Origin of the sequence: Vibrio sp. 10N.222.49.A3 (assembly GCF_041475145.1) — a bacterium.
GTDB lineage: Bacteria > Pseudomonadota > Gammaproteobacteria > Enterobacterales > Vibrionaceae > Vibrio > Vibrio tasmaniensis_A.
Genome location: NZ_JBFRVM010000027.1, coordinates 1 through 57,671 on the forward strand (window position 1 = coordinate 1; position 57,671 = coordinate 57,671).

At 43.9% G+C, this 57,671-nt stretch carries 35 protein-coding genes and 1 pseudogene; 18 read left to right on the forward strand and 18 right to left on the reverse strand.

The window, feature by feature from the left end:
* Positions 1-149 precede the first annotated feature (149 nt).
* A complete protein-coding gene (locus AB4589_RS04765; RefSeq protein WP_372099576.1) occupies positions 150-1,850 on the reverse strand; it encodes a GTPase family protein in 1,701 nt (566 codons plus the stop codon).
* On the reverse strand, positions 1,837-2,949 hold the full coding sequence (locus AB4589_RS04770) for a YcjF family protein (RefSeq protein WP_372099578.1): 1,113 nt from the start codon (positions 2,947-2,949) through the stop codon (positions 1,837-1,839). Before AB4589_RS04770 ends, AB4589_RS04765 begins: the two co-directional genes overlap by 14 nt.
* Before the next feature lie 239 nt (positions 2,950-3,188).
* Here AB4589_RS04770 and AB4589_RS04775 point away from each other — a divergent pair, with 239 nt between their 5' ends.
* A complete protein-coding gene (locus AB4589_RS04775) occupies positions 3,189-3,713 on the forward strand; it encodes a peptide-methionine (S)-S-oxide reductase (protein WP_372099580.1) in 525 nt (174 codons plus the stop codon).
* A 228-nt stretch (positions 3,714-3,941) separates the two neighbouring features.
* Here AB4589_RS04775 and AB4589_RS04780 read toward each other — a convergent pair whose 3' ends face one another.
* Positions 3,942-5,714, reverse strand: a complete 1,773-nt coding sequence (locus AB4589_RS04780; protein WP_372099582.1) for a sodium:solute symporter family transporter — start codon at positions 5,712-5,714, stop codon at positions 3,942-3,944.
* A 508-nt stretch (positions 5,715-6,222) separates the two neighbouring features.
* On the opposite strand from AB4589_RS04780, the gene AB4589_RS04785 reads away from it, so the two are divergent.
* The 3 genes from AB4589_RS04785 (at position 6,223) to AB4589_RS04795 (ending at position 8,610) form a co-directional block, all read left to right on the forward strand.
* A complete protein-coding gene (locus tag AB4589_RS04785; protein WP_017103043.1) occupies positions 6,223-6,837 on the forward strand; it encodes a toxin-antitoxin system YwqK family antitoxin in 615 nt (204 codons plus the stop codon).
* 144 nt (positions 6,838-6,981) lie between these two features.
* Positions 6,982-7,104: a hypothetical protein gene (locus tag AB4589_RS04790; protein ID WP_372099584.1), complete on the forward strand. Its 123-nt coding sequence runs from the start codon at positions 6,982-6,984 to the stop codon at positions 7,102-7,104.
* Between the two features lie 771 nt (positions 7,105-7,875).
* The gene (locus AB4589_RS04795; RefSeq protein WP_009846528.1) at positions 7,876-8,610 is read left to right on the forward strand and encodes an oligogalacturonate-specific porin KdgM family protein; all 735 of its coding nucleotides are present in this window, start codon (positions 7,876-7,878) and stop codon (positions 8,608-8,610) included.
* 137 nt (positions 8,611-8,747) lie between these two features.
* On the opposite strand, the gene AB4589_RS04800 is transcribed toward AB4589_RS04795, so the two are convergent.
* The 3 genes from AB4589_RS04800 to AB4589_RS04810 form a co-directional block, all read right to left on the reverse strand.
* Positions 8,748-9,464 carry a 3'-5' exonuclease gene (locus AB4589_RS04800; protein WP_009846527.1) on the reverse strand — a complete coding sequence of 239 codons (717 nt, stop codon included), beginning with the start codon at positions 9,462-9,464 and terminating at the stop codon, positions 8,748-8,750.
* Entirely contained in the window at positions 9,464-11,326 is a 1,863-nt protein-coding gene (locus AB4589_RS04805) for a DUF294 nucleotidyltransferase-like domain-containing protein (protein WP_017103045.1), read from the reverse strand. Before AB4589_RS04805 ends, AB4589_RS04800 begins: the two co-directional genes overlap by 1 nt.
* 204 nt (positions 11,327-11,530) lie before the next feature.
* Complete coding sequence (locus AB4589_RS04810; protein ID WP_009846525.1) at positions 11,531-12,250, reverse strand: FadR/GntR family transcriptional regulator; 720 nt, start codon at positions 12,248-12,250, stop codon at positions 11,531-11,533.
* A 439-nt stretch (positions 12,251-12,689) separates the two neighbouring features.
* Here AB4589_RS04810 and AB4589_RS04815 point away from each other — a divergent pair, with 439 nt between their 5' ends.
* On the forward strand, positions 12,690-13,412 hold the full coding sequence (locus tag AB4589_RS04815) for a FadR/GntR family transcriptional regulator (protein WP_372099587.1): 723 nt from the start codon (positions 12,690-12,692) through the stop codon (positions 13,410-13,412).
* Positions 13,413-13,559: 147 nt separating this feature from the next.
* On the forward strand, positions 13,560-14,927 hold the full coding sequence (locus tag AB4589_RS04820) for an MATE family efflux transporter (RefSeq protein WP_372099589.1): 1,368 nt from the start codon (positions 13,560-13,562) through the stop codon (positions 14,925-14,927).
* Between the two features lie 540 nt (positions 14,928-15,467).
* On the opposite strand, the gene AB4589_RS04825 is transcribed toward AB4589_RS04820, so the two are convergent.
* The 3 genes from AB4589_RS04825 to AB4589_RS04835 form a co-directional block, all read right to left on the reverse strand.
* On the reverse strand, positions 15,468-16,349 hold the full coding sequence (locus AB4589_RS04825) for an NAD(P)-dependent oxidoreductase (RefSeq protein WP_372099591.1): 882 nt from the start codon (positions 16,347-16,349) through the stop codon (positions 15,468-15,470).
* Between the two features lie 1,165 nt (positions 16,350-17,514).
* Entirely contained in the window at positions 17,515-19,668 is a 2,154-nt protein-coding gene (locus AB4589_RS04830) for a heparinase II/III family protein (RefSeq protein ID WP_372099593.1), read from the reverse strand.
* Between the two features lie 2 nt (positions 19,669-19,670).
* Complete coding sequence (locus AB4589_RS04835) at positions 19,671-21,869, reverse strand: heparinase II/III family protein (RefSeq protein WP_372099595.1); 2,199 nt, start codon at positions 21,867-21,869, stop codon at positions 19,671-19,673.
* A 332-nt stretch (positions 21,870-22,201) separates the two neighbouring features.
* On the opposite strand from AB4589_RS04835, the gene AB4589_RS04840 reads away from it, so the two are divergent.
* From AB4589_RS04840 to AB4589_RS04855, 4 genes are all read left to right on the forward strand, one after another.
* Positions 22,202-22,537: a cupin domain-containing protein gene (locus AB4589_RS04840; protein ID WP_009846518.1), complete on the forward strand. Its 336-nt coding sequence runs from the start codon at positions 22,202-22,204 to the stop codon at positions 22,535-22,537.
* Positions 22,538-22,571: 34 nt separating this feature from the next.
* Positions 22,572-23,504 carry a sugar kinase gene (locus AB4589_RS04845; protein ID WP_009846517.1) on the forward strand — a complete coding sequence of 311 codons (933 nt, stop codon included), beginning with the start codon at positions 22,572-22,574 and terminating at the stop codon, positions 23,502-23,504.
* A 73-nt stretch (positions 23,505-23,577) separates the two neighbouring features.
* Positions 23,578-24,204: a bifunctional 4-hydroxy-2-oxoglutarate aldolase/2-dehydro-3-deoxy-phosphogluconate aldolase gene (locus AB4589_RS04850; protein ID WP_009846516.1), complete on the forward strand. Its 627-nt coding sequence runs from the start codon at positions 23,578-23,580 to the stop codon at positions 24,202-24,204.
* 396 nt (positions 24,205-24,600) lie between these two features.
* Positions 24,601-26,370 carry a sodium:solute symporter family protein gene (locus tag AB4589_RS04855; RefSeq protein WP_009846515.1) on the forward strand — a complete coding sequence of 590 codons (1,770 nt, stop codon included), beginning with the start codon at positions 24,601-24,603 and terminating at the stop codon, positions 26,368-26,370.
* Positions 26,371-26,585: 215 nt separating this feature from the next.
* On the opposite strand, the gene AB4589_RS04860 is transcribed toward AB4589_RS04855, so the two are convergent.
* From AB4589_RS04860 to speA, 3 genes are all read right to left on the reverse strand, one after another.
* Positions 26,586-40,076 carry a retention module-containing protein gene (locus tag AB4589_RS04860; protein WP_372099597.1) on the reverse strand — a complete coding sequence of 4,497 codons (13,491 nt, stop codon included), beginning with the start codon at positions 40,074-40,076 and terminating at the stop codon, positions 26,586-26,588.
* Positions 40,077-40,801: 725 nt separating this feature from the next.
* Positions 40,802-41,728, reverse strand: coding sequence for an agmatinase (speB, locus tag AB4589_RS04865; protein WP_012603735.1), 927 nt, complete (start codon positions 41,726-41,728; stop codon positions 40,802-40,804).
* Positions 41,728-43,635: an arginine decarboxylase gene (gene speA / locus AB4589_RS04870; RefSeq protein WP_102257374.1), complete on the reverse strand. Its 1,908-nt coding sequence runs from the start codon at positions 43,633-43,635 to the stop codon at positions 41,728-41,730. Before speA ends, speB begins: the two co-directional genes overlap by 1 nt.
* Before the next feature lie 561 nt (positions 43,636-44,196).
* Between speA and AB4589_RS04875 the strand changes: the two genes are divergently transcribed.
* The 4 genes from AB4589_RS04875 (at position 44,197) to AB4589_RS04890 (ending at position 49,631) form a co-directional block, all read left to right on the forward strand.
* Entirely contained in the window at positions 44,197-45,633 is a 1,437-nt protein-coding gene (locus AB4589_RS04875) for a coniferyl aldehyde dehydrogenase (protein ID WP_372099599.1), read from the forward strand.
* Positions 45,630-46,208 (forward strand): TetR/AcrR family transcriptional regulator, encoded by a 579-nt coding sequence (locus AB4589_RS04880; protein WP_371710716.1) that lies wholly within the window; start codon positions 45,630-45,632, stop codon positions 46,206-46,208. Before AB4589_RS04875 ends, AB4589_RS04880 begins: the two co-directional genes overlap by 4 nt.
* A 495-nt stretch (positions 46,209-46,703) precedes the next feature.
* Complete coding sequence (locus AB4589_RS04885; protein ID WP_371710715.1) at positions 46,704-48,278, forward strand: ABC-F family ATP-binding cassette domain-containing protein; 1,575 nt, start codon at positions 46,704-46,706, stop codon at positions 48,276-48,278.
* Between the two features lie 114 nt (positions 48,279-48,392).
* Positions 48,393-49,631: a leucine-rich repeat-containing protein kinase family protein gene (locus AB4589_RS04890; RefSeq protein WP_372099602.1), complete on the forward strand. Its 1,239-nt coding sequence runs from the start codon at positions 48,393-48,395 to the stop codon at positions 49,629-49,631.
* 92 nt (positions 49,632-49,723) lie between these two features.
* Here the strand turns inward: AB4589_RS04890 and AB4589_RS04895 are convergent, their stop codons facing one another.
* The 6 genes from AB4589_RS04895 to thrS all read right to left on the reverse strand — a co-directional run bounded on the left by AB4589_RS04895 (position 49,724) and on the right by thrS (position 53,862).
* Positions 49,724-50,158, reverse strand: a complete 435-nt coding sequence (locus AB4589_RS04895; RefSeq protein WP_371710714.1) for a hypothetical protein — start codon at positions 50,156-50,158, stop codon at positions 49,724-49,726.
* A 40-nt stretch (positions 50,159-50,198) separates the two neighbouring features.
* Complete coding sequence (gene yqfB / locus AB4589_RS04900; RefSeq protein ID WP_372099604.1) at positions 50,199-50,516, reverse strand: N(4)-acetylcytidine aminohydrolase; 318 nt, start codon at positions 50,514-50,516, stop codon at positions 50,199-50,201.
* Between the two features lie 168 nt (positions 50,517-50,684).
* Positions 50,685-51,038, reverse strand: a complete 354-nt coding sequence (rplT, locus tag AB4589_RS04905) for a 50S ribosomal protein L20 (RefSeq protein ID WP_004733517.1) — start codon at positions 51,036-51,038, stop codon at positions 50,685-50,687.
* A 42-nt stretch (positions 51,039-51,080) separates the two neighbouring features.
* Complete coding sequence (gene rpmI, locus AB4589_RS04910) at positions 51,081-51,275, reverse strand: 50S ribosomal protein L35 (RefSeq protein WP_004738430.1); 195 nt, start codon at positions 51,273-51,275, stop codon at positions 51,081-51,083.
* Positions 51,276-51,379: 104 nt separating this feature from the next.
* Positions 51,380-51,931 (reverse strand): translation initiation factor IF-3, encoded by a 552-nt coding sequence (gene infC, locus AB4589_RS04915; protein WP_077680304.1) that lies wholly within the window; start codon positions 51,929-51,931, stop codon positions 51,380-51,382.
* Between the two features lie 2 nt (positions 51,932-51,933).
* Positions 51,934-53,862, reverse strand: a complete 1,929-nt coding sequence (gene thrS / locus AB4589_RS04920; RefSeq protein ID WP_029223062.1) for a threonine--tRNA ligase — start codon at positions 53,860-53,862, stop codon at positions 51,934-51,936.
* Between the two features lie 272 nt (positions 53,863-54,134).
* Between thrS and AB4589_RS04925 the strand changes: the two are divergent.
* The 4 genes and pseudogenes from AB4589_RS04925 to AB4589_RS04940 form a co-directional block, all read left to right on the forward strand.
* Positions 54,135-54,350 (forward strand): annotated as a pseudogene (locus tag AB4589_RS04925) (phage antirepressor N-terminal domain-containing protein); the annotation flags it as partial.
* Positions 54,351-54,413: 63 nt separating this feature from the next.
* Positions 54,414-54,605, forward strand: a complete 192-nt coding sequence (locus tag AB4589_RS04930; RefSeq protein WP_371728411.1) for a hypothetical protein — start codon at positions 54,414-54,416, stop codon at positions 54,603-54,605.
* 124 nt (positions 54,606-54,729) lie between these two features.
* Positions 54,730-55,956 (forward strand): hypothetical protein, encoded by a 1,227-nt coding sequence (locus tag AB4589_RS04935; RefSeq protein ID WP_210441693.1) that lies wholly within the window; start codon positions 54,730-54,732, stop codon positions 55,954-55,956.
* A gap of 1,101 nt (positions 55,957-57,057) precedes the next feature.
* A complete protein-coding gene (locus AB4589_RS04940; protein ID WP_371728410.1) occupies positions 57,058-57,645 on the forward strand; it encodes a phage antirepressor N-terminal domain-containing protein in 588 nt (195 codons plus the stop codon).
* Positions 57,646-57,671 lie beyond the last annotated feature (26 nt).

Genomic DNA, 57,671 nt, shown 5'->3' on the forward strand with positions numbered 1-57,671 from the left:
AATTACGCAACAAAGCCCTCAATATCTCTCTAATAAGAGGCGAAGATGGCTGTTTTCTAAAAAGCTATCTTCTAGAAATCTACTAAGCTAAAAACGCCAAGCTCTGATGAGGCTCAAACCTCACCAGAACCGTATTCGCAGTGAATGACTTACTTCTTCTTAACCACTTGTTTAATCGCCATTTCAGCTAACTTCGGAGTCGCGGCTTTCAACGCACTTGGTGCCACCTTCTTACCCGCCTTGACCGCTTTATTCAGTTGGCCTTTAACCGACGTGCCTCTTTTCATGGCTTCTAAACGTTGGCGGTTTCTCTGCACGTTATTTGCGTCAGCGATACGCTCGATCAACGTCTGCCTTAAAGTATCTAAACCAAACTGTACCTTTTCTGGCGCAATCGCCAGCGGTAACACGATATCGGTTTGCAGCAATATATGATTGTATTCGAGCGCTTGAGCAATGATCTTTGCTTTGGTCGATATTGGATTCTCTAAGTCATACGGTGGTTGCCAATCGTCTACAGGCTTTAATCGGTCTACCTGATTCACAACTGACACCACAATCGGCTTCTTGCGTGAGATGTTCTTAGGATCATCATAGAAAGCATCAAATCTATCTTTCAACTGCTTATCCAAATCACGTGCAGACTGATTGGCTTTAAGTACCCACAGCACCACATCGGCTTGGGTCATCTCTTTAAGCATCTGCGCTTCGGTTTTAGGATTGCCATCAAGCCCTTGAAGATCAACCACGCGAACATCATTATCGTCGACAAACGCGTTGTAGACGGTTGATGTATCGGTTGATGGTAGAACATCGACCTCGGCAACCAGCTCTTGCTTAAGAGCGTTGATAAGTGAAGATTTACCCGAACTTGTTTGCCCAACCAGCACGATTCGCACAGGCTCTAACTCAGGAGCAAAGCGTTGTTCGTCGAGTTCAGAAACATCGGACGCTTTAAGTGCTTCATCTTCAATGCTGAAACGTCCGCTATAGAGATCAATCGCCACCGTCGCCACTTCATCTAATAAGGCTTGTTTAGCGGCGTATTGCATGTCATCAACCACACCTCTTGTCATTGAAGATGTCGCTTGCTCTCTCCCTATATCAGAAACAACTTTTAGCGGGTTCAAATAGAGGTTTTTGAGGTGATTCCCCCAAATAGCGGCCTTAACGATCTTCTGCCCTAGTTCGCCATATTTGTCATAGGCTTCGTAGCCCGCCTTAATGTAAGAAACCTTGAGATACTCAATGCCCGGTATATGCTCTCGCACTACCAGTTTGTAGCGTCGGCTGACCTCTTCGAAGAGTTTTAGCCCTTCAGGAATCGAGAAATCGAGCGATTTCTTATCAAACTTTTTCGCCACAAACTCAAGTACTTCTAAACCGGTTTGGTCTAGGTTGCCCCACTCTATGTCGACCATTAATTGTTGGCGTACATGGTGTTTTGAATCATTCCAGATCGACAGTTCTTTTTGAGACCAATCAGTCGAAGCCTTAACCAATGCATCGTTGATATCAGCTTTGTTATGTTGTGATTCAGCTTCAGAACTTCCCTCGCCAAGGCCGTCGCTCTCTTTATTTGAGAAGGGCTCCGTACTTGAAGATCGGCGTGAAGAGTGGCTTGAAGAATCGCGTGAAGAACGACTAGAAATGAACAAGGGAATGGTGAATACCAAGGCACTCACGGCAATGGCAATCGACATTTCGAGTAGGTAACCGTATTTGATCGCCAAGAAGACACCAAAACCCATCATGATAATGCTTGGGAAGATGGCAGAAATCAGAGCAATACCCCAACGACCGCTCGATAGCACCGCCAGTAATCGAAATAGGTTTCTAATTTTCTTCATAGCCCGACGCCGCCTTTCCTTTTTTCAGGGATTCTTTGTAGATCTTCTGCATATCTTCTTCAGACACTTCTTCGCCTTTGTTCTTATGATAGAAGTAAAAACAAGCCGCGCGACCTAAACCATAAGAGGTGCCGAAACTCATTGCCGCTGCAGCCACCGCCCCTACCGTTTGACCATAAACTGGAATCAGCTTTATCAACTGTCGAGTGCCCAGCTTCATTCCGTATTGCAACGCAAAGCTGCTTCCCAGAGTGCCTATCAACTCACTGAAGACTCTCTTGTTCCACTCAACCCCATATTGATTCGCCAAGCTATGAAGCATTTTCGCTTGAATCGCAGGTACCGACACCAACCCAACACCCGGAATCAGGTCGCTCGCTGCCGCACTTCCCGCATACCAAAGCACTTCGTTTTCTACTTGATCAAAGTTGGCTTCTTCTTGCGTGGAATGCTCTTTGTCTTGCACCATCATTCCGATCACCGGAAGAATACTGGTCAGCTTTTCTAACAAGATGTCATAGTTGTAAATTGAACCACTGTTATTGCTCGACTCATCCGTTTCGAAATCGACCGCTACCGATTCAAACTCTTTACCCCAAGCCTTCTCTACTTGGTTGGTGTTGAACTGAACCTGCCTTGCTCGATCTGGTTCACCGGAAGACAACACTGCAGTATGAACAAGCAGCAAGTGTTTAATTTTCTTCTGTTTCTTAATCTGCTTTAGAGCCGCAAGCACTGAGGATTGTTCAGGTTCGTCGGCTTTCATTACAACGACTAACGCATTACCTGCCTGACCAATCTCTTCCAGATCCTCTTTCGCATCATAATTCGCTTCGCTTAGTCCTCTGGTATCGAGAAAGCGCATCACCGGTTTGTCTTGTGGGAATTCGTAAGACATCGCCGTCATGGTACAAGGCGCAAAACCATTGCCGACTTCAACAGAGGAGTCCCCCGTGACCGCTTGAATAAACGATGACTTGCCCGCCCCCGTTTTTCCCAATAGCCACAATGTCGCCAGATGCTGACGCTGGTATTCATGGGCCTGAGTAAGATCTGGGTTCTTGCTCGGATTAATGAAGTCTTTTATTTGGTCAAACATGTTTAGAGTTACGCTCACTTGATGTTGAGATTCGAGTTGATGACAAAGCAATACTGACTTATATAATCACAAATCATATTAAACTTATGTTTGTTCAGTCGCACAGGTTTACAATGCCTAAACGCTTGTTTTTATTTGCGCGCTCATTTTTATAGACGCTTTTTTATACGTGCGGGTATCATCGTATTGATTCACGCATCGAACAAACATCAACAAACACAGAGAAGTAAAAGGTAAGTATGGAACAAATTTATTTAGCTGGCGGTTGCTTATGGGGCGTACAGGAATTTATTAAGTACGTTCCTGGTGTTATCTGCACAGAAGCAGGCCGTGCCAATGGAAGCGCCCAGCTAACAGAAAACGGGACGACACAATGCGATAGCACGCAATGCAATGGCACACAAAGCGATTACGATGGCTACGCGGAGTGTGTCCAGATTGAGTTTGATCCGAGCACCACGTCAGTCACGGTTTTGATGGAGCATCTGTTTGAGATCATCGACCCATACAGCGTAAACAAACAAGGGGTTGATGTAGGCGAGAAATATCGCACGGGTGTATACAGCACTAGCGCCTTGCACTTATCAGAAGCTGCGAGCTACATTGCATCTCGTGATGACGCAGACCGTATCGCACTCGAGATATTGCCGTTAACTCACTATGTTGCCAGTGATGATATCCACCAACATCACCTAAGCCAGTTCCCTGAAGATCACCACTTGTGCAATATCCCTTGGGAACTGCTGCATAAGTATAAATCCTAGGCTTAAACGTTACGCCTTGAGCCTAGAAACAGAACACTAAAAAGCCCCAATAAGCATTTACCTATTGGGGCTTTTTAAATTATTTCAGTATGAGCTAAAGCCAGAAAGCTTATTGAGTGATTTTCAAAAGCTCTCCGTACATATCACATTAAACTTTGGCAGTTCAAACGAACGGCTACCGCAATCGGTAGCCGCTGTAAAAAGTTATAGTTTTTGATTTAAAAGGAATTAGCCTTCGGCTGGCGTCACTTCGTCTTGTTGCTCGACTTTGTCATCGACCGCTTTAACAAGTAACAGACCGACAGAGAACACAATCAAACCACACAGAACGAATACCATGCGTCCCCACATTGGGTTTGGCAGTACAAACATAGTCATTACGCCCACACCCGCTACCGCGATAAGTGAACCCAACATACGACGTTGCTTGTTATCCAGTTTCTTCTGTTCATTACTCTCAGCAACTAACGGTGTCGCTAGGTTATTGAAGAACTTGTCGACGTCTTTCTCACGGTGTTCCGGTAATGGCTTGTAGAACAGTGTTGAAAGAACGAAGAAGCCAGCAGTAAATACGATGTGACCGATAAGGCCGATAGCCACTTTCAGGTCAGCCCACTCACGGCCAGTTAGTTCGTTTAGACCGAACCAGTTTTGAATCATGTCCGCTGTGATAACGAAACCAACGAAGTAAGAAACCACACCACCGACTACTAGCGTACCCCAACCTGCCCAATCCGGTGTTTTACGGATGAAAAAGCCACAGAATGCTGGAATTGTCATAGGGAAGCCGATCAATGCGCCCACGTACATCATGGTGTCGAAAAGGCTCAGACCTTTAAGAGAGTTGATGAACAGAGCAACCAAGATGATCGCGATGCCGAAGAAAGTAGACGTTAGCTTAGAAACAACCATTAGCTCTTTCTCTGTCGCTTTAGGACGAAGAATCGGCTCGTAGAAGTTCTTAACAAAAATACCTGAGTTACGGTTTAGACCAGAGTCCATTGAAGACATAGTCGCAGCAAACATAGCGGCAATCAGAAGGCCAACCATACCTGCAGGCATGTATTCTTGAACAAAGTAAAGGTAAGCGAAGTCAGCGGCTTTGCTGCCAGCTTCTGGGTAAGCTGCTGCTAAATCAACACCTTGACCTGCCATGAACCAAGAAGGCATGAACCAGATGATTGGACCAAGCGTCATTAGTACACAAGCAAGCAGTGCCGCTTTACGTGCGTTGTTTGAGTCTTTCGCTGCAAGGTAACGGTAAGAGTTCAGCATGTTATTGGTGATACTGAACTGCTTCAAGAAGATGAACACCGCCCAGATGCTGAAAATGCTTAGGTAGTTAAGGTTATCACCCGTAATAAATGAATCGGTTGGGAAATCATTGATGATTTGCGTGACACCGCCACCGTGGTAGACCGCTACTACAGCACACGTTACCGTTACCGCCATGATGATAACCATCTGCATAAAGTCAGATGCGATTACCGCCCAAGAGCCGCCTGTTACTGACATTACCAGTACAACCAGACCCGTTAGGACAATCGTCGTTGTCATATCAAAGCCGAAGATACCCGATGCGATGATCGCAAGGCCGTTCAACCAGATACCAGCAGAGATAACGCTGTTTGGCATGCCAGACCAAGTAAATACTTGCTCATTCACCTTACCAAAACGCATACGAATCGCCTCAATTACCGTCACAACGCGCAGTTGGCGGAACTTCGGAGCGAAGTAAAGGTAGTTCATTAGGTAACCGAATGCGTTCGCGATGAAGATAATCGCTACGGCAAAACCATCGGTAAAAGCTTTACCTGCTGCACCTGTAAATGTCCAAGCACTGAACTGGGTCATAAATGCGGTTGCACCTACCATCCACCACAGCATATTACCTCCCCCACGGAAGTAATCACTTGTCGTACTTGTAAACGTTCGGAACATCCACCCTATTGCAATTAAGAATAGGAAGTAGATGCCAACTATCAGGGTATTGAGTTCCATCTTGAGACCTTTATTTATGTTTTTTATTGAGGTCACTATAGATAGATGGCAAGCATATTTGTACTACAATAATCCAAATGCGTGACAGTGATCTTACAGTCTGACACTCAATTAATCATACAAGTGATCGAGTTCAAAGTTGCACCACCTACGAGCATAATTCCTCAAGTGAGTGCAGCCATCCGTAGTGGATTTCGACAAAAACCCCGAAAAACATGAACAAAGTCTCTAAAAATCAAAGAATACTCGTTAAAAATTATTATTCGTCACGGTCAAAGCTCAAATGCGAACAACAAAAAAATCGTTAGATATAATTTATAAAAATGAATCAAACCAACATATTTGTAGTACAAATATGATTGGATATTTGCTTTTAAAAGTTCCCTATATTAGGTAGCTAATAATGAAAACTTGAAAACCACTATTAGATACTGACAGGGATACACGGAAGTGAAATGCTTTTAACACACCCGTTACAGTTTCTCTCGTCCATTAAAAAGGTGTCATTATGAAGAAATACGTTCCAATCTTAATTGCTCTTAGTACGATGTCTTCTATGAGCTATGCAGCCACCAGCAATGATGATGTTGTTGTTGACTATTTGCAGATGCGAAAAGGCGTGGCTTACCAAGTCAACCATTCAAAGCCATTTACTGGCCAATTTGAAGAGAAGTTCGATAACGGCCAAATCGCGACCAAAGCCCAATTTTCCGATGGTCTAGAACTTGGGTTAGAAACAAATTGGTATCAGAATGGCCAAGTCGCTTCTAAAGTGAATTACGTTAAAGGTAAACTGCAAGGCAAGGCTGAAACCTGGTATCCCAACGGTCAGAAAAAAGCTGAGCTCAGCTATAAAGACAATGAGCTGTCGGGTGCTGGCTCTCGTTGGTATCCGAATGGCGAACAAAGCCTAACAGCCGAATTCAGTCACGGGAAAACAAATGGATTAGTAACGAACTACTACCCTAATGGCAATAAGGCTAGCCAAGCGAAATTTGATGAAGGCGAAGTAGCAAACGGGAAACTCACTCGCTGGAATACTAACGGTGACAAGGTTGAAGAACTGACCTTTAAAGACCACAAAATCACGTCTAAACAAGTTTGGATGCCGACAGAAAGCTAGTCCAGTATAAGTTTGTGCTAAGGGCTAGTTTACTGAGACTGTCCTAAATCCTGTATAATTGGCCCATAGCACTGCTCTTCCTGAGCGCATATTACTAGAACGGACTGCATTGTCATGAGGCTACTTTTCAGAGGTAATCTCAGCGTGAATAACGTTGATCTTATCTATCAACCTCACCTCTTCGTACCTGATACATTGAAAAGTGCAACTGCAGTAGTGGGTCAAACGGATTCACTTGAACGTGCGGTGAGCAACCGAAAAGCTTAATCGTTAATCGTCTTGATAGATGCCCCAGATAACCCTCAACTCAAATTTCAGACAAAAAAACGCTCATGTTGCCTGTATCAACATGAGCGCAAGGGCAGATCTTCACTACCATGTCCTACCTTTCTAAACGAAAGCAGAAGTTATAATTAGAATAGTTGGGAGCAATAATTAAGGTGTCACCTAAAACACCTTAATTATTTGTTTTAACATAGACTGAAGACTGACAGCCTTCTCCACCTCTAGCTTACTGTCCCCAAAACAGATAAAGCCCACATGTTTCAATTCATTCAAAAATTCACATCGTCGATGGTTCATCCGACAGCATTAGACAACCTGCCCTCATACCAATCTCAAATTCAAGATCAGCTTTGTCGCTCAGCCATCATAGTGATCTTATTCACCCACCACTCGAACGCCAAGAACAATAATGTATTACAAATAAAATCTACAGTGAAACATTACTATTTTTGCTATAGCGCACATTACAGAAAGAAGCCCTAACAAATAAATTAATATTTATTCTTTTAAAACAATGGATTACTTAATCCTATCAATTTGTAACGATCTGTGTAAATGAGATTTATGATAACAACAAGATCTAATTCACAGATCGACCTTCACATTATCTATAGCATATTTGTATTATTTTAATGCAAACAGGACTCGGCGAATTCAACAGATTCAAAAAGACTGTTGCATTAATCAAACGAATTACCCTATTTGGCTCGAACTTGAGGCCAATACTCAACCTATAAATATGGAATTAATACCATGAATAAAACTAAAATCGTGATTGCTGTGGCATCTGTACTCGCTGCTGGCTCTGTATCTGCGGCGTCTTTCGATATGAGACACGAATACAAGAGTCATACAGATCAACACGCTACTCGTGTAAAACTGGGCGATAGCATTGGCAACTTCCTTGTAGATATCGAAGCGAAATTCAAGGGAGAAGACGGCGAGTTTATGGAAGATTTGAAGAATAATGGTTGGGAACTTGGTCTTAATTATCGCCATGTGCTTAACGATAACTGGACGATGACTTACGGTATGCCAATAGAAGGTCGCGAGTCTGGTGTCACATACAAACCTCAAGTTCGCGCGACATACAGTGTCGACAGCATTGACGGTTTAAGCCTAAGTGCACGTTACCGTTACGATATGAGACAGAACACAAAATCAATTGCAACTGACTCAGACGGCAAGCCAATCTTAGATAACGGCTACTTAACTTATCAAAACGATGAAAACCAACGTCGCCATCGCTTAACAGCAAACATCAACTACTCAATGGAGAACTGGCGTTTCGGTTTTGAAGGTAACTACTACAAAGCAGATGATTACAACATCTACGACAACGATGATACAAACTACGAGTTAAATGCAAGTATTCGCCACATTATGGGTCAATGGGCACCATATGTAGAGTTTGGTGATGTGAGTACTTCATCGACTAAAGCGACTCGTGAACTGCGTAGCCGTGTTGGTCTAACTTACAGCTTCTAATCGATAGCTATATAAATAATCTAAGATAATTACTGTCCTAATTTTCTAAGACCTAAACAAAAGCCAGCTTAATCGCTGGCTTTTCTTCTTTCAAATCAGGTCATTCAACAATGATTCACTTACAGGAAGGTACAACCCTAACGGCTGATCCGATATAAAAAGGAAAGTGTCACTTCATCATTAGGCACGACTCGCTTCTGCTGAGCCAAAAACAATTCCGCTGTCGAAACGGCATCGGCTAATGCATTGTGGCTGTTGTACTCAGGAAGCCCATACCTGTCTCGCGTACCCGCTAGAGTTAAATCCACCTCTTCATGGTTACTGATCGCTTTCTCCATGCTCTTCTCAATACATAGTGTATCTAGCCAAAGTAAAGGCAACTGCCTTAAGCCATAGCATCTTAATAGATACTGGCTAATGAACTTCTCTTCGACCACACAAGCGTGCGCGACGATGATCTTACCTTTTGCGGCTTCGAAAAACGTCAGCATAGCATCATGAATTGAAGCGCCCTCTTCCAGCATTTGTGGTGTGATGTGGTTGATAACTGCAGTTTCAGCATTGATCTGCGAATCGTTATCCAGATAAATATGCTTGGCGGACGCTAAGTCTATTCGCCCCTTGACCACATCGACCCAACCCATAGATAGAATAAGGTCTTGCTCGCTGTCTAAGCCTGTAGTTTCAAGATCTAAAACGATATATTCGCTATCTTTGGCCAAGTCCGTCATCTCTGGGCAAGGTTGATCCACAAGAGCATGTAACGCCTCTGGCAGCTTAACCGTATTCAAATATTGCTTTCGTGTGCGCTTAATTTTCTCAAGAGGATGAAAGTAATTTAAAAACGATTTCATTAGCGTGCTCCGAAACGGATTTTCGCGGCTTCTTGAAGGTCAGCAATGATCCTAAAGGCATCTTTCAAGTGTTTACGCTCAAAGCTACCAAAGCTATCTGGGTTGATGTTGTTGTCAGGCACATCCCCGTTCTTCAGCGCTTCAAGTTGATGACCAAATCGGAAAGAGAGAATGAACTGGTAAGAGCCCAGAATGTTCTTGAATGCGTCGTCGCTCAGCATGCCTTTTTCATTGGCAGCTGCGAAACGTTCATCGGTTGCTGACAAATCACATTCCACCGCTAATCCGTAAATACGCGCAAGATCAATAATCAAGTTAATGGCGTACTTCTTCACATTGAGTGTTTTCTTGTTCTCACCCGATTTCTCTAGAACCAAACTATTGAAAATACCCAATGGCGGGTTGGTGTTTACCGCATCTTTCACTAGTGTGCTTAAAAACTCACGGTTACTGCGAATGTTAGAATGCAACTCATCACGAAGAATGCCTTCGAACTCACTGTTGCCATAGATGGTTCGAATTTCTAGGAACACACTGATGTTGAGTAAGCGTTCGTACTCAGGGTTAGCCACCCACTTCTTGTAGTAGTGCTTCCAAACGCTGAGTGGCTGACACCATTTTGGTGTCGCAGCCATGAATTTACCCGGACACAATGGATAATCACAACTCGCTAATCCGTTAGTCACCATCATCGCTAAATGTTTGAAGTAAATACGGTCACTGTCTGTCGCATCGTCAGAGAGTACAATCGCACTATCTTGATCCGACAGCATATGGACTTCATTACGAGCGTGCGAGCCCGCAACAATCCAAGAAAAATCACAAGGTGGTGGGCCTAACTTATCAATCGCTATCTGAATCAATCGGCGTGTGTAGGCGTCCATAATCATGGTCATGACCTTACCTACGGTTTCCGGTGCAACCTTGCCTTCCACCAGCGCTTCAAAAATAGCTTGTCGCTCTGGGGTAAACGAAGACATGGTTTTCACACTGCCCGCGTATTTGATTTTCTCGATTAAGAAGATCGCTTGGACACGGTGGTTTTGAACTAAGTGAGACGTAGTGAGAAGACCAACGACCTTATTCTCTTTCACAACGGGCAAGTTACGGATGTTGAATTGCATCATTATAGACGCAGCATGCAGCACCAGATCATCCGGTTTTACCGTCAGTGGAGAATGCGTCATCACCTCGGAGATCAGGCTATCAGTGCTGACACCGTGGGCGATCACTCGCTTAGTCATGTCACGGTCAGTAATCAAACCAACAATGGTTTCACCCTCATAGATCACGGCACATGGCGAGCGTTGATGAAGCATTTCAACCGCGACCGACTGAATAGTTTGTTCAGACTTAACGATAGCCACCTGCCCGCTTGCCACTTCTTCAACCTTACGAATGAACAAGCCTTTTTCTTTATTTGACCACACAACATCAAGTGCCGACTTCAACCGAACCTGCGCCTGTGATGCAAAGTGTTCTGCGCAGCTTGGGAATGCCTTGAACAACGCTTGAAGCGCCGAATGTGGAATCACATAAAGTAAGCTATTTTCGATTGCGATCGCTCTGTAGCCTTTCTCGTCATTAACTTCAGAATCTAAGAACGTAAAGCCGAACAAGTCTTCACTGCCTAAACGAGCACGAAGTACACCGTCTGACTTTCTTTGCTCCATAGAACCAGTTCGGATGATGTAAAGCGACTTTTCTTTACCCGACTCACATAGATCAACCACATCCCCCTTGCCGAGATAAGTGATCTGAACATTGGAGGCAAGTTCACGAAGTGCTTGTTTAGGGATCTTATCGAAAGGATCTATCTGACCGATAAATTGAAGAATATTTGGCAAAAGAGATTGAGGCATAACCATACTCGCATTTGTTTGATTAGTATTATTATATAATTAATATATCGAGTTGCGAGTTGATTTTTAGGTTGAATAGCAGAATTGATCAAGTTTTAGAGATCAGAATAAGAAGTGCAATGTCAGAAACATAAAAATACAGATACAAAAAAGCACGCTAAATGCGTGCTTTAAAATTTGTAAGGGCACATCAAGTGCTTTCAGTTAGCTTGTTACAGGCAATCGGTGGTTTGATTCTTGCAAGTGACTTGCCGAAACTTGGCGTGCTTTATCACTATTGCCTGCCATAATGGCTTCGTATATTGCGCGATGTTCGTTAATGCATGTGCTGCCTTCTTCTGAAGAGTGCACAATAAAGTTAACAAACATCGTCGTCAATATGTTGCCAAACGGTAAGTAGAAATCATTACCCGTTGCATTGAAGATAAGGCTATGGAACTTCATATCAATATCTAACCAGCGAGCTTGATCAAGCGTTTCTTCGCTAGAAATTTCTACCATTTTTTGGAAAATTTCTGATAATTCAATACGTTGCTCTGCAGTTGCAAACTTAGCTGCCAATGCACACGCTTCAGGTTCAATCGCACGACGTAAACCTAAAAACTGATGACAAAACTGATCGGTATCAGCTAGTCCATCCATCCATTCGATAAGCTGAGGATCTAAAAAGTTCCAGTATGCACGATCAACAACGCGAGTGCCGATTTTAGGGCGTGACTCTAAAAGGCCTTTTGAAGTTAGAAGTTTCACCGCCTCTCGCAACGCCGTGCGGCTAATACCAAACTGCTCACACAGAGCCATCTCACCAGGGATAATCGAACCCTGAGGTAAATTACCCGACAAAATACCACGAGCGATTTCACGTGCCACCTGCACATGAAGGCTTCGCTTAGAGCCTGAAATAGATTTGAAAGTTTCTGCCATGAGTCTACTTACTTATTAGATATGTATTATTTAACTCGTACTATAGCACTGAAAGTATAATGCACCAAATGAGGGGGATAATAACGTGAGCTCCCTTATACTCTATGGTTCTATCAAAATCCCACAAACTTTTAGAAGCTTATCACTACCAGTCGTACCTTCTTATTTATACATACAAATAGTTCCTATTTACGCAATTTTGGCATGCGTAACATCACAAAAATCACCTTAACTTGTGAGTTCCCCTTCACTGCGACGCATTTCTATCGTTGTACACTTGATTGAACTAGGTGTTATTGTATGATTTATTAAAATAATAGGTGACTGTAGATGTTTGACTCGATAGCCGCTACAAGCATTATCCCTCAAGCTTAAAGTCGCGCTAACTTAAATCTATCCGCTGTTTTTATACTTAATACGTCAGCCTGAGGTGGTTTATATGGCTATATTTTCATTGGTGGAAGATTCAAGCCGCCGAATTCATGTCCAAGTCGCGAGACAAATTGCTCGCAAAATCTTGTCTGGCGAGCTGAAAGAAAATCAGAAGTTACCTAGCGAAATGGAGTTGTGCGAGATCTTTGGAGTCAGCAGAACTGCCCTTCGAGAATCCACTAAGCTGCTTTCAGCAAAAGGGTTGATTGAATCAAAGCCTAAAGTGGGCACTCGTATCAAACCAAGAACGCAATGGCACTTTTTAGATCCTCAATTACTGTATTGGATCCAAGATTTAGAAGACACCAAACCCTTCTTATCTCAATTCTTGGGCTTAAGAAAAGCGATTGACCCAGAAGCATGTGCGCTTGCGGCATCCAACGCTACGGTAGAGCAACGCAAAGAGCTTTCGATCCTTTTCCAAAAGATGACCATTGCCGCAAACGGCTTTGATTATCAAGAGTGGACAACCAACGATCATCTGTTTCACCAAACGATTTTCTTATCGACGGGTAACCAGTTTTACATTCCGTTCGCGAACATTCTTTCGACAATTTTCAAACAGTTTATCGACCACTCTGCCGAAGGCGGTCGCTTCTGTTTAGAAGAGCACAAAGCGATATACGATGCGATTATGTCAGGCAATGCGAATCAGGCTCGAATAGCCTCTCAAGCTTTACTTGATGATGAAAATCAAAAGCTGTCTAGGGTTGAATTAGCCATCGCATAACCAAGATTGACCAGACTGACTCGTGTATCCCAATACACGAGTCAGTCAGTTTTAGCGCCCATTTTTAACCATCCATTACCGTAGTGTTTCATCTTTAAATGTTGAACTCGGGTCCTCTCAGAGAAAACTTACGGTTACACACATAAGGTGTTGTTTGTGTCTACACAATCGTATGTAAGGAAAAATTTCTCTCTCGCCTGGCCCCTAGCCCTAAACGGTATATTGATGCAGTCGATGTTGATGATCGATACGCTGCTGGTTTCTCCTCTTGGTGAAATACCTTTGGCTGCCATGGGAATTGCGACCACTATGGTTGCCTTTGTACTCGGTATTCAAATGGCGCTGGCAAACGGCACTCAGCTAGTATTGAGCCGCGCCGTGGGTTCTGGCATTACCGCTTCATTATCCAAAGCGTTTTGGGCAGGTCTGTTCATCAACTTAGGTATCGCGACAATATTTTGGTTTCTGCTCACCTTTTTAGAACAGCCTTTAATTCAAGCCTTAACCGACGATAAAGCCCTTTACTTAGAAATCAGCCACTACCTTGATATCTCAAAGTATCTCGTCATTTTCACAGCATTAACGCAAGTAATTATCGCCCTATTTAATGCATTAGGAAGAACCAAAATACCGTTTAAAGGGTATTTGATTGAATTGCCGATCAACGCTGTACTTTCTTATGGACTCATTCACGGCTTTTCAAATTTCGAAGGTATTGGTGTTCAAGGCGCCGCGCTAGGCAGTGTTATTGCTATCACCCTTCGCCTTGTGTATCTGGTTCTTTGCGTGTATTTGAGCTCGGCAATTTCACTCAAATTAGACGCCCTGCGATCTGAGTTCATGACAAACGTTCGTCGTCACTTTATCGAGATATTCCCTGTCGCAGCAAATGTAACCATGCTATTGATTGGCGCAACGATTTATCAGTTACTGTATTCGCAACTTAACATCAACGCGTATGTTGCGATTACTTTGGTGATGCCTTGGATCAGGGCTGTCTCTCAATTTATTACTGCTTGGGCTCACTCTTCCGCAATTACTATCAGCCAAGCGATTGGCTCTAAAAAGATGGATGACCTAGTCAAAAACGTCGATACCAGTATTGATATTGCGGTCGTCATTTCTTTTGTGTGTGCAATCTTGTTCGCAGGATTAAGTCTGGTTATTGGTGACATTTACCCTAACTTGGATGAGTCTACCTATCAAGCATTGGCCGTTATCGCCCCACTCTACATCTTCTTGCCGATTGTCCGTGGCTACAACACAGTCCATGGAAATGTATTGAGAGCACTAGGAAAAACAACCGCAGTCTTCAAAATCAACTTTACTGGTCAATGGGTAATTTCAATTCCATTGTGTGCATTGATCATCTTTGGATTAGACGGCTCTATCTTTTGGGCATTTGCCATTCAGCCCTTTGAAGAGTTAGTAAAAGCGCTGCCCTTCAGACATCTTGCTCGCAAGTCATTGAGAGAGTTCGACTCAAACAAAGCCAACGAATTGATGTATGACTGATCGCCACCAAAAAGTAACAAAGTTACTGTCCCGATAAAATGTCTGAACTGCTTGTGTAGTCTCAGGCTTATCTCATTTAGATCGATATAGCTCAAACGAAGAGCCTAGACATTTCACTACGCCATAAAGAATAAGGCTGCATTAAGTCCTAGTAAACAATAATGGTAACCTTGCTAGTCACCGTATATTCCTCATTATCAAATGGCGTTGAGTGGGTTATCGTTCGGGTTATTGCCCTCTTTGAGCAATACCTGACAATACGTGTGTCTATATACTAATTATTGGGCAAACATCGCCTTGTAATTTCATAATCTCATATCACCAGTTGATCCTTATGTTCATGTTCATGTTCATGTTCATGTTCATGTTCAACACATTAGCGAATCAGATACCCAACTCTACAAACCCGTTTTCATTCTTCCCACTCTTCATTAAGTACACTTCCTTAAAAAATATCGTTCCAAGAATGTCTAAAAACAAGCATAAAAAAACCCACTCAAATGAGCAGGTTCTTTATCCAACCGTGTCTAAACGACGTGATTACTTCTCTAGTTTAGCGAAGTAGTCGAAGATTACTGGTACGTCGTTTTGACCAAGGCCAGCATCTACAGCAGCTTGTAGGCTTGTTGCGGTACCTTGAGCGATTAGAGACTCAGTACCTAGCTCTTCGCAAAGAGCAAGGAAGTAACCAAGATCTTTGTTTGCGTTAGCAACAGAGAAACCTAGCTTCTCTTCGCCGTCTACCGCGTAGAATTTACAGAATTGCATGAACGGAGAGTTAGATGGACCTGCAGACATAATGTCAAACAATTGCTGACCATCAACACCAGCGCGTTGAGCGACAGCGAAAGCTTGAGACATAGTCGCAACCGTTGTCATACCCATGAAGTTGTTTACAAGCTTAGTCACGTGACCAGCACCTAGAGCGCCAAGGTGGAATACGTTTTCGCCTTGCTCTTCAAGAACAGGTTTAACTTTGTTGAAAGTTTCCATGTCGCCAGCAGCCATGATGTTCAGAAGACCATCTTTAGCATGGGCTGGAGTACGACCTAGAGGTGCGTCGATCATACCCGCGCCTTTTTCAGCAAGAGCTGCGCCGATTTGCTTAGTAGAAGCAGGGATAGACGTACCGAAGTCTACGAGTACTGCACCTTCTTTGATGCCCGCTAGAACACCGTCTTCGCCGTAAACGATTTTTTCAACAACAGCAGAGGTGGTAAGGCAAAACTGAACAATATCACTTGCAGCTGCAAGCTTTTTAGCGGAAGTGAAAGCTGTAGCATTGCCACGAGCAGTAACACGAGCCATCGCTTCTTCGCTTAGATCCATTACGTTTACGTGGTAACCGCGTGTTTGCAGGTTTTCAACCATGTTGCCGCCCATAAGACCTAGGCCAATGAAACCGATTACAGGTTTAGTCATGTTCAACTCCAAATATGTTATTGTATGATTATATGCTCATTATAATAACTAGCCGAATCCGCTAAGGCAACCGTTTTAGGACTTTCGTGCGTGATCCAGCGCATGAATTTCGAATGCGGATACTGACATCACTTATCGAATTGGCCTCATATAAACCCAAAGAATAGGTCTTGTGATTAATAAGTGACAAATCAGATAGCAACTCAGTCTTTCGTCCTTCATATCCGACAATATCTAACCGGATACGAATCAGTAAATCACTTACTGATAAAGCTTGATAGGTTTAATTAGTGTACATTCCTATCGTTCTGACCAAAGAAAAATGAGTCAGGCACACTCTTAAAGTTCCCCCCAATAAATCAAAGCGTCTGACACCTTTCCCTGCCCCCTAAAGGTACTAGAGTAGCTCACAACAAGAACTTGCCGAGTCAAGAATAATGCGGCAAAAACACTGTCATTTTTCAACAACCTTATCCAGTAAGTAATAAATTTCGGACAATACAACACCACCAATTGTATTACTTATAAGTTCTAAAAGTCATTGGAAGTTATCGTAACAATACTCGTAGAACCAGATAACAACGTTCATTTTGTTAAATCGTTTCGTTGTCAATGCGCCGCTGCAGCATTAAACGTTTCTCTAAATTTAGGGGCTGTTGATCTTTCGAGCTGGGTTTTGTAGCATCTTGTGGAAAATTTATACAAGGAAGAGGCTTTGACGTGTAGCTGGCCTACATGAAAAGCCGATAACGCTGTAGAAATGAACCACAAGAGCTGCCCGAAGGGTTCGGCTAAAATCGTTTTATGCTTTGTTGAAGAATATTTGCTTAGAATGACTAAGCTACATACTCTTCGCCGCGCCTAAAACGATTTTATCTCGAACAAAACTTAACCACGAAAGGTCAACAGCCCCTAGTCATCAACCCTAAACATCAGATGTAAATTGAATCCAATTAATTCAAACGATCTCACCCTCAAACCACACGAATAAAAAAACCGAGCAACTCGCAGTGAGTTACTCGGTTTGACTTATTCCCGATGTTTCAGTCGTTGTTGGTATCAACGAACGATTTTTCAATCACGACTGAATTTCAATGTGATGCTTCGTTCCCGCAAAGCACCACATCAATACATGCCCTCGTTAAACAGCATGTATGTTAATCATTTACAGTTGAGCAAATGATCCTTCCCACGAGTATGCCTCACCCGCGAACTCAACAGTGTGAGTTGCTTGCTGCGTGTCTTCAGCTTGGTTTGAAATACCGTAATGGTAAGTGTTACCAGAAGTAGTCTGAATGCGAACAACAGTCCCGACACTGTTATGGCCCACAACAGACACTGATTTAACCAGACCACGGGCGCCTACAGAGGCTTCGATAGACTCGTTAAAGTAACCATGCGTTTCTAGTACAGAAGCAAACACGTGGTTTTGACCAGACTGACGTAAGATAAGCGCAGGCTCACTCTTAAGGTTAAAGTCTGGATCGTTAGCACCAGTGCGAGCAAAGATTACTTCACTGCCCGCATTCGCACTGGTTACTAGGCTGTAGTAACTGCTGTCATGTAGCCAGCTCACCAGAGAGCCCTCTTGGTTCACTTTGCCTGAAGCAACGTTCCATAAGTGCTGGTAACCGTTGTCTTCACCTAGCGGCTTCAGCGTGCTTTCGATGTTGTAGTCGAAGTCAGTACGGATGATTTGACCCGAGTGGTGAACGGGTAGGTCGTACTGGTGTTCAGCGTCAGCTTCGATACGGTATACATCGATAACTAGTGGCTTCTCGAACTCAGGAAGTTCAGCAAGAATCACGCTGCGTTGCATGTCTACGCCGGTGTAGTACTCAGAAATTGTGCCGCTCATACCTTGCAGAGACTGGTCGTCTGCTACGAAGAAGTGCTTCTGACCAAACTTAGATTCAGCCAATGCCGTATCGAAGTTGTTCTGTGTTTTCTGATCAACCGTTACTGTGTTGTGAGCAACTGTCTGCTTACAGTAAGACTTGTTCTCTGGGATGTAACGACCGCCAAACTTAGGCTCAACGTTTACCCAGCGACCGAAGCCGTAATCGTGCAGCACTTCGTGGCCACGGTTGAATACGCTTAGGTGTAGCCCATCGTAGTGACCGTGGTCTAGCGCAGAGTGGTACTGGTGATCGCTGCCGTGTTGACCAAACCAAATCAACGCCATCGTGTCGTCGTCTTGTTCGTCACGGTGACGAAGAATGCTTACGCCGCCTTTTTCGCCTTCAGGGCCGTCCGTTACAAACAGGCTACCCCAGTTGAATGCTTTGATGTCGTCTGCTGCATTGACAGCGTCAGATAGCGTTTTACCTGAAACATGGACCCAAACATCTTGTTGGTGATTAGCCATACCAAGTAAAGTTTCAGTCTGCTCATAGCGGTGGTAACACACAGACGTTGCCATAATGACGCCTTCATCGTTAATAGAAATCGTCTTCGATGAATCGTTCAGAGCTGGCAATGTACCGTCTGGGAATGCCGTTTTAAATACCGCGTAAGACGTTGTCTTGATCACTGAGTCGTTGAATTCATAAATACCAAGATCTGGCTGACGACGTTCAATCGCTTCTGCGAACAAGTAGATTGGACGTAGTGAGAAACGGTGGTAGTAAGGACCTTCCATGTAGTAGCCGTCTGGCGAAAACAGTTGGTCAAGTTGCGCTAAGAAACCGCCGCTTACTTTGTCGAGTTTCAGGCCGTAAAGCGCTTTGTCTACTGACTCTTGATCGTTGATTGCGTAACCACAGATACCTACCGCTGCCACAGCCCATAAGCCGTGGTTGTGTACGATATCGAAGTCGTGTGCGTAAGTAACAACAAACATTTCGATCATTTGCTTAAGAAGATCGTCTTCAATCAGACGCTTTTGTTCTTCAGAAATGGTGTGGTAGATGCAGCTGTACGCACAAGAAGCGTAAAGCATCCACATGTTTTCGTTCAACGTTTGGTGGAACAGCTTACCCGGAGGGTTAGAGTCACGGCTTACGTTGCTTTCAAGTGTTGGGTACACCGTCGCGTACGCTGTTAGCATATCAACGATGTAATCACGGTACTTTGTTTCCTCAGTGATAAGGAACAAACGGCCCGCTAGATCCATATGGATGTAGTTTTGCTTGTGACGGTTGTGCTCGTAACCGCCGCCTTCACCGTGACCTGGTACTTCAATGCCAACTTCCGCCATGTAAGCGTCAGTTTGTTTAATGTCGCGAGTCAGTGCGTTACCTAAAAGGCTATCCTTGCCAAGTTCTTTACGAAGCTCTGCTGCTTCCTCAAAGTTAAGTAAAAGTGGTTGATAGCTCATTATTATTTCCCCTGCTCTGCTGTGCTTGCTAATTCTGGGTTTAAAATTGTTTCTACTGAGTAGAAGCCTGTCCAGCTGTATACTTTACCGTTCAGTTCTACTTTGTGTTCAGTGCTCTCAGTCGCGCCAAGTTGGTTGCTGATCATCACTGTCACATTTGACTTCTCTGTGGTGATTTCGACGACTGAACCGACGTTTGTATGCGCTACAACCTTGATGTCTTTCACAACGCCGCGAGCATTTACTGATTGTTCGAACTCTTCGTTAAAGTAACCGTGCGTTTCTAGAACAGAAGCGAACAGTGTTGTTTCGCCTTTGCTACGCAAAATGAATGCAGGCTCTGAACGTAGGTTGAAGCTTGGATCGTTAGCACCAGTGCGAGTAAAGACAACTTCAGCATTGTCGTTAGACGTTGCGCCTAGCCAAGTGTAGTACGTGTTGTTTTGTAGCCAGCTCACAAGTGCTGTGCCCTTCACTTCACCACTTGCGACGTTCCATAAGTGTTGATAACCGAAATCGCTGCCTAGCGTGTTTAACTCTTTGTTTGCTTGGTATTCAAAGTTAGTGCGAACAATCTGACCTGCATATTGGTGTGAGTAGTCGTATTGGTGCTCGCCTTCGCCGCCTTTTGTAGAGTCTAAGCGGTAAAGGTCTAACAATAGCGGAGATTCAAGCTCTTCAAGGTTTAACATGAACACGCTGCGTTGCATGTCAAAACCTTGGTAGTGATCGTTAGCAAATGCACTCATGCCGTTGATTTGCTCGCCTTCTACTTTAAAGAAGTGAGGCAAGCCGTGTACTGAGTCTGCACGCTCAACGTCAAAGTTATTCTGACATTTTTCATCAATGGTTACTGCATTATGAGCAATCGTTTGACGTGCGTAAGATTTGTTTTCATCTAGGTAACGACCGCCGAATTTTGGCTCAACGTTCACCCAACGGCAGAAGCCGTATTCACGTAGTACTTCTTGACCGCGGTTGAAGAAAGAAATACCCAGCGTATCGAAGTTGCCGTGACCCATGCCGTGTTGGCCGTAGTTCATCACTAACTGAGAAACGTCGCCTTTCTTATCCTGCATGCGGATAAAACCTTGCGCGCCGTTGTGACCTTCAGGGCCTTCGTTCAATTCAACACTTGGCCAGAAAGGCATGCCGATTTCTTTTTCAACAGAAGCCGCTTCGTATGCTTTAGATAACTCAAGACCACATGGGTGCATCCATACTGCGTCTTGAATCTTCGCCATACCAAGAATGTTTTGATCTACGCCGTTTTCTGAAGAGTAATGTTTGCTGTAAACACTGACGGCAACTTGAACACCCATGTCTGTGATGCCCATTGTGCGAGATGCATCGTTCAGAGCCGGGAATTCACCGTTCGGGTACGCTGTCGCCAGCATTGCTTGTACTGTGTTACCAATCACGCCGCCTTTGTAGTTGTAGATATCAACTTCAGGCATATGACGGTGAATCACTTCAGCGAACACACACGTTGGGCGAATCGCGTAACGGTGGTAGTAAGGGCCTTCCATATAGTAACCAGAAGGTGCAAACAGCTGAGAAATTTGAGCTAGAAAGCCGCCAGTATCGTTACGGTCGATGCCGTACACTGACATTTCAAGGTACTCGCGCTTGCCTAGAGCAAGACCACAGATACCCACAGCGGCTACTGCCCAAATACCGTGGTTGTGAATGCGGTCGAAGTCGTGTGCGTATTTAACCGTAAACATTTCTAGCATTGGTTCGAAAATGCGCGATTCAATGTTGTCACGCTGCTCTTGTGTCAGTGTTGAAGCAACACAAGAGTAAGCCAAGCTTGAGAACATTAACCAGCAGTGTTCGTTCAAGATTTGGTGGAACAAACGACCTGTAGGGTTAGTGTTTTTCTGTACGTGGTAATCAAACGTTAGATATTTGTCCGCGTACTCTTCTAGTAGTTCTGTAACAAAGTCAGCGTACTTTTGCTCTTTAGTGATCAAGAACATGCGACCAGCTAAGTTCATGTACGTGTAGTTTTGCTTATGGCGGTTATGCTCGTAACCACCCGCTTCTCCGTGACCAGGAACATCAATAGGTAAGCACATGAACGCTTCTAGGTCTTTCGCGTTCGCTGCAATGGTTTTGCCCATTAAGCTAGAACGGCCCACTTCAAGGTGAAGTTGCTCTATTTCTGCTTCAGTCAACAATACTGGTTTAGTCGTCATATTCTTTGTCACCCTCAATAAAGAGTTTATCGGTTTAAACTTTGATTAAATTTTCAAACTCCATATAAAGTAATACAATATTAGCTTTAATTGTACTTATTCGTCGCAAAATGATGAGCAGAATCACATAAACCCGCATAAGCTATTGATATTAATAGATAACACTAAATATCAGGCATTTGTTAAGTTGTTGATTTATTTGCGCTATATAAAGTATCGCTTGATCAACATCACACAACGCTAGATATATTGTATTACAATTAACCTCATTCCCTTATGATGAAAACAGTTAAGTAACACTTAAAAGATTTAAACAGATTAGGAGATACACAATGAACTCTTTCTTTATTCTAGATGAAAACCCATGGGAAGAATTGGGCGGTGGTATCAAGCGTAAAATCGTCGCGTACACTGACGATCTTATGGCTGTACACCTATGTTTTGATAAGGGCGCAATTGGCCATCCTCATACTCACGAAATTCACGACCAAATCGGTTATGTTGTTCGTGGTAGCTTCGAAGCTGAAATCGAAGGTGAAAAGAAAGTGCTTAAAGAAGGCGATGCTTACTTCGCGCGTAAACACATGATGCACGGCGCCGTTGCTCTAGAGCAAGACAGCATCCTTCTTGATATCTTCAATCCTGCGCGTGAAGATTTCCTAAAATAATAACTAGCGCAACCTCAGTTGCTAAGGTAAGCATATGAAATCATTAAACATCGCGGTCATTGGCGAGTGCATGGTTGAGCTACAACAGAAACAAGACGGGCTTCAGCAGAGTTTTGGTGGCGATACACTGAATACAGCACTTTACTTGTCTCGCTTAACAAAAGAGCAAGATATCAACACGAGCTACGTAACAGCACTAGGCACTGACCCATTCAGTACCGACATGTTAGAAAAGTGGCAAGCGGAAGGTATCGACACTAGCTTAATTGCTCAGCTTGATCACAAACAACCAGGGCTTTACTACATCGAGACCGATGAAACTGGTGAACGCAGTTTCCACTACTGGCGTAATGATGCTGCAGCAAAATTCATGTTTGACCAGCAAGACACGCCTGCTCTACTTGATAAGCTATTTTCTTTTGACGCGGTTTACCTAAGTGGTATTACGCTTGCTATCTTGACAGAGAACGGACGCGCACAGCTATTCAGCTTCTTAGACAAATTCAAAGCTCAAGGCGGCCAAGTATTCTTCGACAATAACTTTCGTCCAAAACTTTGGGAAAGCCAACAAGAAGCGATTTCTTGGTACTTGAAGATGCTTAAGTACACCGACACAGCGCTACTGACGTTCGATGACGAGCAAGAGCTGTACGGTGACGAAAGCATTGAACAGTGTATTGCACGTACGTCTGAGTCTGGTGTGAAAGAGATCATCATTAAGCGTGGCGCGAAAGACTGCCTAGTGGTTGAAAGCCAAAGTGCTCAGTACGTTGCACCAAACCCAGTAGACAGCATCGTTGATACAACAGCGGCTGGCGATTCGTTCAGTGCAGGCTTCTTGGCTAAACGCTTGAGCGGTGGCAATGCGCGTGATGCAGCATTAGCAGGTCACATTGTGGCAGGGACTGTGATTCAGCATCCAGGTGCTATCATTCCTCTAGAAGCGACCCCTGATTTGTCTCTATAATTGCGCACTTTAACTATTAATCAAGGGTTTGCTTAGTTGAAAGCAGACCCATTATTAACGTGAGAAAGAATTCATGACTACATTAAATGAACAACTAGCAAACCTAAAAGTAATCCCTGTAATCGCTATCAACCGTGCTGAAGATGCCATCCCCCTAGGCAAAGCACTGGTTGAAAACGGCATGCCGTGTGCAGAAATCACACTGCGTACAGAATGTGCAATCGAAGCGATTCGCATCATGCGTAAAGAATTCCCAGACATGCTAATCGGTTCAGGTACTGTACTGACTAACGAGCAAGTTGACGCATCTATCGAAGCTGGCGTTGATTTCATCGTAAGCCCAGGTTTTAACCCTCGTACAGTTCAATACTGTATCGATAAAGGTGTCGCAATTGTACCGGGTGTTAACAACCCAAGCCTAGTTGAACAAGCAATGGAAATGGGCCTTCGCACGTTGAAGTTCTTTCCTGCTGAGCCTTCTGGCGGTACAGGTATGCTTAAAGCACTAACAGCGGTTTACCCTGTTAAATTTATGCCTACTGGTGGCGTAAGCTTGAAGAATGTAGATGAATACCTATCGATCCCTTCTGTTCTTGCGTGTGGCGGTACTTGGATGGTTCCAACTAACCTTATCGACGAAGGTAAGTGGGACGAACTAGGCAAGCTTGTTCGTGACGCTGTCGAGCTAGTCAATAGATAGGTTCGCGTTAACCGGCTGCACTTGTTCAACGACGAAAGCGAGCTCTGTGCTCGCTTTTTTATTACGTGATATAAAGTGGACACACCTATTTTATTTTTAACCATACTTATTAGAGTTTTGTCACTTCTCAATCAACACGCTCGCTCAACTAATCCCTATAACCATACGGATATTTGTATTATTATTTTAAACACTTACTTTCAAGCATTTATCCGACGACAACGATGAAGTTTGAAATAATTGCAAAAAATTAAGCTCTTAAACGGCTTTAAGTGCCATCTATGATGAAATAAACATGCGCCCCAGATCACGATAAAGACATATTGTAGTACAAATAAACATGCAGGAGGAGTAATCTAGGTGTCAGTTAATTATGAAACTTAAAAGGCTGAAAAGATGACTATTGATACTTTTGTTGTTCTCGCCTACTTCTTCTTTTTAATCGCGATTGGTTGGATGTTCCGTAAGTTCACCACCTCTACAAGTGATTACTTCAGAGGGGGCGGCAAAATGTTGTGGTGGATGGTTGGTGCAACCGCCTTCATGACACAGTTTTCAGCATGGACGTTTACAGGTGCCGCAGGACGCGCGTTCAATGACGGTTTCGTTATTGTAATCCTATTCTTAGCCAATGCTTTTGGCTACTTCATGAACTATATGTACTTCGCTCCAAAGTTCCGCCAACTTCGTGTGGTAACGGCGATCGAAGCCATTCGTCAACGCTTTGGTAAAACGTCTGAACAGTTCTTCACATGGGCAGGTATGCCTGACAGTCTTATCTCTGCAGGTATCTGGCTAAACGGTCTCGCTATCTTCGTAGCTGCTGTATTCAACATCCCAATGGAAGCAACCATTGTGGTAACGGGTATGGTTCTAGTATTGATGGCAGTAACAGGCGGCTCTTGGGCGGTTGTTGCTTCTGACTTCATGCAAATGCTTGTAATCATGGCCGTGACAATCACTTGTGCGGTTGCGGCTTACTTCCACGGTGGTGGCTTAACTAACATCGTTGCTAACTTCGACGGCGACTTCATGTTAGGTAACAACCTAAACTACATGAGCATCTTCATCCTTTGGGTTGTGTTCATCTTCGTGAAGCAATTCGGTGTAATGAACAACAGCATCAACGCTTACCGTTACCTATGTGCAAAAGACAGTGAAAACGCACGTAAAGCGGCAGGCCTAGCATGTATCCTTATGGTTGTTGGTCCACTAATTTGGTTCCTACCACCATGGTACGTAAGTGCATTCATGCCTGAGTTCGCATTAGAGTACGCTTCAATGGGTGATAAAGCGGGTGATGCTGCTTACCTAGCATTCGTACAGAACGTAATGCCAGCAGGTATGGTTGGTCTTCTTATGTCAGCAATGTTCGCTGCAACGATGTCTTCTATGGATTCAGGTTTGAACCGTAACGCTGGTATCTTTGTAATGAACTTCTACAGCCCGATTCTTCGTCAAAATGCGACTCAGAAAGAGCTGGTTATTGTAAGTAAGCTAACGACTATTATGATGGGTGTTATCATCATCGCGATTGGCTTGTTCATTAACTCTCTACGTCACTTGAGCTTGTTCGATATCGTAATGAACGTAGGTGCGTTAATTGGCTTCCCAATGCTTATCCCTGTACTACTTGGTATGTGGATTCGTAAGACGCCTGACTGGGCTGGTTGGTCTACTCTCGTGGTTGGTGGTTTCGTTTCTTACATCTTCGGTATCTCGCTTCAAGCAGAAGACATCGAGCACCTATTCGGTATGGAAACAGCGCTTACTGGCCGTGAATGGAGCGACTTGAAAGTAGGTCTTAGCTTAGCTGCTCACGTAGTGTTTACTGGTGGTTACTTCATGCTAACTTCTCGCTTCTACAAAGGCCTATCGCCTGAACGTGAGAAAGAAGTTGACCAACTATTCACTAACTGGAACACACCATTAGTAGCGGAAGGTGAAGAGCAACAAAACCTAGATACTAAACAGCGTTCAATGCTTGGTAAGCTTATCAGCACAGCAGGTTTCGGTATCCTAGCAATGGCTCTGATTCCAAACGAACCAACAGGACGCTTGTTGTTCCTACTATGTGGTTCGATGGTACTAACCGTTGGTATCCTACTGGTTAATGCGGCCAAAAACCCTGCAAAAAAGCTAAATGATGGAGCGATTCTCAAATAGTATAGAGAAAGAACACTATTCGCTTAGCTGATATAACACATAAAATAATGCCCATGCTTTCCCCCGACAGCATGGGCTTTTTGTTGTTTTATCGAGGCTATTGGTTTATCGGGGCTCATTCAGCAAGATTTAATAAAAAATAGGCCAGCATTGCTGGCCTATTTCGTTATGGTTTAGTTATTCACTTCTAATCACTAGCGCTTATCAATTGAGCGTTAACCGTGAGTCATAACATTCTGCTGTACTAGCGCATCCAGAATATCAGAAGGCATGGTGCCATTTAACGTCAGCTGAGGCGCAAGATCTTCAACCACAATCACTTGTTCTGTCGTGCCTAAGCCATCAGGGTTAATCGTAAGCTCAATATCATCCCCGTCGACCTTCGCATCAATGTGTTGCAGCAGTGTTGTTATATCTGGTGAGGCACTTTTCAGCTCAGGTAACACTTCTCTTAGATCGAGTTGGTCTCCTTCAGATAGGCTAAAGTCGGTAATCGTATCTTCGACACCATCTTCGATGTTGAACCATACAAACGAATCCATACCGTCGCCACCAGTCAGAATATCGGAACCGCCACCACCAATGAGCGTGTCGTTACCATCACCGCCAACTAACGTATCGTTACCCGAACCACCTTCCAGACGATCATTTCCAGATCCCGCTGTCAGGTCGATATTGCCAGCCCCTGCCAATAACTGAACATCGTCGGTTTCTGTAGCTAAATCGATATCAACCCCGTTAGACACAATGTTCAAGTTGAGATCTATCGAAGCCGATGTTGCAGTATCGCTGTTATCTAGCTCTTCTGAAACCGCCTCCACTTTGAGTGTGTAGCTTCCCGGCGTATCAGAAAGCCCAACCACTTTCACAGTGTCAATCGCATCCGCCGTGGCAATCCAAACTCCACCACCGACATCAGTCACTGAACCCACATCACTCGTAATTTGAGCACCAACAGGCACATCACTGATACGTAGCGTTAGCTCTTCCGTAATATCTGTCAAGGCAGCAATAATACCAACCAAAGGAACGCCGCTAGCGCTTACTGACTGGTTAGCGGTGATATTTCTGACGTAGTTAGACGCAGTATCAATCGACAAAGTCGGCGCATTCGCCACAGGAGTCACTGCGATATCATAGATAACTGGCGTGGTTTCAATGACGATACCAGAAGGGTTTCCGCTATCTTTCGCGATGACTTCCAAGCCAATGCTATTGGTTGGAGACAGGCTCGCATCCAGATAAACACCCGCAGGGCTAGTCGGTGTGTCAATTAATGCATTTAGGTCGCTCAACGTACCTACTAAGATAACCGAACCTGTGTTGTTGCCATTCACCATCACAGTTGTCACGGCAGGCAGCGACACATTTAACGTTCCGTAATCCACCGTCAAAGTGACCGTCATCAAGTCATTAGAAAATGAATCAACATAATCAGGATCACTGACATTGATGCCACTCAGCAGCTGACCCGATTCTTCATCAATAAAATCAGTGACATTGTCACCATTAACAACAGGTGTATCGTTAACACCTTGTACCACAACGCTGATTTCCGCGGTATCCGTTAAGAAATCATTTGAGCCATTGGTTGTACCGTTATCTTCTACTGTATAGGTGAATGTAACATCGCCATTGTAATCATCAGCTGCCGTGAATACCCAGTATGGGCCATTAATCGAATTGTCATCCGCCCCACCAACGTTCTCAAACTTCTGAATTTGCCCCTGACCTTGATCGATTTCGACCTTAGTTACCGTAATGGCATGCCCCTCAGGGTCTGTCGTCGCTGTAATCAGGTCTTCAGCTTTGATGATTAGCTGACCTTCTTCAAGCATGGTGCCCAAATCAATATCGGTTGCCACTGGTTGGTCGTTAACTTCTGTAACTACAAGGCTGATTTCCGCACTGCCCACTTTGAAGTCCGGCGAACCGTCGGTTGTACCATCATCGATAATGGAGTAATTGAATTTGACGTCTCCATTATAATCATCAGCTGCCGTGAACACCCAGTATGGGCCATTAATCGAATTGTCATCCGCCCCAGCAATGTTCTCAAACCTCTGAAGCTGACCTTGACCTTGATTTTGAGTAAGGCTGATATCTGTTACGGTAAGGTTATGATTTTCGATATCAGAGCTTGCCGTAATCAAGTCACCCTCAACAATCACGATTTGGCCATCTTCCGGAATCGAGCCCAAATCAACATTGGCCGCTATCGGAGCATCATTATATTCCGTCACTTTAATAGTGAAGGTAGTTTGATTCGTTTGAGCGGTATTCGGATCACCCGCATCAATCAAACCGTTATTACCACCGTCATCGATCGTAGCATTAATGGTCACTAACCCACCCTGATTGAGATAGTTCTGATCCGGGTCCGGTTTGAACGTAACCTCGCCATTAGTTAGCGCTGCATTGATGTCAGCTTCTTTACCTGTCATGACAAGTGAGCCATCAGCCTGCAATACAAATGTCACACCATTGGATTGAGTGCTTGGGAGTACAAACTCGCCCTGTGCACCCGGCAGTGTTTGGTCAACTTTTAGCGTCAGTACATACGGTGCATCTGGATTATCAAAGTTTGCGTCGATATCGTAGATACTAAAGTTGTTGATTGCCACACCAGTAGAGTCTTCTGTCGTTTCAAGGTTAGTCACATTGACAAAGGTCGGTTGATCGTTGATAGGATCAATCACTAAATCAACATTGAAACTCGTTGGTGTGCCTAAATGCTCCGTGTTATCAGCATCTGTATCCACAGAACGAACGGTAATCTGCAGTGGACCATTAATACCCAAAGCATTACCTGTATCACTATTATGTTCGCCAGAGTTAAATACGATCTTATCGAACGACTGAGCTGGAACGTTTAGTGTCCAGAGTTGCGTCGCTGGATCATAGCTACCTATAGTGGTTCCGTCAGGGTAGTAGATAGAAGCATCTTGAGGAACACCTGCCACTTCGACTCGAAGGGTTTCGGGTGCATTTTCGGTATACGTTCCGCTTCCTGTGGCCGACAACTCTTTATCTAAAATAGTCGCATTGATTTCGATATCAATATTCTGCCCTTCGTTGCCTGTTACAGAGTCCGTAGGATTGGTATCAACATCGTCACCAACAGGCACCACATGCAGTTTGAAGCTTGGTAAGTTTGCAGCCGCAGTCGGTACGCCAAGTAGCGACTCTTGAGTGAACACTTCAACACCAAACTCAGCAGTACCACTGAAGTTTTTAGGCGGTAAAATCGAAATTTCACTTAAGTCGAATGAAAGTCCAGAAGCTTGAGGCAATTGAACACTCCACTCACCGCCACCGTTGTTTTTCACAGTGTAAGCAGAACCAGCATCTACACGCATCTGGAAGCCATCAGGTACATCGGTGAACTTAATCGATACAAACTGTTCTGATCCATCAAGGTCAGTCAGTGCAATCGATACAGGTCCTGTACCTGACAAGGAAATAAGCTGGTCTTCGTTGCCGGTAATCTCGATTACATCAGGATCACTACCCGGTCCAGAGACATGTACATCATCAACAACCGGAACAACATCAAAACGAACACTTGTATTGAAGGTATCGGAGTCGGTTGCAGTGCCTACCGGAAAAGCAGAATCATTGTAGGTTGCGGTATCTGTAACTGTACCACTTACATTAATCTGCACTTGGTTAATATCATTTCCAGTTGGGTAGTTTTCTATCGCCCTAAAGAGGACATTATCGAGCGCCCCCGCCGCGATTTCAGCTTGATTAAACGTGACTGAGGTACCAAGTGAGGTACCCGTATTGTCATAGAATGCCCCTATTGAAGGGTCATCCAACGTCAAAGTAATGGATGTAAACGCCTCTTGCCCCCCTTCGACGCCTGATACCTGACCCGAAATAGTCGAATTGAAGTCGAGTTGAATGTAGGTGTCTTCGTAACCCACCGGATCTTGTCCAGCCTGACCGTCGTTATCAACAGGATTAAAGGCATCATCAAGAGAGCCCACGACATTCACCTCAATCGTAGGGTCCGTCTCCGCATCTGGCGCGACTTTGATGACGACGTCGGTAACTAACGTTTTCTCATCACCAGAGAGCGTATCTTTGGTCACTATGGTTAGAGGTAATCTAAAGTCACCCGAGTAATCGGCAGGCAAGTTAAGTAACAGCCCTGAGAAATCAGTTGGAACGCCCTGTTCAACGGTTGTCTCAAATACATATTTTCCATTAACAAAATCGACTTCACTGCTTCCCGCTAAACTAATTGGGAAAGTGCCTCCTGGGTTAATGGTCACGGAGTCATCAATGATAATGGTCACTTGGTCTACCGATGCATCTTCTCCAGAGAAAGTGATCACACCATTTAGTGCTGCACCTAAATCAAGTTGCGTGTCTTCGATAGCGTCGACAACACTATTAGCATCCATTGTAATGTTAGCTGCAACCTCGCCTCCCCCAACAAGTACTTCTGGAAATGATAATGTCACTTCGCCTTCCCGAATAACGGCAGGAGATGACTCAACCTCAACACCATCACCGCGATCAACCACCGTACTAAAGATAGTCATCTTGATGTCATTGAATACGTCTGGAAGATTAGAAATAGGAGGGAAACCAAGACCATTAGGAGCACTTATGCTAAACAAGTCCTCATTGGTCACAACCCAACGACCATCGCCTTCATAAGCCGCGCCAATAACGAGTAATTGATTCAATACGTCATCTGACAATGGAGTCTTATTCGGGTCATTATTCGTTAATTGAATAACCAGTTGGTCAACTTCCTCAATAGCAGACGATGCATCGGTTTCTTGATATCGAATAACAAACTCATCCGTGGCGGATGGATTGTCGCTGTTGGTTGTAAACTTGAGTACACCAGTCAAAGGATCGGCGCTCACCGTACCCAAAGAACCAGTTCCAGCCACGTCGTCGACGATAAGCTGATTATCGATGCCATCATGAGTCTCAACAACGGGTCTTACGATAACATTGATCGTACCTGTAACCGTCGCAGTCGCAATACCCTCACCTGGGTTAGATGAATCCACATATTCGTGATCACGCTCCTCAACGTCTACCTCTGTCGTCAATGTGAAATCAACGCTAGAGTCAGTTGGCGGAGTCATTTGAATAAAGTTATTCGCTAGTGCAATTTGGGTAAATTGTTCCGGCGTTTGATTCGCGTCTTTAGGGGTAATCGTTAACGTACCAGCACCATCATTCACAACAGTCACATCACCATTTACGGTGGGTGTGACACCCGGTGGAATACCGGAAATCTTAATTGAAGTGAAATGCTCATCTGAGTCGATATAGTCAACGCCTTCAGGATGCCAATCGATGTTGATAGCCGTATCTTCGTTCCCGTTTGTGACGTTGTTGTAGGTTGTTGAGGTATCGATGATAGGCTCAACCAACACTCGAATTTCTTGATCAAAAGAAAGTGTGTGACCGTCGTTTTCCGTTACGATCACTTTGCCTTGAATGTGGATATTCTCGGTCGAAGAGTCGACAGGTCGAATACGAATACCTGACGTTGTACCCGCCTCCGTAATATTAGCTTCGTAGATAGGTTTTGATAAATCAGGGCTACCACCCGGTCCGGTTTCGTAACCCACAAAGTTAAGATCAATAACCGTACCGTCACCATCCTCGATTATAACGCCATCAGGAATACCCGATAAGATGACCGTTATTGATTCGGAACCATCGTCCGGTAATGGTGTAGTGCCAGTGTCAGGCTTTCTCTCACCCGACAATACCGTGAAGTCAAGCAGAGCAAAGCTGTCGCCGTTTTGACTCTCTTGAATCGTCGTTTGAACACCGCTTGCAGTACCATCTGTAATTGCGGTCCAATCGGTACCATTCGTCCCACCATAAGGTGTGTCAGCAACTCCTTTCACTTCAACGTTAACCGTTTTAGTACCGAGTATTTCTACATCGACTTGTTGTGGGTTGGTTGACAGGTTTGCAGTGTCCTTCACTACACCTGTAACATCAAAAGTGAAATCCACATTGCTGTGTTTAGTTGGAACCACCTCAACGTTAGCCAAATCGGAATACGCTATTTCGTGGTAATTGGTACCACTGACAATAGGAACCACCGTGGTTGTACCTACAAAGTAAAGCACTGCGCCTTCTGTAATATTGCTGATACGAACAAACAGTTCTTCAGAGCCATCCGTATCGACCGACCCTGTCATGGTGATGACTTCGTCTAGCGTGAATGCATCTTTGTTATCCAAAGGCCCAAGGTAGTCGGGATTATCAATATTGTCTTCGTTGATTTGAATGCGATTTACACTGAACCTTCCAGGGTCAGCGTCAGCAGTGACATCAATAATGATGTTTTGCTCTACAGAACGAGCCTTAGTTTTATCATTTGCCCCGCCGTTAGCAGTATCTTCATAAGGATTCAGTGTTTCCTCTGTAACCGCTGTTGCTTCGAACTCTATCTGACCCGAGAAATTATCAATAGGGTTAACCACGGTGGTGTTAATGTCTTCTGCCGCTATTTTATATACACCACCCGCCGTCAGCGTAAGCACATTGCCGTCTTTATCAAGAAGCTCAAACTTTCCGTCACCTTCAACAACTTTCAACTCATAAGTGATCGTTTCAGTTTGGCTACTATCTTGTGATACTGCGTTTAACTGCAACGTGACGTTGTCTTCATCTTCATTGACTTGATACTGATAAGTGCTGTTGCCATCATCCCAAGTAGCAATATCCGCTACCGCTTCAATCTCGATTTTGAAGTTTGAGTTTACTTTGTGGTCAAGCATGCCATTGTTATCAATTTCGAGTTCATAACGAACGCGCCCACCAGTTTCATTTGAACTAGCGTGTTGATCAGGGACGAAGAATAGGTTGTCTATCGTCGCAATAGTTTGTCTTGATTCATTCGGATTTGGAGCAAAGCTTTGTTCGAGTTCAGGAGGACCAAATATAATGCTCCCATTTGGCTCAGGTACTAACTCATGGTAAGAGGTACCATCAAAGTAATAGAACGTACCTTGGTGACTATCACCTCCGTTCGGGCTTTTTATCGTTAACTGACCTATAGATTCATTGTTATCTTGGTCGTATAAGTTAACTTGCAATGCAACTTGCGCTGGCGCATTAGGCAGACCACTTTGGTTGTCTTGAACATTCTCAAGATCTGGTTCATCGCCCGTTGCGTAAGGTATCGTTGAGTCTCTACCCGCATCCTCGAAAGTGGTCACTTTCAGCGCGATTTTCGACGAATTTCGGTCTGTGATGGTGATATCTAACGGTGTTTCAGAGGTATCTAAATCGCTATCGGTCGCAATCACTTTAATAGAGAATTTGATTTCATCGCCAACGTGCTCTAAGTAATTATTGGCTCTAAATTCTATCTCACCATTTGAGTTTATTTGAAGTCGACCCAATTCACGAGTATCAACGCCGCCATTGCTCTGCTCGTATACTCGAATCTCCTGAGTTCCACTATTTAGATCGAAACCACTACTGTAAGGCCCACTAGTTCCAGAGCGGAAAACAATATTGACTCCATTATCAGTAATTCCTTCGATTCGACTTAAAGCCGCCCCATCAGCGCCTACATCAGTGGCATCAGCAAACATATCGACTATAGAACCGCGATAACCCTGACCTTCAACACGAGTAATCGATTGTGTTGTCACTAATGGAACATCATCCGTCACCGTGATCTTCAGATCGATCGCATTCGATTGGTCGTGATCAAAATCTTCAGCAACGATGGAGAAATCAAGATTTATCGTATTCTCGTTTTCAGCGTCAGGGTGCTTCAGTGGTTTAAACAATTCAAACTGATAACTGTTATCAGAGGTATCGAAAACAATCTCAAACACGGCTTCATTGCTGGTTACAGTTTGAGCAACATAGGTGAATGTTGTGCCGTTTTGTGAAACAGCTAGCCACTCTAAGCTTTCTCCATCGGAGGTTAAACCGCTCAAGACTAAATCTTCATCAACCAGTTCATACTTCACAACGCCATCGGCACCTTCATCGACGGTGAACAGTCCATTGATAATGGTGTCTTCAGATTGATCCGAACCTATGCCTGAAAGGTCGTCTTCATCGACAACCGTTTCGCCCGTCGGCGGCGTCATTACTGGAACATCATCAATGACTTGAATTGGTAGTTGATACTGGTTGGAGTCATCGCCATCACCGTCTACCGCCACAACATTAAATGGTATGGTTAGGTCATTTGATCCAGTAGCGTGATTTAGAGGGCCAAGTAAAGTGAATGTGTATGACCCATCGTTACCCAGTGCAAGAGTAAAAATCGGAGTCCCGCTTGTGGTCGCACCTTGGTAGGTAGTTGTGTTCGCAGCCCCAGTGACCTCAGTGATCGAAATCGCTTCATTGCCTGATGTCAGAGTAGTTTCTAGAGTGGCTACGTTACGCAGTTCGTAAACCTCTACTTGGTCTGCACCTTCTGTGGTCACAAACGAGCCTGTCGCTTGAGCCACAACAGAGCCTAAATCATCTTCATCAACAACAAACGTACTCGCGACAGTTGTATCCGTAATGACGGGAACATCATCAGTAATAGTCACCGTAAGAGGCTTAATTAGTGAATCTGTGTTGTCTTTGTCGACCGCTATAACTGGCAAGGTGAAAATTTGATCGTTATTACCCTGCACAGGCAGGTGATCTAACTCTTCTAACAATGTGAAGGTATATTGACCAAGCACCAAACTATCAAAAGTGATGGTGAAAATGTCCGTTTGGACACCACCGTTTTCTACGAAACCAATATAGCTATCGCTGTTTAGAGGGTCTTGTTTTAGCTGAACAGCCAGACCATCCGATTTTAGGTCGCCAGTTGTGTTGAATTGCGCAGTATCAATACGGAAATGGTTCACATCATCACTACCAGATGTAAACGTCATTGTTCCGGTTTGAGTGACCGTTATGCTCGGAGAGGTCCCATCAAGCAAGTTTGCTTCAGCCAAAGCGACTGGTGGTATGTTATCAATAACAGGTGGAGCACCATCTGAAATAGTAAGCGTAACGGTCGACGTGACTTCGTCACCATCTTTATCTTCAGACGTGACCGTAATAGTCTTAACAATATCGCCCCCTGAATGATTGAGGTTGCGATCAGGTTCGAAACGGACATCACCTTCCAGAGTGATATACAGTTTACCTTCAGCAACAGGGAAAACCTGCTCTCCGGTTGTCCCCTGAACTAACGTGTACACGTTGTTATCGTAAGTAAACTGGGTAATCGTTGCCCCGTCGGCACTTTGGTTTGGCATGACATCGACAGTACCTGTCGTGACAACACCAGCGGCTAAATCTGCAACCGTTGGCTCCGTAATGCTCAGCGTTTGATTTTGCATGCCTTGAACATCATCGCTGACCGTCACTTTCAGTGGCGACATTAATGAGTCATCACCATCACGATCTACCGCATAAACGGGGAGTTCAAATATCAGGTCATTCTTCGCTTGTCCATCAGCATGATCTAATGCTTCAAGCAGAGTAAAGGTGTACTCACCCACAGTGCTAGTAGAGAAACTAATCGTAAAGACAGGAACTTCTGGGTTGGCTCCGTCTTTCACAAAGCCGATGTACCCCCCAGTCGTGTTTGGATCGGCTTTAAGCTCAACGACCAACCCATTAGATTTAAGTGTGTCGTTGGTATTAAATAAGCTTGGCTCAATGCGGAAGCTGGTGACATTATCGCTTTGATTGGTGAACTGAATAATCTCAGTTTGACTCACAGGCACGGTGCTTGCTGCCGAGCCATCGGCTAGATTGGATTCTGATAGCGTGACGCTAGGAATAGTATTGATGATTGGAATATCACCATCGGTGATGGTCAAAGTCACGGTGGATGTCACCGGATCTTTATCAAAGTCACTTGACGTCACTACGATTGTTTTAACGATGTCTTCGTTGTTTGTATGAACTAAATCGCGATTGGGTTCAAAGCGCACTTCACCTTGCAGGGTGATGACTAACGTCCCTTCAGTGAAACCAAACCGCTGCTCACCAGTATCTGTTTGAACCAATGTTCTAAGTTGTCCGTCATAAACGAACTGAGTGATTGTTGCACCATCTGCACTTTGCACTGGCATCACATCAACAGTGCCAGTCGTAACAACACCAGCAGCCAAATCAGCCACCGTTGGCTCAGTAATGGTTAACGTTTGGTTTTGCATGCCTTGCACATCATCGCTGACCGTCACTTTCAGTGGCGACATTAATGAGTCATCACCGTCTCGGTCTACCGCATAAACCGGTAAATCAAAGCTCAATTCATTATTTGCTTGGCCATCAGCATGATCTAATGCTTCAAGTAGAGTAAAGGTGTACTCACCCACCGTGCTACTTGAGAAGCTAATCGTAAAGACAGGAACTTCTGGGTTGGCTCCGTCTTTCACAAAGCCGATGTACGCTCCAGTCGTATTTGGATCAGCTTTAAGCTCAACGACCAACCCATTCGATTTAAGTGTGTCGTTCGGGTTGAATTGAGCAGGATCGATACGGAATTTGACTACATTATCACTTTGATTGGTGAACTGAATAGTCTCAGTTTGGCTAACAGGCACGGTGCTTGCTGCCGAGCCATCGGCAAGATTAGATTCTGATAGCGTAACGCTTGGAATGGTGTTGATGATTGGAATATCACCATCGGTAATGGTCAAAGTCACGGTGGATGTCACCGGATCTTTATCAAAGTCACTTGACGTCACTACGATTGTTTTAACGATGTCTTCGCTGCTCGTGTGGTTTAAATCGCGATTCGGCTCAAAGCGTATTTCACCTTCAAGGGTAACGAACAGTTTGCCCTCAGGAACTGGAATCAGTTGCTCTCCCGTTATGCCCTGATTCAAGGTGTAAACGGTATTGTCATACGTGATTTGGGTAATGGTCGCGCCATCAGCACTCTGCTCGGGCATTACATCAATGGTGGCAGTCGTTACCGTACCAGCAGCCAAATCCGCAACCGTCGGTTCAACAATATTGAGCACACCATCTTTCATGATTTGCACATCATCACCGATGGTCATTGTAAGCGGGGAAATTTGCGAGCTATCGCCATCAGTGTCCACGGCGTAAACAGGCAGTTCAAAATTTAGCTCGTTATTTGCAAGGCCATCTTCATGATCTAACGCTTCAAGCAGCGTGAAGGTGTATTCCCCTAATGTACTTGTAGAAAAGCTAATCGTGAATACTGGGACATCAGGGTTTACCCCATCGTTAACAAAACCTATGTAAGTACCTGAGTTCTGGGGGTCTTCCTTGAGTTCAACGACAAGCCCATTCGATTTGAGCGTATCATTAGTATTGAACAAGTTTGGATCAATTCGAAAACTCGCGACATCATCACTACCGGCTGTAAACGTAATCGTTTCAGTGGCGCTAACCGCATTTCCGCTTGGCGAAGATCCATCACCAAGATTCGTTTCAGATAATGTCACTGGTGGAACTAGGTTAATTACCGGATCTTGGCCATCAGTAATACTAAGATCAAGCGTTGAGAAGCTCTCGTCGCCATCAGCATCTTCAGCTAAAAAGGCAAATTGTTTTACTATGGTTTCGCTGCTTGAGTGGTTGATATCACGAGCGACTTCAAAACTAAAATCACCATTGAGTGAAATCGTTGCAACCCCTTCTGTAAATGGGAAAGTTTGTGCCGCATCTGGGAGTAGATTTTGGTCTAACTTGTATTCGACCCCATCGTAAGACAATGATTGGATTGTCGAACCATCCGCACCCTCAAAGTTGAATAGATTATAAGAAACAACAGTATCACCCGCCAAAGTCGGTTCATCGACGGAAACGACATTATCGATGAGTTCGACCACATCATCTTTTACACTGATTAAGATCTCAGCAGCTTCTGGTGTGTTTGACCCACCAGACAGTGCAGAGCGGTCACCATCCGCGTCAACCGCGTAAATGGGCAATACAAAGGTTAGCAACTCACCTTCAGCACCTTGGTGTGAAAGCGATTCGTACAGAGTAAATTCATAATTCCCCAATGATGGACTATCGACTTTAACGTCAAAGACCGTAATTCGAGATCCATTGACCTCGACATAACCTTCATACGTTCTCACGCCATTGGTTTGACTAACTAACTCTAATTGAACGGCAGCACCATTAGAAACCAAGGCTCCCGTTGTATTAAATTCAGTCGGTTCAAGTTCGTAATGGTCAATAATGTCACTTTCAAAAACACTTGCTGTGATACTGCCAATACCACCTACTGGGGTTGTTCCTTCTTGTGAGCCGCCAACAATGCCTGACTCATCAACATCGATGCCATCAACATTAATAATGAACGGGCTATCACCATCAGAGATATCAACCTTAATCGTATTCGTTACGACATCCTGGTCAAAATCGGTAACCGTAATCGGTAGAGAGAATGAAAGCGTGTCGGAGCTCACTTCTTCTATCGGTTTAAACTGTTGGAAATTATATGTGCCATCGGTATCGAGGGAGATTGTGAGAACAACCTCACCTCTCCCTTGAATAGACAGAGTGATCGTTGTTCCATCATCAGACAGTCTTGCAACCGTGTTTTGGTTATCACTGAGCAACCCATCAAACTCTTCTAACGCACTGGCATCAAAGACAGCGGATTGAAGTTTATCACTTCCAATATTAGAAAAAGTGCCTTCAATAGGTGCACTACTCGTTTCTACATTATTGATATTCACGCTTTCAGCAGACGGATTCACCCCGTCAAATAAAGTAACCAGCGCATTAATTGGTGATGCTATTGGGTTTCCTGCGGAGTCTTCACCTTGAATATCAAAAGCAAAGTTAATTTGATCGCCAGTATAAGAGACCTGCCCACCACCGATAGACGGAACATGATCAATAGATTGAGAAATCGTGGTGGTTAACGAGATATCGATATTATTGCCAACACTAGTAGCATCAATATCGATACGTAATACTTCGTCAGTACCTTGGACACCAACAATGGAATTCGTCACCGAGTCGTAAGTAAACGTGACAACTTGGCCGCTTGATGTAATGTCGTTATTAAGCTCACTTAGGAGTGAAGCAAGGGAGAGTGTGTCTGGGACAAAAGAATCTGGGTCTAGAGCTAAACTGCCCGCAATAATCGTTTCTGTGGTCGTAATAGATTGGGGGTAGGTATTGCCAGAAATAGAACCTTCAGTGACTGATTCGCTGATCGATTGACCACCAGCTGAACGGGTGATCGTTCTAAATTCCTCTCGAGTTTCCTCTACCTCTTCTTTCGCAAGCCCTGATGTCTCAAAGAATGTCGAGGGCTGAGTTTGAATATTATTGTATTCAATCGTAACAAAGCCTGCATTTGCAGAGCCTAGCCCTTCACCAGCAGCCGTTGCTTCCAAAATTTCAGTAGGATCGGCGCCACCTAAAATAGCTTCTTGGATTGCCGCAATATCATCGTCAGTAAAGGCTCCGTCGTCAGATTGCTCTAGATCGAAATTGACCTCTCCGGCGATAGGGGCATCAGCCCAAGACAATTCTTGGTCAATACATCCAACACAATTCTCGCCAACCAGAACCTCACCATTTGGAGCACCTAATACAAGTTCTGCATTATTTGCGGTAATGACTATCTCATTTTCACGGATGATATCGCCAACTAAAACTTTTCTTGGGTTGCCGTCAGGCGTTACTACAACCACATCCCCACTTACTGCTTCAACAACCGCAGCTTGGCGCGAAACCTCAATATCCATATATCCCCCGTTATCACAAGCACTCTTATCTAGAGCTGTACAAATTATTTTTGTTAATCATTACAGGCTTTAATCAAATTCATACTTACCCCTCATCAATGGCCAATCTTTTGTTGTGCCTCTTCGAGTTGAAAAGAGATAAGTATTTAACCTGTTTTTTTTATAGTTTACTTACTGTTAAGCCTAGTCTTCCCCATAAAAAATGCCATGTCTGTGCTAAGAGACTCCTTTTCACAAATTCACTTATTCTCTATGGATTTCTAAAACACAAATTAAACGTTAGTAGTGCATTGATTTATATGCAAATAAACTCACAGCGATGTTACATCTCTTTAATCCTATAAAGATATACAGGAATAAAGTAGATAAATCATGAGCGAATATAAGACATTGCTTGAGGCAAACGATGTGATAGCAATAAAGCAGAGAGTAGTCCCAAACTTGAGACAATGTTCAGCACAAAGCGGATGAAAAACCATTTATTAAGCGTATATTTCGCCAATTTCATATATGCCCATCAACATATTAAGGTGCTATGGAGGAACAATAGTCATGACTTATCATTGGATATACACATATCAAAAGGAATACGTTTTAGGACAAAACAATAGATACAAAAAAGCCGCCCGAGTTTAACTCGGGCGGCTTTTAGAAGATCATGTACCGCAATATGGTGTTTATCTGTAAAACGAGATTGTCACGTTCAACATGGCTCGCTAACTATTTTATTTTGTTAAACGATTTGCCGTCCAAACGTAAAGCAGCTCAAGTGCGATAGTTGCACCAGCTAGAGCGGTAATTTCGCTTTGGTCATAGGCTGGAGACACTTCTACTACATCCATACCAACCATGTTGATACCTTGTAAGCCACGGATGATTTTGAGCACTTTATCTGAATTCAAACCACCACACACTGGTGTCCCAGTACCCGGAGCAAACGCAGGGTCTAGACAGTCAATATCAAACGTTACATAAACAGGTTTGTCGCCAACAATACCTTTTACTTGAGCAATGATCTCATCCACGCTCATGTCATTCGCTTGCATCGCATTAATAACATTAAAGCCGTGACCTTCCTGCTTATACTCTGTACGAATACCTATTTGCACAGAATGCTCAGGCGAGATTAGCCCCTCATTTGGCGCATGGTAGAACATGGTGCCGTGATCGTAACGACTGCCCTGACTGTAAGTATCAGTGTGCGCGTCAAAATGAATCAGAGCCATCTCACCGTACTTCTTGCCGTATGCTCTTAGCAAAGGCAGTGTAATGAAGTGATCGCCACCTAAACCTAACAGTGTTTTACCACTGTTTAGAATCGCATCAGCGGCTGCTTCTAAACGCTGAGTTAAGTCTTCAGCATCACCGCAATCAAACACAAGATCGCCAGCATCAATCACCGAGGTGTGTTCAAATACATTGAAGTCCCAAGGGAATTTTTTGCCTTCCCACGCCAAGTTTACCGACGCACGACGAATCGCATCAGGCCCCATACGAGCACCCGGACGACCCGACGTCGCCATATCTAACGGCGCGCCCAACACAACCACATCAGCATCGTTATCAATTGGGTTCTGTACCAATGGACGACGCATAAAAGTCATCGCGTTGGAGTACAGCGAGTAATCTGGTTTGGTAAATAGATCGTTCATTAAAAATCCTCAAGATAGGTGTAACCCATCAAGCCTTGCTCTAGCTCTTCAAGTACGCTTTGCTGCTCTTGTGCTGGTACTTTTGCCGTGACCAAATCTTTGTAGTTCTGACGAATCAGATCCGTATCAATGTGAACATAACGCATCATGTCTTCAACCGTATCGCCTTCATTGATGTAGTCGATATTCGCTTGACCACTTTCATCAACATTCACCACTACACTGTGGGTATCACCAAATAGGTTATGCATATCACCCAAGATCTCTTGGTATGCGCCTACTAAGAAAAAGCCCATCAGGTATGGTTCATCTGGGTTCCATGCAGGAACTGGCAGAGTCGTTTCAATACCTTGACCATCAACATACTGGTCAATCGTACCGTCAGAATCACAAGTAATATCCAATACTACAGCGCGTCGCTCGTCCGCATTATCCAAACCACTTAGAGGCAATACAGGGAACACCTGATCGATACCCCAAGCATCTGGCAATGATTGGAACAGCGAGAAGTTCACGAAAAACTTATCAGCCAAACGCTCGCTCAACTCATCCAAAATAGGACGGTGGTAACGGTTCTTAGTGCTCATTCGAGAGCTAAGTTCGTAGTTAATGCGCAAAGACATCTGCTCTGCCCAAGCACGGTGCTGAAGGTTCAGCATACCCGTCGCAAATTGGTTGTGTGCTTCTGCGATATCACTTTGCGTGTCGTTGTAGATCTCAATCAGCGCGCGGTCATCATTACCCGCATCTAGCTCTAAGAAATTCTTCCACATGTTGTTTAGCAACATTGGTGCGTCAGCTTCAGGCGCAGCCATATCTTCCGGAGAATAGCTTTCTGTACCGATCACGTTAGTAACAAGCACAGCGTGATGCGCAGTCAACGAACGACCAGATTCAGAAATGATCACAGGTTGAGGCTGATTGTAGAGCTTACAAATATCCCCCACTGTCATTACGATGTTGCGAGCGTACTCAAGCAAGCCGTAGTTCATTGAGTTTGAAGACTGGCTACGTGTGCCGTCGTAATCGACCGCCAAACCGCCACCAACGTCTAAGAACTTCAGTTGAGCACCGATATCACGCAGTTCACAGTAAAAACGAGCCGCTTCACTCACACCATTTCGTACATCACGAATATTCGCCATTTGCGAGCCAAGGTGGAAGTGTACTAGCTCTAGAACATCCAGTTGATCTTCTGCTTTCAAGCGTTCAATAACGGTCAATACTTGTGATGCAGACAAACCGAATTTCGACTTCTCACCACCACTTGCTTGCCATTTACCTGCACCTTGAGATGCAAGACGAATGCGTAGACCTAAACGAGGTTTCACGCCAAGCGCTTTTGCTTCAGAAAGGACAAGATCAAGCTCTGACAACTTCTCTAGAACGATAAATACTTTGTGGCCTAGCTTTTCGCCAATCAACGCAAGACGGATGTATTCTCTGTCTTTGTAACCGTTACACACGATCACAGAGCTCGCTTTTTGAGCCAGTGCCAATACCGCTAATAGTTCAGGCTTGCTGCCCGCCTCTAAACCAAGCTGCTTCTGCTCTAATTGAGCTTGGCTCGCTAAGATCTCGTCAACCACTTCTTTCTGTTGGTTAACTTTAATCGGGTAAACAAGTAGGTAACGGTTATCGTACTGATATTCGTCGATCGCTTGGTTGAATGCGTTACAGATATTGTGCACACGTTGATGCACTATTTGAGGAAAACGCACAAGAGCAGGCAAACCAATATTTCTCTGCTCTAACTGTTTTACGATCTGACTTAGCGGAACTTGATGATCGGTTTCGCTCGGTGATACATACACCTCGCCATTATCATCAATTCCATAAAAACCTTGGCTCCAGTGCTTTACATTATACTCAGCACGGATGCGTTCCAAATTAACCGAATTTTCCAATTCTAGAGACCTCACACTATAGGGCCATCGACAGAAGATACCTCATTGGAATAGCGAGGTATAACCCAACAAAAAACGTTCGAAAACGATTTGTTGGCTGCATTAACCGATATTATTAAGAGTGAGTCCAACCATTGATATTTGTGGTTACGATTACGTTTTTTTATCGTCGATCCGACTTAAAGTGACAGGTAAGGTATTACAAGGTTTTAGACCAAAAAACAGGCTGAAGCGCATGAGATTTAAAGCACTTTCCAACAAAAAATCAGGTGAATAAAATACCAAAGACACATAAAATTCTTGGCTAATCAGGTCAAGTTAAGTCAGGGTTTTGACAAATATGACCACTTCCCAATCTGAACTCTCGCTATTACAAACACTACTTGTATCCCGTGATTCGATACCTATAAACACTTCGTTCTTCCTACTAAAACTCGCTCACTTCAATGTTGTAACCGCTCAATTTTTGAACTTTTCTCGCGCATATCTTGTATTTGGTTGGATATTCTTGTAATTTCAACCGACCAACCAATCGGTCAGCTTTCGAATTTAGGGGATACTATGAGCCATAATCTAGACCTTGAACCAACCACGTCGAACATCAACGACATGGATCAAATATTCAACCGACAAAAAAATCACTACCGCAGTAATGTTAATCCAACGCTTGAGCAGAGAAGAAAAAACCTCTCGGAATTAAAAGCGTTGCTAATGCGCTACCAAGGGCAATTGATTGATGCGGTGTCTGAAGATTATGGCCACCGAGCAAAACACGACAGCTTGATTGCTGATATCACCCCTTCTCTTCACCAGATCAATTACAGCCTGAAGAACCTTAAGAAATGGTTGAAGCCATCTCGCAGAAAAGCAGGCTTAATGCTGACACCCGCGAAGATCACCGTTCATTATCAGCCAGTGGGTGTTGTCGGTATCATTGTTCCTTGGAACTTCCCGGTGATGCTCTCTTTAGGGCCCCTCATCACTGCGTTGGCGGCGGGCAACACTGCAATGCTCAAGATGTCCGAGTTTACTCCTGCGACCAACCGAGTTTTAAAATCCATGCTGGCCGAAGGCTTTAGTGAAGATCAAGTCGCGATTATCGAAGGCGAAGCTGACGTTTCCGCTAAATTTAGCCAGCTCCCGTTTGACCATATTCTATTTACTGGCTCGACCTCTGTGGGTAAGCACGTCATGAGAGCAGCAGCCGATAACTTAACGCCTGTAACCTTGGAATTGGGCGGCAAGTCTCCAACGATTATTGCTCCCGACTTTGATGTGGCTGACGCCGTTGAACGCATCCTGTTTGCAAAAAGCTTGAACGCTGGCCAGATTTGCGTGGCGCCCGATTACATCTTATTACCACGAGAAAAAGTCGACGCGTTCATCACAGCTTATAAGCTGTACTTCAAAAAGCTGTATAAAGCAGGCATTGAGAGCAAAGACTTAACTTCAGTGATCGATATGCGTCAATACAATCGTTTGAAGGGAGTGATTACAGATGCTCAATCTAAAGGCGCAGTTGTTCACACTGTCACCGAGCAAGCACAAGACGATGTGAACCACAGAATGACGCCACACCTTCTAACCGAAGTGAACGACGACATGCTCGCAATGCAAGAAGAGTTGTTTGGCCCCGTACTGCCTATCGTTCCTTATGATTCTATTGAAGAAGCGATCAGCTACATCACAGCAAGAGAACGTCCACTTGCTCTGTATCTGATGAGTCATGATAAGCAAACCCAAGACCAGTTCTTATCAAATACACATTCTGGCGGTGTTTGTATCAACGACTCGCTAGTGCATGTGGCAGCAGAAGACGCGCCGTTCGGTGGCATTGGCCCTTCAGGCATGGGACACTACCACGGCATTGAAGGCTTTAAGACCTTTAGCCATGCCAAAACCGTTCTAAGTAGAGGAAAAGTTAACTTCACCAAGTTAATGCACCCTCCTTACAACAATCCAATTAAAAAGATTCTGTTCAAAGTACTAAATAGATGATTACGAAAAGGCAAAAAATCCTAGATGCTGCGCTCCTGCTCTTCTCTCAGCAAGGGCTAGAGGGCACATCTACCGGACAAATAGCGAAAACAGCAGGCGTCGCAAAAGCGACACTGTTTCATCACTTTGAGAACAAATCTCTACTGATTGATGAACTGTTTCGTGAACTGAAAATAGAGCTATTTTCTACCCTTGACCAGCACACAGAAATCGCTGAACAAGATCGCTACCAAGCCTTTAAGTTCATGTGGATTACAGGGCTTGAATGGGCACTAGAAAATCCGATTGCAATGAAGTTCTTCACCAATGTTCATTTCGACCCAACAACTCAAACTCGAGAAGTGATTGTTTCAAAGATGTTCGCATCATTAGACGAGATCATTTTGAAAGGACAAGAAACTGGTGAGCTGATGGTGTTAGACATCAACCTTGTTAGGCACTTCATCCACAGCCACTTTTTGATTTGTGCAAACTGGTTGATTGAGCAGAATGAGTTACCACCAGAGCAGTCAGCCAAGTACATCATCGATAGCTTTGACATGTGCTGGCGAGCTGTCGGCGGACGAAACCTGTAACTTTCAAATTCTTTGAAGCCCTTGCTTTCAAAGAACACTCTAAAGCGCCTCATGGTTATATCTATATATGGGCATGAGGCGCTTTAATTATTTGGATACATTTTAATCACATCACCATATTGACTTTAAGCACCCTCTTTCAGTACCATCCCACCATCATTTCAAAAGAGAATAACGCCATAATGAAGTACTAACATCCTGACATCCGATTTATTTTTATAAAAATCATTTGGACACTCGGGGTTAGTGGGCGTTACTTCGTCATCTATTTTCGCGACAAATCAAGCTCTTAAAGATCCGTTTTTTGACAAGCTACATCTTTAAGATCAGTACCTTAAAGACAAAAATCAGATCAGCACTCTATTTCCTATCTTTGATTGGTACGCTACCTAAGTAACGTCTTTGGCGATCTATACATAGAATTCTGTGTAGGGTTTTATATAGAAAAAGCGCCCCACCCCTTTTACTCGTTTACACGTAAAGAGAGGTATTTTTATGCCTACTATATTAGCCAACAATCTCTCATTCCAACTCGATACTGGTGAGTGGTTATTCAAAGACATCACCTTTAATTTGAGCACTCGCCTCACCGGCCTAGTCGGAAGGAATGGGGCTGGAAAGTCACTACTTCTTTCGTTACTGATCGGGCAAAAACAGCCCACAACAGGCAGTATTTCGCGCCAAGGTTCGATCGGCTTTTACTCTCAGTTGCCATCAACGCTACTGGATTCCGCCACCACCATCGCTGACTTCTTAGGGCTCACCGAAAAGTTAGATGCATTAAAAGCGATAGAGCAAGGTAGCTGCGAACTGCAGCACTTCAATATCGTTGGAGATGATTGGGATTTACAAGCGAACACCAAGCAACTTTTAGCCACATTGAAAATAACCAGTGGGTTAACCACGCCTTGCCATACATTGAGCGGTGGGCAACTCGCCCTTTTACAGCTTCACCGGTTATTCGCATCAAACCACAACATACTGATTCTCGACGAACCTACAAATCATTTAGATAGCGACGGCCGCAATTGGTTACTGGAACAGTGCCAGTTGTTTGAAGGTAAAGTACTTATCGTCAGCCACGATCGAAGTTTATTGAGACACATGGAAGGGATCTATCACCTCAACAGTTTGGGCATGCGTTTCTATAAAGGGAATTACGATGATTACTTCACGCAAATGTCGAGTCAAAGTGAAGCACTGGACAAGCAGATAACGCATCATCAATCGGAAAAGAAACGACTCGAGCGCCAAGCTCAGACTAACAAGGAAAAAGCCCAACAACGTGAGTCTCAAGGTAACCGACTCCGAAAATCGGGTAGCCAACCCAAGGTATTATTGGATGCAATGAAAGATAAAGCAGGGCGAACCCAAGGTGCATCGGCAACAAGCCACAAGAACTTAAAGGATCAAAACCAACATAAACTTCAATCTCTTCAAGAACAACAAGAACAACTGAAGCCGCAAGCGTTGTACCTACAACAAGCGAATCGTTCTAAAAAACACTCACTATTAACCGTTGAAGAGTGTCGCCTAAATTTTGGTTCTAGTGCTCCTATTAGCTTCTCTCTATCACAGGGAGAACGATGTTATCTAACTGGGGCTAATGGGTGCGGAAAATCGACACTGTTAAAAGCCATTCACGGCCAACACTCGAACTATATCGGATCCATTAAGCGCTTAGGGGCGACCGTATACTTGGATCAACACTTTGGCCTGTTAGACACCAACGACACCATGTTCGATAGCTTGATGACACACGGCTTTGGGTTAACAGAAAGTGACGCACGAACCTTGCTCGCTGGAATAGGGTTCAGGCGAGACTCTGTATACCGAAAAGTGGCTCATTTAAGTGGTGGTGAAAAAATGAAACTGGCGATGTTGATCGTTAGCCATAAGCAAGACACCCCGCTTTTATTACTCGATGAACCGGACAACCATCTAGACATCGACTCAAAACAAATATTGGCATCCGCTTTGCGTGAATACCAAGGCGCATTTATCTTGGTGAGTCATGACAGCGACTTTGTTGAGGAGGTCGGCGTCAGCCAAAATCATATACGACTTTAACCTTCGTAAATTCGTTCACTTAGCTTAGTTAAGCGAGCATCGTTCCGGTGCTCGCCTTTCTTGATTGAGACAAGTAAACTACGCGCCTCGAACATCTATTCATAAGGCTAAGGTTTGCATACTCTAGAACAATTAAAATCAGGGCAACTAAACGGTATTAAGCGCTTACAACTGTCAGAAGGTCTCACCGAATTTCCACTAGAGATCTTAGAGCTCGCTGATTCTCTTGAGATCCTAGACCTTTCAGGCAATCAGCTGTCAGATCTACCAGAAGAGTTATCACAGCTGACTAACCTGCGTATTATCTTCGCGTCGAATAACCTGTTCACGCACCTGCCTGATGTTCTGGGGTTACTTCCTAAGCTTGAAATGGTTGGCTTCAAAACCAACCAAATCAAAACCGTTAGCGAGCAGTCTCTACCGATTCAACTACGTTGGTTAATCCTGACCGACAATGAGATCGAGGTTCTGCCTAGCTCGCTAGGTGAAAGACCACGACTACAGAAACTGGCATTAGCAGGCAACAAGATTCGCGTTTTGCCAGAAAGCATGGAAAACCTATCAAACCTTGAACTGGTTCGTCTGTCTGCAAACCAACTGACTGAATTCCCAGAGTTCCTTATCAAGCTACCAAAACTGGCTTGGTTAGCGTTTGCGGGTAACCCATTTTGCAAACATCCAAGCAGCTTAGATAGCGTGCCTGCCGTAAGCTCGCAATGCTACTCACTCAATCAAGTGCTGGGCCAAGGTGCGTCTGGTGTAATTTCTCATGCTAACTGGTTAAACGGTGACTTTGATTTCCCACAAGAAGTGGCAGTTAAAGTATTCAAAGGCGAAGTGACCAGTGACGGTTACCCACATGATGAACTTGAAGCATGTCTTCAAGCAGGCCAACATAGCAACCTAGTGAAGTCTATCGCACAAGTTGATGAAGAGAACTACCTAGCATTGGTGATGGAGCTTATCCCGAGCAACTACTACAACCTAGGTTTGCCCCCTACTCTTGAGAGCTGCACTCGCGATACGTTCAACGAAGGCTTTGTGCTTTCAATTGCTCAGATCAATAGCATTACCGAACAGATGATTGATGTGTTTGAACACCTTCATGCCAACAAAGTTTGTCATGGTGATCTATACGCTCACAACACTTTAGTGAATGAGCAAGGTCAGATGATCTTTGGCGACTTCGGAGCGGCGACTATCTACGGTTATCTAACTGAAGAGCAGCAACAAGGCATTCGTCGAATTGAAGCGCGTGCACTGAAGTTCTTTATTGAAGACCTATTGACGGTTTGCGCACAACAAGATCAAGGCAGCGAGCTTTATACTAAATTGGCGAACTTCGAAGCTTAATAGTTCATTATTCAGAAGTACTCGGTCGAATTGAAAGCAACAAAGCCAACATCACTGTTGGCTTTTCATTTGCTCATAAAACGAATCAGCGTTTAGCTTTCAACTTGAACAAGCTTCAAGTACGAATGTAGCTCACCGTTCTTATACTCAACCGCAGAATGGATATTAAGGTCTTTACACGCGACAACATCAAACTGGTAACGATTGTCACCTTTATTGATTTCGACTTGCAGCAGCCCGCTTTTAAGCAACCAAAGACCTTGGGTTTCAAATCGGTCAAACAAACGATATTCCGTTAGACTACCATCAGAATGAAAGTGAACCTCGGTAATGTACCCTGCTGGGCAACTTTTTACCCAAGTCCGCCCTAAGACATCTTCTTCAACAAAGTTTCTTTTGCTCTCGCACCACTTTAAATAATCGGCACTCTCGCTCAGTTCACTATCAAGGTCATTCTTAGACAGTAACGTTTGCTCTTGCTGTTCACGACAGTAAAGCTGAAGCAGTGTCTGCTGGTTATTACTCATTAATCGCCATCCCTAGCTAGTCAATCTAATCCAATCAGGCTTAAGCTACCAACTCATAAGAGACAACATACAGTTCAGAGATCCCTGGGTAGATATCTTGAATCACATCCTTGAGGACATCTAGCGTCATGTTCTCTTGCTGAGCATGGAATTCACCTAAGTCATCAAACAAGATTGGTTCTACGCTAATGATCTTAAGATTACAGAATACACGTCCCTGCTCTAGCGTTGATACTTCTACAACACTGCCTGGTTGGTAATTGCGCTCAGATTCATCGCGAATAGTAATCGTCTTCTTGCCAGAAAGGATGTCAGTTTCAAAACGTTCAAAGAACGTCATAGTAGTCGGTGCGGTCATTTATCTCGGTCGCTTAACATTTAAAGGTTAGGTAAATGTTTATATACCAGAATGCTTGTTCAAGCGAATAAAAATTAGATGCGAGAGAATGCGGCAAAGCCAAATAGCAGGCAATAAAAAAGGAGAACCGAAGTTCTCCTTTTATTAAACCTTTAAGCTAACTCTAAATTATAGAGATGCTTTCGCTTTTTCAACTAGAACAGCAAATGCTGCTTTGTCGAATACTGCGATGTCAGCAAGAATCTTACGGTCGATCTCGATAGATGCTTTCTTAAGGCCATTGATGAAACGGCTGTAAGATAGACCATTTTGACGAGATGCCGCGTTGATACGTGCAATCCAAAGTTGACGGAATTGACGTTTCTTGTTGCGACGGTCACGGTAAGCGTATTGACCAGCTTTGGTAACTGCTTGGAAAGCTACGCGGTAAACACGTGAACGTGCTCCGTAGTAACCTTTAGCTTGTTTTAGAACTTTCTTATGACGTGCACGAGCTTGTACACCACGTTTTACGCGAGGCATTATGCTTCTCCTAAACTAAACGAATTTATAAACTAAAAAGAATTAAGCGTATGGCATCATACGTAGAACTTGAGCAACTTCACATTTAGGAAGGATCGAGTTCGGACGTAGCTGACGCTTGTTCTTAGTAGTACGCTTAGTCAGGATGTGACGTTTACCAGCGTGCTTAAACTTAATACCACCAGCAGTTTTCTGGAAACGCTTAGCAGCACCTTTGTTGGTTTTCATCTTAGGCATGATGAATAACTCCGCATTGTTGAGTTGTTAATAACATAGTAATTAGGGCGAATAAAACCCCGCAACCTGAGGCTGCAGGGTTTAATTACTTGCAAAGCCGTTAATTACTTCTTTTTAGGGGCCAACACCATGATCATCTGGCGACCTTCAATTCTCGTTGGGAAAGATTCGACAACTGCAAATTCTTCAGTATCTACTTTCAAACGATTAAGAACGTCAACACCGATTTCTTGGTGAGCCATTTCGCGGCCACGGAAGCGAATTGTTACCTTCACTTTGTTGCCGTCTTCAAGGAAACCAGTCAGGTTGCGTAGTTTTACCTGATAGTCTCCAATATCAGTTCCAGGTCGGAATTTAATTTCCTTGATCTGAACCTGCTTTTGCTTTTTCTTCTGCTCTTTCGCAGCTTTGCTCTTCTCGAAGAGGAACTTACCGTAGTCCATCACACGACAAACTGGCGGCTCGGCGTTAGGGCTGATCTCTACAAGATCCATACCAGCTTCATTTGCAGCTTCCATCGCTTCAGCGATTGTTACTACACCAACAGCTTCGCCGTCTGCGCCAGTTAGACGCACTTCACGAACGCCACGAATGTCACCGTTTAAACGGTGCTGGTTTTGTTTGGCCGGTTGTTGGCCACGTCTTCCGCCTTTAATAGCTATTCCTCCAGATTGAGCTTACGGCTTGAAACCTCGGCTTGGATGTATGAAATAAAGTCATCCACTTTAAATTTGCCAAGGTCCTTACCTTTACGTGTACGTACTGCAATTTCGCCGGCTTCCATTTCTTGGTCACCACACACAAGCATGAACGGTACACGTTTCAAAGTATGTTCGCGGATTTTAAAGCCAATCTTCTCATTTCTCAAGTCTGCTTTGACTCTAAATCCACTTTTTTGCAGTTTTTTCGCAATTTCTTGTACATATTCAGACTGTTTGTCTGTAATGCCCATAACAATTGCTTGTTCTGGCGCCAACCACGTTGGGAAGAAGCCAGCGTATTCTTCAATAAGAATACCGATGAAGCGTTCTAGTGAACCTAAAATCGCGCGGTGAATCATAACTGGCGTGTGACGCTCGTTATCTTCACCTACGTAAGTTGCACCTAAACGTTCTGGTAATGCAAAATCGAGCTGCACTGTACCACATTGCCATGCGCGGTCCAAACAATCATGCAAAGTAAATTCAATCTTAGGTCCGTAGAACGCACCCTCGCCTTCTTGAATCTCGTATGCAATCTCCATCGCCTCAAGCGCTTGCTTAAGATCGGCCTCTGCACGGTCCCACATTTCGTCTGAACCTACACGCTGTTCTGGACGAGTAGATAGCTTAACAACGATGTTTTCAAAACCGAAAGTTGTGTAAGTATCGTAAACCATTTCAATACAAGCTTTAACTTCTTGCTGAACTTGGTCTTCAGTACAGAATACGTGAGCATCATCTTGAGTGAAGCCACGAACACGCATAATGCCGTGAAGTGCGCCAGACGGCTCGTTACGGTGACATGAGCCAAACTCAGCCATACGTAGCGGTAGATCACGGTAAGATTTCAAACCTTGATTAAAGATTTGAACGTGACCAGGACAGTTCATTGGCTTGATCGCGTATTCACGGTTCTCTGAAGAAGTCGTGAACATCGCTTCAGCGTACTTATCCCAGTGACCAGAACGTTCCCAAAGAACACGGTCCATCATTAATGGGCCTTTTACTTCTTGGTAATCGTACTCAGTCAGCTTCTGACGAATAAATACTTCTAGCTCACGGAAGATAGTCCAACCGTTGTGATGCCAGAACACCATGCCTGGTGCTTCTTGCTGCATGTGGAATAGATCTAAGTGCTTACCGATTTTACGGTGATCGCGCTTAGCCGCTTCTTCTAGGCGCACTAGGTGAGCCTTAAGCGCTTTCTTGTCATGGAATGCAGTGCCGTAGATACGTTGAAGCATCTTGTTGTCACTGTTACCACGCCAGTAAGCACCTGCTACGTTAAGTAGTGTGAAGTGTTGGCAGAAGCCCATATGTGGAACGTGGGGACCACGACACATATCGATGTATTCTTCATGATGGTACAGGCCTGGACGATCGTCTTTAGAAACGTTCTCATCCAAGATTTCGATTTTGTAAGTCTCGCCGCGAGCTTCGAATGCGTCACGCGCTTCCTGCCAGCTAACTTTCTTCTTAACAACCTGATACTTGGTCTTCGCTAGCTCTTTCATACGCTTTTCAATCTTTTCTAGATCTTCTTGCGTTAGAGAGTGCTCAAGGTCGATATCGTAGTAGAAACCGTTATCAATAGTAGGACCGATCGCCATTTTCGCTTCTGGAAAAAGCTGCTTAATCGCGTGACCTAAAAGGTGAGCACAAGAGTGACGAACGATCTCAAGGCCATCAACTTCATCTTTAGCTGTGATGATTTCTAGGCTTGCATCGTTTTCGATAAGATCACAAGCATCAACACGCTCGCCATCTACACGACCAGCAATGGTTGCTTTCGCAAGACCAGGACCGATTGATAGGGCAACATCTAGAGTTGATACAGGGTTGTCAAATTGACGCTGACTACCGTCAGGAAGAGTAATAATTGGCATTATTTGTCCTTTACAGTGGTGTTGCACACCAAGCAACACATGAAAATTATTTAATATATTCAATTCAAAAAGTTAAAAAACTTAATGGGGATATATGTAAGAATTGGTACAAATTTAGGCACAAATACAGATGCGCCTTTATAAGTACCGGGGCATTGTAGCGAATTAACATGAAATAACAATGCTGCACTTAAAGCAAAGCATGAGAACTATGTCTTTATTTCTTTCTAGGTTAAATGTAGGCACCCCTCCCTGAGAGTCTGTGAATTTTCATTACTACTCGTTACCAATCCCGCAAACTTGATAGTAATAAAGAAAGGTGGAGTGCTGCTTTTATAGCAACAGTTGCTCAAGATTCTAAAAACCGCGATTTACTCTGCATCCCGCTTCGAAAACTCTTTGGTTGGCTCCAAACACTTCAACCAAATCGAATCCGCAACAAAGTAATCCAATACCAAAACGAATGTGACGATGTTCTTTGGCGATACTGGAACCAAGAAACCAACCAACTCCCCACCCCAAGTACAATCCCTGTTACCACCAAACTTTTAATGACATTAGAAAATGGCCGCGTGATCGGTACTGTTCCGATTGGTGATGATGTGATGGTATTCGAGCGCTCAAGGCTTCCAGAATTGCTACGTGAGCCTGGTTACTTTTCTATTGAGGATTACGCGAAAATTGCTGAGACGGCGAATTCTAAATTGGCGGATCTGCTGGCTGTGAAAGGAAAGAGATGGTGAGTTTAAATGATTAAAGGCGCCGATTCAGTACAAGCAAAAAATTATAATTTATTTAATTAATTAATAACGTTAGATAGCCTGATGGGGATATATGTAAGAGCTGGTACAAATAAGGAATTTTATAATGAGAACACTCTTATCATTACTAGCATTAGTGTCTGCGAGTACAATTGCGGGAGTAAGTACAATCTCCTTAGGGAATGGCTCACCAAATATATCTTCTTCAACTGTGAAGCCAAATTCTATAATTAAAGATGGCTACGAATACGATTGGGATAACTTAGCTACAAATGATGTAAAAACTATAACGGTGTCCGACCTTGGTATCGAATTCAAAACCGTCACAGATTACAATGAAACCTATTGGGGGAGTAACCTAATTAGATCTGAGTCCAGTGCCTTTATGTTAAAAATTAGGAAGAATGAAACATTCAGATTGGATCATGCAATAGTTGTTGTGAAATACAAAAATAAGAATGGAGAATATTATCGAAACCCTATCAATAATTCGATTGAAATCACCAATACCAAAATAAAACGATTTAAGCATAAAATGCCGATGTTTCAAAGACCTGCTTTCGTAAAGGAAAAGAAGAATGGTGATGGGTATAGTTATCTAGAAATGATTGAATTAGAAAAGGGCTATAGAGTTGACGATAACTATGAATATATAGAGTTCTCTGTTCTTCAAACATCAATCCCACAAGGATATACACCTGCAGTTACTTTGCTTGCTGCAAATGAGTATAATCATACTAAGCATCAAGTTATAGCTCAAAGTGCGATTTGCGACCCGGGCTGTCCAACTCCGGATAATTGGCGTCAACCAGAGCCAATGTCAGTGCAATTAGGTATTAATGTCCAAGTACCTTATGCCTCTGCAAGTTTCAGTGTTACAACTAACTTTAGCGAAGTTGAACCTTCGGCTTCGGTAGGCGGCTCCTTCACAAACGCAGACGTAGAAATGGAAGCATATGCAGCTTTTTACAATAGTGATGACTTGGATGCCATCATGTATGGTCCCAGTATAGTTTCAACGTTTGATGTAAACCCAGTGGTAGGTTTAGGAGGTATTTTGATGTCTAGTACTGATTTGTCGATTCAAGGCATTGGAGTCACGTTAGGTTTAACTGGAATTCCTGACGTTGATATAACTGGATCCGTTGGTTTTGAACCCACTCCGTCAGATGATAATAATGATTCTAACGACTCATCGGATAACCATAATCCAAATTTTGGAGGACATGGTGACACCCAAAATGGTAACGACAATGAGTCTGGCCACTCTGGGGGTGTGAATGAAAATAGTGACGGTGGGGTTGGCGTAAACAGTCCTTGGGGAGGGCGTTAATTAGATGCTTAGCGAGATTGTTGTTATTGGTATGCTAATAGTGAATATCCTAGTTTTCACTAGTTTTAAACTAGGATTATTTAAGATAAAAAGCTATAAATTGGCATTGGCTATATATAGATTGAATCTATTACTTACAGCGATATTGTTTGTTCCAATGATTTCTATATTTTTTAATTATTTTGACGTACCTAATAAGGATTTCCCTTTAACTAGCAAAATAATTTTATCTGTTGGCGCTTTTTTTAGTGTTAGTTTATCTATGTACAATACAACCATTTGCAAATATTGCCGAAAGATTGCCCATTCGAAAAAATTATGGTCAGTTCCGAAGCATTGCCCTCATTGTAATAAAACACTCTAGCCTTTAGAGTGTGTATGCATATGGTATTATCCATAACAAATTTGACTTAAAGGCAGAAAGCCACCAAATGGCTTAAAAGCGAACTCATACTTGTATATTTGTACAGTTACAATGATAAGGCAAGTGTGACTATTTGCCTTTGCCCTTTCGTATTGATCCAATTTAGCTGTTTAAAGCGTTGCCAATATGCACCATGACACTTACAAAGTTTCTGCATAGTGCATTTTGTGCAATGGGACTGAAACAGGTAGCCCTTAACTAGCAACACTGAGTAGTGCAGCTTTGGCTGGCCCGCCTTGCCTGTAGCGGTAGGACCAACGCTACTCAGTTTCCTTCTCTTTGGTAGATTAGGTGAGAGCGCTTCGGCGCACCGTAGCCTTGGAGCGGTAAGACCAATCTCGTTTAATCTACCACCACACAACCACTCACCTTTAAATTCCCACTGTTTTGCATCTTGATTTATTACACTCATCGACTCATAATGAAACTTCATTGGCAAAATCCAATGACAGGTTTGGTCACCTGAAGTTTTTACGTAGGCGTGTATTCGCCAGCTTTCTGCTGGTTTTTTTATGCGCGCGTTTTAGCACACCCAAATTATGGTGGGCTGGATGGAGTCGCTTCGGCGAGCCGTTTCCTGCGTAGACGGTATGACCAAACTCTGTTCAGTTCACCACCCAATGTTTGGTCATATTGCGTGGTGATATTTACATAAAACTACGTAGATGGAGGCTCTTATGCCTAACCAAATCAATGTACCTTTCCACGGTTCAAACCTAATCGTTATCAACCACGATAGCGAGGCCCACATACCAATGAAGCCAATTGTTGAAGGTATGGGTTTAGATTGGAGTTACCAATCCCGCAAACTTGGTAGTAATAAAGAGAGATGGAGTGTTGCTGTTATAGCAACAGTTGCTCAAGATTCTAAAAACCGCGATTTACTCTGCATCCCGCTTCGAAAACTCTTCGGCTGGCTCCAAACACTCCAACCTAATCGAGTCCGCAAAGAAATCCGCGACAAAGTGATCCAATACCAAAATGAATGTGATGATGTTCTTTGGCGATACTGGAACAACGAAACCAATCAGCTCCCTACCTCAACTCCACCCCGTGTTACCACCAAACTTTTAATGACATTAGAAAATGGCCGCGTGATCGGTACAGTTCCGATGAGTGATGATGTGATGGTATTCGAGCGTTCAAGAATTCCAGAACTGTTGCGGGAGCCTGGTTACTTTTCTATTGAGGATTACGCGAAAATTGCTGAAACAGCGAATTCTAGGTTGGCGATGTTGTTAGCGGCGAAGGGAAAAAATTGTTGAGTTGAATAGATAAAGGCGCCAATTGG

Bases quoted from the DNA above. Each gene is read 5' to 3' on its own strand.
- AB4589_RS04765 (WP_372099576.1), bottom strand. From the start codon at position 1,850: ATGAAGAAAATTAGAAACCTATTTCGATTACTGGCGGTGCTATCGAGC.
- AB4589_RS04770 (WP_372099578.1), bottom strand. From the start codon at position 2,949: ATGTTTGACCAAATAAAAGACTTCATTAATCCGAGCAAGAACCCAGAT.
- AB4589_RS04775 (WP_372099580.1), top strand. From the start codon at position 3,189: ATGGAACAAATTTATTTAGCTGGCGGTTGCTTATGGGGCGTACAGGAA.
- AB4589_RS04780 (WP_372099582.1), bottom strand. From the start codon at position 5,714: ATGGAACTCAATACCCTGATAGTTGGCATCTACTTCCTATTCTTAATT.
- AB4589_RS04785 (WP_017103043.1), top strand. From the start codon at position 6,223: ATGAAGAAATACGTTCCAATCTTAATTGCTCTTAGTACGATGTCTTCT.
- AB4589_RS04795 (WP_009846528.1), top strand. From the start codon at position 7,876: ATGAATAAAACTAAAATCGTGATTGCTGTGGCATCTGTACTCGCTGCT.
- AB4589_RS04800 (WP_009846527.1), bottom strand. From the start codon at position 9,464: ATGAAATCGTTTTTAAATTACTTTCATCCTCTTGAGAAAATTAAGCGC.
- AB4589_RS04805 (WP_017103045.1), bottom strand. From the start codon at position 11,326: ATGCCTCAATCTCTTTTGCCAAATATTCTTCAATTTATCGGTCAGATA.
- AB4589_RS04810 (WP_009846525.1), bottom strand. From the start codon at position 12,250: ATGGCAGAAACTTTCAAATCTATTTCAGGCTCTAAGCGAAGCCTTCAT.
- AB4589_RS04815 (WP_372099587.1), top strand. From the start codon at position 12,690: ATGGCTATATTTTCATTGGTGGAAGATTCAAGCCGCCGAATTCATGTC.
- AB4589_RS04825 (WP_372099591.1), bottom strand. From the start codon at position 16,349: ATGACTAAACCTGTAATCGGTTTCATTGGCCTAGGTCTTATGGGCGGC.
- AB4589_RS04830 (WP_372099593.1), bottom strand. From the start codon at position 19,668: ATGAGCTATCAACCACTTTTACTTAACTTTGAGGAAGCAGCAGAGCTT.
- AB4589_RS04835 (WP_372099595.1), bottom strand. From the start codon at position 21,869: ATGACGACTAAACCAGTATTGTTGACTGAAGCAGAAATAGAGCAACTT.
- AB4589_RS04840 (WP_009846518.1), top strand. From the start codon at position 22,202: ATGAACTCTTTCTTTATTCTAGATGAAAACCCATGGGAAGAATTGGGC.
- AB4589_RS04845 (WP_009846517.1), top strand. From the start codon at position 22,572: ATGAAATCATTAAACATCGCGGTCATTGGCGAGTGCATGGTTGAGCTA.
- AB4589_RS04850 (WP_009846516.1), top strand. From the start codon at position 23,578: ATGACTACATTAAATGAACAACTAGCAAACCTAAAAGTAATCCCTGTA.
- AB4589_RS04855 (WP_009846515.1), top strand. From the start codon at position 24,601: ATGACTATTGATACTTTTGTTGTTCTCGCCTACTTCTTCTTTTTAATC.
- AB4589_RS04860 (WP_372099597.1), bottom strand. From the start codon at position 40,076: ATGGATATTGAGGTTTCGCGCCAAGCTGCGGTTGTTGAAGCAGTAAGT.
- speB (WP_012603735.1), bottom strand. From the start codon at position 41,728: ATGAACGATCTATTTACCAAACCAGATTACTCGCTGTACTCCAACGCG.
- AB4589_RS04875 (WP_372099599.1), top strand. From the start codon at position 44,197: ATGAGCCATAATCTAGACCTTGAACCAACCACGTCGAACATCAACGAC.
- AB4589_RS04880 (WP_371710716.1), top strand. From the start codon at position 45,630: ATGATTACGAAAAGGCAAAAAATCCTAGATGCTGCGCTCCTGCTCTTC.
- AB4589_RS04885 (WP_371710715.1), top strand. From the start codon at position 46,704: ATGCCTACTATATTAGCCAACAATCTCTCATTCCAACTCGATACTGGT.
- AB4589_RS04895 (WP_371710714.1), bottom strand. From the start codon at position 50,158: ATGAGTAATAACCAGCAGACACTGCTTCAGCTTTACTGTCGTGAACAG.
- yqfB (WP_372099604.1), bottom strand. From the start codon at position 50,516: ATGACCGCACCGACTACTATGACGTTCTTTGAACGTTTTGAAACTGAC.
- rplT (WP_004733517.1), bottom strand. From the start codon at position 51,038: ATGCCTCGCGTAAAACGTGGTGTACAAGCTCGTGCACGTCATAAGAAA.
- rpmI (WP_004738430.1), bottom strand. From the start codon at position 51,275: ATGCCTAAGATGAAAACCAACAAAGGTGCTGCTAAGCGTTTCCAGAAA.
- thrS (WP_029223062.1), bottom strand. From the start codon at position 53,862: ATGCCAATTATTACTCTTCCTGACGGTAGTCAGCGTCAATTTGACAAC.
- AB4589_RS04930 (WP_371728411.1), top strand. From the start codon at position 54,414: ATGACATTAGAAAATGGCCGCGTGATCGGTACTGTTCCGATTGGTGAT.
- AB4589_RS04935 (WP_210441693.1), top strand. From the start codon at position 54,730: ATGAGAACACTCTTATCATTACTAGCATTAGTGTCTGCGAGTACAATT.
- AB4589_RS04940 (WP_371728410.1), top strand. From the start codon at position 57,058: ATGCCTAACCAAATCAATGTACCTTTCCACGGTTCAAACCTAATCGTT.